This is a genomic window from Chromobacterium sp. LK11, assembly GCF_001043705.1.
Classification (GTDB): Bacteria; Pseudomonadota; Gammaproteobacteria; order Burkholderiales; family Chromobacteriaceae; genus Chromobacterium; species Chromobacterium alkanivorans.
In genome coordinates, this window is sequence record NZ_LDUR01000028.1 from 1 (window position 1) to 56897 (window position 56897).

The window sequence follows — 56897 nt, forward strand, 5'->3', positions numbered from 1 at the left end:
GTACGGCTGCGCGTCTCGCTTCGACCTCGAGGCGCTCGCGACGATGGCTGTCCCATGCTGACCGTTTGCTGCGCGTCTCGATCTCGGGGCTGCGATGCTTGACCTTAACTTTTTACCCGCGGAGCGCCGCTGATGAACTGCGTAGAATTTTCCGATAGCGAGCAACAGTCCACTGCGCTGGCCAATAGCGTGGCCGCCAGGCTGGGCGCCGCCATCGCCAGCCAGGGCGCCGCCGTGCTGGCGGTGTCCGGCGGCAAATCGCCGATTCCCTTCTTCCAGATGCTCAGCACCATGGCGATAGACTGGTCCAAGGTGACCGTCACCCTGGTGGACGAGCGCTTTGTGCCGGACAGCCATCCGGACAGCAACGCCGCGCTGGTGCGCGCCCACCTGCTGCGCGACCGCGCCGCGGAGGCGCGCTTCCTGCCCCTGGTCGACGACGCCGTCGACATCGACGCCGACGTGGCGCGCGCCAACGCCGCTTTCGTTCCGCCCACCGTCGCCATCCTGGGCATGGGCGAGGACGGCCACACCGCCTCGCTGTTCCCCGGCGCCGACGAGCTGGCGGCCGGCCTGGACCCGGCGTCCGCCGCCGCCTTCCTGGCGGTGACGCCCAAGACCGCGCCGCACCGCCGGGTGTCGATGAGCTACGCCGCTCTGCTGCGCGCCGGTTGTTTGATCCTGTCCATCCAGGGCGACAGCAAGCGCCAGGTGCTGGACGCCGCCGCCCAGGGCGTCAGCGACGCGCTGCCGATCAGCCATTTCCTGGCCCAGGACAAGGTGGAGCTGGATGTCTACTGGTCTGCCTAAGCAATGGCCGCGGCTGCTGGCCGACATCGGCGGCAGCAACGCCCGCTTCGCGCTGGAGACCGCGCCCGGCGTGATCGAGGACATCGAGGTGCTGCCCTGCGCCGGCTATCCCACGTTGCTGGACGCGGTGCGCGCCTATCTGGACCTGGCCGGCGCGCGCGCGATCGCCCACGCCGCCTTCGGCATCGCCAACCCGGTGCTGGGCGACTGGGTGCAGATGACCAATCACCATTGGGCGTTTTCCATCGAAGCCACGCGCCAGGCGCTGGGCCTGACCACGCTGCTGGTGATCAACGATTTCACTGCGCTGGCGCTGGCCCTGCCGCATCTGCCGGCCGGCGAGCTGCTGCGCATCGGCGGCGGCGAGGCGGAGGCCGGCGCGCCGCTGGCGCTGATCGGCCCCGGCACCGGTCTGGGCGTTTCGGCGCTGATTCCCTATCCGGGCGGCTGCGCGCCCTTGTCCGGCGAGGGCGGCCACGTCGGTTTCTCTCCGTTTGACGAGCGCGAAGCCGACGTCTGGCGCCACGCGATGCGGCGCTTCGGCCACGTGTCCGCCGAACGCCTGCTGTCCGGATCCGGCATCCCCTTGATTTATCAGGCCTTGTGCGAACGCGCCGGCGAAACGGTCGCGGCGCTGGACCCGGCCGAGGTCACCGCGCGCGGTCTGTCCGGCGCCTGTCCGCGCTGTCGCGAAACCCTGGAAGTGTTCTGCGGCATGCTGGGCGGCGCGGCGGCGAATCTGGCCCTGAATCTCGGCGCCCGTGGCGGCGTGTATCTAGGTGGTGGTATCGTGCCGCGTCTACGCGGTTTTTTTGAACAATCACCATTCCGCCGCCGCTTCGAGGATAAGGGACGGATGTCCGGCTATCTGGCCGCGATTCCGGTCTATCTGATCGTCAGCTCCTACCCGGCCCTGCCGGGCGTGGCCGCCCATCTGGCGGCCGAACTGGCGAACGCCCGCGCCCGACCCCGGGCGCATCCTGACGACGGCGCGGCAGGAGAGTAAATACATGCTTGAACGTATCAGGAGCCAATTGGAGATCCTGTCCTCGGCCGAGCGCAAAGTGGCCGAGCTGGTGCTGGAACAGCCTTACACCGTGATCCAGGCGGCGGTGGCCGACATCGCCAAGAACGCCGGCGTCAGCCAGCCCACCGTGATCCGCTTTTGCCGCACCGTGGGCTGTTCCGGCCTGCCGGACTTCAAACTGAAGCTGGCCGGCAGCCTGGTCACCGGCGTGCCCTATGTGCACTCCAGCGTGCGCCCGGAAGACCCCACCTCGGAAATCGTCGCCAAGGTGTTCGACAACACCGTGTCCGCGCTGCTCAAGTGCCGCAACGACGTCAATCCGCAGTCGATAGAATCCGCGGTGCGCTTGCTGACCGACGCGCGCCGCATCGAGTTCTACGGCCTGGGCAACTCCGGCATCATCGCCGCCGACGCCCAGCATAAATTCTTCCGCTTCGGCATTCCCACCGTCGCCTATTCCGACACCCACATCCAGATGATGGCGGCGTCGGTGCTGGGCCCGGGCGACGTGCTGGTGGCGATTTCCAGCTCCGGCCGCACGCTGGAACTGCTGGAGGCGGTGGACGTGGCCTTGTCCGCCGGCGCCAGCGTGGTGGCGCTGACCACCAGCGGCTCGCCGCTGGCGCGCCGCTCCACCGTGGCCTTGATCGCCGACACGCTCGAAGACAATGAAACCTACAGCCCGATGATTTCGCGCATCGTGCACCTGGTGCAGATCGACATCCTGGCGGTGAGCGTGGCGCTCAAGCGCGGGCCGGGCCTGATCAGCCAACTGGAAAAAACCAAGCACAGCCTGAAGAACCGCAGGCTGGACAACAAAACCGAAGAGGATTGACCATCATGAGCGGACTGACCGAACTGCCGGCCTGGCAAGCACTATGGGACCATTTTGCCGAGGCCAAGCACCAGCACATGCGCGATTTGTTCGCCTCCGATCCGGAGCGGGCGGAGCGCTATGCGCTGGAGGTGGGCGGCCTGTTCCTCGACTACTCCAAGAACCGCATCACCGACGACACCCTGAAGGGCCTGATGCAGCTGGCGCGCGAAGCCGGACTGCCGGCCAAGATCAAGGCCATGTTCAAGGGCGAGAAGCTCAACAGCACCGAAAACCGCGCGGTGCTGCACGTGGCGCTGCGCAACCGCACCAATTCGCCCATCCACGTGGACGGCGAGGACGTGATGCCCAAGGTCAACTCGGTGCTGGAGCGCATGGGCAAGTTCGCCCACGCGGTGCGTTCCGGCGAATGGCTGGGCTACACCAACCAGCCGATCACCGACATCGTCAACATCGGCATCGGCGGCTCGGACCTGGGCCCGCTGATGGTCTGTAGCGCGCTCAAGCCTTTCGGCCACCCGCGGCTGAACATGCACTTCGTTTCCAATGTGGACGGCGCCCAGCTCAAGGAAACGCTGAAGAAGGTCCATTCCGAGACCACGTTGTTCGTGGTGGAGTCCAAGACCTTCACCACTCAGGAGACGCTGACCAACGCGTTGACCGCGCGCGACTGGTTCCTGCAGCGCTCGCGCGATGAAAGCGCGGTGGCCAAGCACTTCGTCGCGGTGTCCACCAACCAGAAGGCGGTGGCGGATTTCGGCATCGATCCGTCGAACATGTTCGAATTCTGGGACTGGGTGGGCGGCCGCTACAGCCTGTGGTCGGCCATCGGCCTGCCCATCATGCTCTACCTGGGCGAGGAGAACTTCACCGAACTCCTCAACGGCGCCCACATCATGGACCAGCATTTCAAGAACGCGCCGTTCGAACAGAACATGCCGGTGCTGCTGGCCATGATAGGCGTCTGGTACATCAACTACTACGGCGGCGGCAGCCATGTGGTCGCGCCTTACGATCAATACCTGCACCGCCTGCCGGCCTTCATCCAGCAACTGGACATGGAGTCCAACGGCAAGCAGGTGATGCTGGACGGCCAGCCGGTGAACTTTGAAACCGCGCCCATCATCTGGGGCGAGACCGGCATCAACGGTCAGCACGCTTTCTTCCAGCTCCTGCACCAGGGCACCCACATCTCGCCTATCGACTTGATCGCCTCGGTGCAGAACTGCTCCAGCCTGCCGGGCCACCATGAAATCCTGCTGGCCAATGTGTTCGCCCAGGCCGAGGCCTTCATGCGCGGCAAGACCGCGGACGAGGTGCGCGCGGAGCTTAAGGAGCAGGGCCTCAAGGGCGAGGCGCTGGAAGCGCTGGTGCCGCACAAGGTGTTCGGCGGCAACCGTCCCACCAACACCTTGCTGATGAGCCGCCTGAACCCGCGCAATCTGGGTTCGCTGGTCGCGCTGTACGAGCACAAGATCTTCGTCCAGGGCGTGATCTGGCACATCAACAGCTTCGACCAATGGGGCGTGGAACTGGGCAAGCAGCTGGCCAAGACCATACACGCGGAGCTGACCGGCAAGCTCAAGCACGCCGAGCACGACAGCTCCACCCGCCGCTTGATCGAGCTGTACCGCCAGGTCAACGCCGACGACTGCAAGTGCTGAGCCGGACGCCGGACCAATAAAAACGCGAGGCCGAGGCCTCGCGTTTTTATTGGGGTCACACCGCCGCTTATTTCTTGACGACTTCCTGCTCCACCACCATGTCCAGCACCCAGCGGATGGACGAAGCGTCGGCCGGCGGGTTCTCCACCTTGAACTCTTTCAGGCGCAGGCGGTAGGCGATGCCCGGCTCCGGCTTGAAGCCCTCGATCTCGCCGTAGTGCAGCTGCCACGGCTGGTCCTTGCTTTCGCGGATCTGCAGGCATTGCATCGGCGCCACGCCGGTGCAGGGCTTGCGCTCGGCGGCCACGTAGACGAAGCGGGTGACGCCGCCTTCCAGCGAAGGCTGGCGCTCAAAGCTCAGCGTCTTGTCGCCGGCCTGTAGCGTCAGCTTGTCGCCGTTCAGCTTGACCGCGGGCTTGGCGCCCAGGAAGGCGGCCAGCGCGCGGTCGCGCTCCATCGCCTCCGGCGGACACATCATCAGGGTGCTGGCCAGTTGCTTGCTGACCAGTTTGCCGCCTTCCAGCGACACCGGGCCGAACATGCCGTTGCAGCCGGCGCGGGCGGACACGCCGCCGTCCTTGAAGCTGAGGGTGATCGGGTGCTCGGCGGCGTCCTGTTTCCATTGGCCGGCCAGCGCGTCCAGTTTGATCTCCGCTTGGGCGTCCATTTTGGCTCCGGTTTGCGGGGTGGCGCAGGCGCTCAGGGCGGCTGCGGTCAGAGCGGCGAGCAAAAGCGATTTTTTCATTATCGTATTCCGTGGTTAAGGTCATGGGCGGACTGCGCTTGGAGCGCTGGCCGGCCTCGAGAGTTCAGCGCAGCTTGCTGACTTCCTCGCTGTAGACGATGCGTTCCAGCGTCCAGCGCGCGCCGGCGTCGGCCTGCGCCTCCGGTTTCAGCTTGATGTAGTAGCTGACGCCGGGCTTGGGGTGAAAGCCGGCGATTTCGCCTTGCAGCGGCCGCCAGCTTTGCTCGGCGCGCTCGCGCACCTGCAGGCAGTCGCGCGCGGCTTCGCCGTTGTGGCAGGCCTGGCGTTCAGGCGCCACGTACAGGTATTGCAGCTTGGCCGGCTGCGCCGCCGGGTCGGCGTTGGGGGTCAAGCGCACGAAGCGGTATTCGGCGCGCTCCGACTTCAGCACCAGGTTCTGCGCCCGGCCATCCGGCAGCACGCGGAAGGGGCTGGAGAGGAAGGCGACGAAGTGCTGTTCCATCTCCATCAGCGGCGCTTGGCAGGCCATGCGGGTGGTGGCCACCTGCGGCTTGCCCTGGGCGTCCACGGTGCGGACGAAGCGGTTGCAGCCGGCGAAGCCGGTGATCTTGCCCGGCTGGAAGGCCACGGTGGGCGGCTGGCCCGCGGGCGCCGGCGCCACCATCCGCCATTCGGTTCCCTGCAGATTGGGCATGGCCAGCGCCGGCAGCGGCAAGGCCAGCGCGCCCAGCCACAGCGCCGCCAGGCGCCGGGCGGAGAAGCCAGTGTTTTGCATTGCCATACTCCATGTATAAACAAAAACTAATATTTGTTTACAATACACCGGGCAGCCGTCGCTTGTGAAGCGCGGCGCGGCGAAAAAGCGGACGGCGAAATAGACGGAAACAAAAAACCGCCCAAGCTTAAAACATTGGGCGGTTTTGAAATGCCGAAGGCATGGTTTGGCGTTTTACAGCTGCTCCACTCCCTTGAGCAGTTCCTCCACCACCTTCTTGGCGTCGCCGAACACCATCATGGTCTTGTCCATGTAGAACAGCTCGTTGTCCAGGCCGGCGTAGCCGGCGTTCATCGAGCGTTTGACCACGATCACGCTGCGCGATTTGTGGGCGTCCAGGATGGGCATGCCGTAGATCGGGCTGGTCTTGTCCTTCTGCGCGGCCGGATTGACCACGTCGTTGGCGCCTATCACCAGCACCACGTCGGTGTTGGAGAAGTCGGAGTTGATCTCCTCCATTTCCAGCACATGCTCGTAGGGCACCTCGGCCTCGGCCAGCAGCACATTCATATGGCCCGGCATCCGTCCCGCCACCGGGTGGATGGCGTAGCGCACGTTGACGCCTTTCTGGTGCAGGATTTCGGCGAACTCCTGCAGGGCGTGCTGAGCGCGCGACACCGCCAGGCCGTAGCCGGGGACGATGATCACGCTGTCGGCGTTGGCCATCAGGAAGGCGGCGTCCTCGGCGGAGCCGGACTTGTGGTTCTTGGGCCCGCTGTCGCCGGCGCCGCCGCCGGCGGCCGCTTCGGCGCCGAAGCCGCCCAGCAGCACCGCGACGATGGAGCGGTTCATCGCCTTGCACATGATGTAGGACAGAATCGCGCCGGAAGCGCCGACGCAGGCGCCGGCGATGATCAGCACCGGGTTGTTCAGCGTGAAGCCGATGCCGGCGGCCGCCCAGCCGGAGTAGGAGTTCAGCATGGACACCACCACCGGCATGTCGGCGCCGCCGATCGGGATGATCAGCGTCACCCCCAGCGCCAGCGCGATGGCCAGCATGGTCAGGAAGGCGGCCTGGCTGTCGCTGAGGAAGTAGACCACGCCGAAGCCGACCATGGCGACGGCCAGCAGCAGATTAAGCAGATGCTGGCCCTTGAAGTTCACGGCCTTGGAGCCGAACTTGCCGGACAGCTTGCCGTAGGCGATCACCGAGGCGGTGAAGGTGATCGCGCCGATGAAGGCGCCGATGAACAGCTCCACCTTTTGCACCTGGGTGTGCTCCACGCCGCTGTGGAAGATGGCCGCCACCGCGATCAGCACCGCGGACAGGCCCACCAGCGAGTGCATCGCCGCCACCAGCTCCGGCATGCCGGTCATCTGCACGGTCTTGGCCTTCCACGCGCCGATGGCGCCGCCGGCGACGATGGCGGACGCGATCAGCGCCAGCACCGGCTTGTCCATGATCAGCAGCGTGGTGGCCACCGCGATGAGCATGCCTATCATGCCGTAGAGGTTGCCGCGCAGCGCGGAGGCCGGGCTGGACAGGCCCTTGAGCGCCAGGATGAACAGCACCGCGGCCACGAGATAAAGAATTGCGGACAGGTTTTCCATCTTGGTCCCTTATTTCTTCTTTTTCTTGAACATGTCCAGCATCCTCTGGGTGACCAGGAAGCCACCGAAGATATTGATGCTGGCGAGGAAGATGCCGATGGTGCCCAACACCGAGGTGAGGGTGATTTCGGAACCGTTGATGTCCACCACCTGCAGCATGGCGCCGACGATGATGATGCCGGAAATGGCGTTGGTCACCGCCATCAGCGGGGTGTGCAGCGCCGGGGTGACGTTCCAGACCACGTGGTAGCCGACGAAGACGGCCAGCACGAAGACGGTGAGGCTGGTGATGAAGGGATCTACCATCTTGTTCTCCTTAATCGGCGGCGGGGAAACGAACCTGGCCGGCGTGGGTGACCAGCGTGGCGGACAGCAGTTCGTCTTCCAGGTTGAGGTTCAGGCCTTCCGGGGTCAGCAGCAGGCCGAGGAAGGTCAGCAGATTTCTGGCGTACAGGCTGGAGGCGTCCGCCGCCAGCAGGCCGGGCAGATTGGTCTGGCCCACCACGGTGACGCCGTTGTCCAGGCGCACGGTTTCGCCGGGGCGGGTGTGCGCGCAGTTGCCGCCGGTTTCCGCCGCCAGGTCCACGATCACCGAGCCCGGCTTCATTTCCGCCACCACCTCGGCCGACAGCAGCTTGGGCGCTGGCTTGCCGGGGATCAGCGCGGTGGTGATCACGATGTCCGCCGCCTTGGCGTGCTTGGCCACCAGTTCGCCCTGACGCTGGCGGTAGCTCTCGGACATTTCCTTGGCGTAAACGCCGCTATTGGCCATTTTCTCTTCCTCGCTCATCGGCACCTCGATGAACTTGGCGCCCAGCGACTCCACCTGCTCCTTGGTGGCCGGCCGCACGTCGAAGGCCTCCACCACCGCGCCCAGGCGCTTGCCGGTGGCGATGGCCTGCAGGCCGGCCACGCCCACGCCCAGAATCAGCAGCCGCGCCGGCTTCACCGTGCCGGCGGCGGTCATCAGCATCGGCATGAAGCGCGGGTAGTGCTGGGTGGCCAGCAGCACCGCGCGGTAGCCGGCGATGTTGTTCTGGCTGGAGAGCACGTCCATGCTCTGCGCGCGGGTGCTGCGCGGCAGCAATTCCAGCGCGAAGGCGGATACGCGCTTGGCGGCCAGCGCCGGCAGGCTGTGGTTGTGGTAGGGGTTGAGCTGGCCTATCAGCGTGGCGCCGTCCTTCAGCGCGGCGATGCCGTCCTCGTCCAGCGGGCGCACCGTCAGCACGATGTCGGCCTGGGCCAGCGCCGCGGCCCGGTCCGCCGCGATGGCGGCTCCGGCTTCCTGATACGCCGCGTCCGGCTGCGCGGCCGCGAGGCCGGCGCCGCTTTCCACCGTGACGGCGTGGCCGCCGGCGACGAGCTTCTTCACCGTGTCCGGCGTAGCGGCCACGCGGTGTTCACCGGCCAGCCTCTCGGCTGGGATAGCGATATGCATGGTCTTCCTTTCCTGCGATTAGATAACAAAGATTCCAGATAGCGAACGCCCGTGCGTGGCTGAATCGAACGAGCGTTTGAATTCAATTAAAGGCATGCGGGATTTCCCCGCGCAACACTTATATTGCCGACCGTATACCGTCGGACAATTTCGACGGTGAAAGGGCCGGATGCTAGCAAAACCCTACAGCAGCGATGTGACGTGAATCAGACAGAGGCCAGTCAACGGCTGTTGGAACGGAATTGCGGAAGAAAGACGGCGAAGCGACCGTGGGCGGGCAGGCGGAACAAGGCGCGGAGGCGGATGAGGCCGGTCGACGCGCATATGCTGCCGGCAAGGCTTATGCACGACACTAGCGTTGACGGCGCGGCTTGTAAAGCTGCGCCATGCGCCAGTTGCCAGCCCGGGAGCGCGGCCGCGCCGGGCGGCTTGGGCTGTTGCGCGCGCGCGACGGCGGCTAGGAGAGGGGCTTCTGGGATTCGGCCAGCAGGCGCGCCACGGTGCCGTCCTGCAGCATGGAGCGCATCGCCAGCGCGATGCGGCGTTTGTGCGGCGAGCGCGGGGACAGGCCGATGCGGCGCGGCTCCGGCGAATACAGCAGCAGCGGCGCGCGCCTCACGTAGCGGCGGAATTCGGCGTCGGCGGCCAGCTCGGCGGTTTGGCGCTCGTCGGCGATCAGGGCGTCGATGCGGCCGGCCTTGAGCTTGCGGAAGTTGGAGTCCAGCGACGGGGCCGGCTCGCGCCGCAGGCGCAGGTCGCCATCGAACTCGTCCTGATAACGCACGCCCTCCACCACGCCGATCAGAAAGGGATAGAGCTGGCGGTAGCTGCGCAGCGGCCGCGGGTCGTCGGCGCGCTGATACAGCGCCAGCCGGCTGCCGCTGGCGAAGGCGGGGTCGATGAAGTCGATGAACTCGCGGCGGGCGGCGGTGTTCTTCACGCCTATCACCACGTCGGCCTTGCCCTGGCGCATGTATTGCAGACAGCGCGCCAGCGGGCAGGGCAGGAAGACCAGCCGCAGCTTGGCGCGCCTGGCCATCTCGCGCATCAGCTCGGTGTACGGTCCTTGCGGCGCGCCGCGCGCGTCCATGGTTTTCCAGGGCGGGAACAGATTGTAGGCGAAGACCAGCGGCGGCTCCGCCGCCGCGCGCTGCATGCCGGCCATCAGGCAGACCAGAGCCAAAAGGGACTTGAGTTTCACAATGATGAACAGGTGCGAACGGGCGTCGGCGGCCCCGCGCTGCCGACTGCGGCCAGTGGGTCATTATCGGATGGCCGGGCGCGGCGCGGGCGGAAAAATTCACCGTTCCGAAAAAAACCATGGAAACAATATGGTATTGGAAATGTCCGCATCGGCAACCTGTCCCATTGGCTGGCGCGGCGCGGATCGGCGTGGATGGCCGCGCGTTGGCTTGCCGTTTGCAGTGAATGAACGGTAGGCTGTTGATTGTAAACATATTTAACGAAGGCGCGCCATGGATTTGATCATCGCCGCGGACGAGGGCTGAGCATGCGGGACTTCAGCTTTGTGTTGCTGCCCGAGTTTTCCATGCTGGGTTTGCTGGCGGCCACCGAGCCCTTGCGCGTGGCCAACCGCTTCCGCGACGGCGCCTATCGCTGGCGGCTGTTGAGCGCCGACGGCCGGCCGGTTGTCGCCAGCAACGGCATGTCCGTGGCGGCGCACGGCGCCTGGGACGAGGCGGAGGCGGCCGACGCGGTGCTGGTGGCGGCCGGTTTCCATCCGCTGCGCCACGGCGGCGCCGGCCTGCTGGCCTGGCTGCGCGGCCAGGACGCCGCCGGCCGCGTGCTGGGCGGCATCGACACCGGCTGTTTCCTCCTGGCCGAGGCCGGGCTGTTCCGGCAGCAGCGGCTGACCCTGCACTGGGAGGCGCTGCCGGCGTTCCGCGAGCGTTATCCGCTGCTCAACGCCACCCAGGAGCTTTACGAACTGGGGCCGCGGCGCATCAGTTCCGCCGGCGGCACCGCCTCCATCGACATGATGCTGGCCTTGATGGCGCGCAGCCATGGCCATGAGCTGGCGGTGCAGGTATCGGAACAGTTCGTGCTGGGGCGCATCCGCGCCCAGAGCGATCATCAGCGGCTGGAGCTGGGCGCGCGTTACGGCGTGCACAGCCGCAAGCTGATCCAGGCCCTGACCCTGATGGAAAAACATATGGACGCGCCGCTGGACAGCGCGGCCTTGGCGGCCGGGGCGGGGGTGACGGCGCGTCAGCTGCAACGTTTGTTCCGCGCGCAGTTGGGCGCGGCGCCCAATGTCTTTTACCTGGGGCTGCGTCTGGAACACGGGCGGCGCTTGCTGTGCCAGAGCGGGCTCAACGTCACCCAGGTCAGTGCGGCTTGCGGCTTCGAGTCCGCCAGTTATTTCGCGCGCGCTTACCGCCGCCGCTTTGGCTGCGCGCCGGGAGCGGAGCGGCGCTAAGAACCTGTTTACGATCTCGCGAGCAAGAGCGAGACAAGGCGAAAACCGCTGAGAAAGCGGAATGTACTCGTGGTACATGAGCATTTCGAAGCGGTACTCACCGTGTAACGCTCCACGCAGCGCAGCAGATCGTAAACAGGTTCTAAGAGTCGCTAACAAAACCGCGCAACCTACCTGAGCCAAGGCGCGCCGACGCAGGCAGTACAAGTAGTACGACAAGGAGGCGCAACGCAGGATCAGGGGTTTTGTTAGCGGGTCTAAGGGTGAGCGGCGGCGAGACGCGAAGTGAGCCGCTCAAATCATCTCGATGCGGCGGCCGCAGTCCTCGGGCCAAGGCAGGCCGGCTTGCTGGCGCGCCAGCGCGTCCAGGCTTTGCCGCACCGGCGTGGAGAACGGCGCGCTCCGGCCCTGGCGGCCGTCCACATTGAGCAGCATCAGTTCACAGCTGGCTGCGGCGTCGGCCTCCTCGTCGCGATGCAGACTGAGATGGAGCCGCAAGCGCTTGGCGTCGTGGGCCAGCAACTGTCCGTCCACCCGCAAGGCGGTCTGCTGGCGGATTTCGCGCAGATAGCGCAGATGGGCCTCCGCCGTGTACAGGGTGTGGCCGCTGCGCTCGCGCGCCGCGGCGTCCATGCCGATGCGCTCCATCAGCGCGTCCACGGCGTGGCTGAACACCAGCAGGTAATAGGCGTCGCGCACATGGCCGTTGTAGTCCAGCCAGTCCGGCCGCGTCGTCGCGCGGTACAGGGCGAGGCGCTTACTCATGAGCTTGCAGACCATGTTTGCGCTTGGCGGCCGCCACCGCTTCCATGACGCCGATCAGGCAGTCGTCGCGATAACGTTCCAGTTCCGCGATCGAACGTTGGCCAAGCTGGCGCGCGCAACCGTCCACCACCTGGTCTATCAGCGCCTCGCTCAGTTCGGGCGCCGGCAGCCGGGTCCAGGGCAGTTGCAGCGCCGGGCCGAATTGCTTCAGGAAATGGCGCATGCCGGCTTCGCCGCCGGCCAGGGTGTAAGTCTGGAAGGTGCCCATGAAGGCCCAGCGCAGGCCGGCGCCGAAGCGGATGGCGTCGTCGATTTCGCCGGTGGTGGCCACGCCGTCGTTGACCAGATGCAAGGCCTCCCGCCACAGGGCTTCCAACAGCCGGTCGGCGATGAAGCCGGGCACCTCGCGGCGCACGCGCAGCGGCCGCATGCCGAGTGCCGCGTAAATGCGCTGGGCGGCGTCCAGCGCCTGCGGCGCGGTATCGCGTCCGCCCAGCACCTCGACCAGCGGCAGCAGATAGACCGGGTTGAAGGGGTGGCCCACCACGCAGCGCTGCGGATGGCGGACGTCCTGATAGAACTCCGAGGGCAGCAGGCCCGAGGTGGAGGAGGCGATGATGACCGTTTCCGCGGCGGCCGCGTCGATGCGGCGGTGCAGTTCCCGCTTCAGCGCCAGCGTTTCCGGCGCGCTTTCCTGGATGAAATCGGCGGCGGCGCAATCCTCCAGCCGCGCGACGAAGCTCAGCCGCTCGGGGGACGCGCCGGCGGCCAGGCCGCGGCGTTCCAGCGCCGGCCAGGCGCGCTCCACTTGGGCGCGCAGCCGGGTTTCGGCCTGCGGCGCCGGGTCCCAGGCCAGCACGTCGCAGCCGGCCGCCAGCGCGCGGCAGGCCCAGCCGCCGCCGATGACGCCGGCGCCCAGCACGCCGAAGGTGGCGATGTCGGTACGGTAAGCCATCTCAATCTCCTTTTCCGCCGCGCGGCGGCAAGCCCAGCGTGATCCGGCCTTCCGCCGGCGTCAGCACCCGAGCGCCCATCAGCTCCAGCAGCCGCCGCGCCTGGTCCACCAGCGCGCCGTTGCTGGCGTACACGCCTTTGGCCAGGTACAGATTGTCTTCCAGCCCCACCCGGACATGGCCGCCCAGCAGCGCCGCCTGCGCCACCATGGGCATTTGCAGCCGGCCGATGCCGAAAGCCGCCCACTGCGCGCCCGGCGGCAGGCTGTCCACCATGGCCTTCATCGTGGTGGTGTCGGCCGGCGCGCCCCAGGGAATGCCCAGGCACAGCTGGAACAGCGGCGGCGAGTCCAGCAGCCCTTCGCTCAGCAGCTGTTTGGCGAAGCGCAGATGGCCGGTGTCGAAGACTTCCAGTTCCGGCTTGACCCCCAGTTGCTGGATGCGCCGCGCGCCGTCGCGCAGCTGCCCGGGGGTGGCGACGTAGATGAAGTCGCCGTCGCCGAAATTGAGGGTGCCGCAGTCCAGCGTGCAGATTTCCGGGCGCAGCTCCTCTACGTGCAGCAGGCGCTCCAGGCCGCCGACCAGATCGGTGCCCGGCCCCAGCGGCAGTGGTCGCTCGCCGGGGCCGAACTCCACGTCGCCGCCCATGCCGGCGGTCAGGTTGAGAATCATGTCCACGCCGGATGCGCGGATGCGCTCCACCAGCTCGCGGTACAGCGCCGGGTCGCGGCTGCCCTTGCCGGTGAGCGGGTCGCGCACATGGCAGTGCACCACGGTGGCGCCGGCGCGCGCCGCCTCTACCGCGGCGGCGGCGATCTGCTTGGGCGTGACCGGTATCGCCGGGTGCTTGCCCACGGTGTCGCCGGCGCCGGTGACCGCGCAGCTCAGCACGATGTCCCGGTTCATGGCCCGCTCCCTTCGCCTTGGCGCAGATAGGCCTGGACCGCGGGCAGGCCGGGTTTGCCGTCAAAGGTGGCGACGCCGTCCAGCCAGCGCGCCAGCGGCTGGGGGTTGGCTTGCAGCCATTGGCGCGCGGCGCGCGCGGGCGGGACCCGTTTGAGGATGGCGTTCATCACCTGGTTTTCCATGTCCAGGCTGAAGCGGAGCTGGCCGATCAGCCGCCCGGCGTTGGGGCAGCGTTGCATGAAACCGTTGGCCACCACGGTATAGACCTTGGAGCCTCCGTATTTGGCGCCGAAGACTTTGTCGCCGCCGTCCAGATAGCTCAGCCGCATCAGATAGTTCATCGGATGGGGCTCCCAGGCCAGGAACACCGCCATGCGCTTTTGCCGTATCGCCCGGGACACCGCGGCCAGCATGCCGCTCTCGCTGGATTCCACCAGGGTGAAGCCTTGCAGGCCGAAATCGTTGTTGGCGATCATCCGCTTGATGATGGCGTTGCCCTGGCTGCCGGATTCGATGCCGTAGATCTTGCCGTCCAGCTGTTCGCGAAAGCGCGCGATGTCGGCGAAGGTGCGCAGGCCCTGCTCCGCAACCTGGCTGGGCACCGCCAGCGTGTATTTGGCGCCGATCAGATTGGGTTCCGGCAGCACTTGCAGCGCCTTGGCCTGTAGAAAGGGCGTGATGGCCGGCGTTTGCGACGGCACCCAATAGCCGAGATAAACGTCGATCTGCTGGTTTTTGAGCCCGGTGAAGGCGATGGGCTCCGAGGCGAGCTGGGTGCTGGGCTGGTAGCCCAGACCTTGCAGCACGGCGGTGGCCAGGCCGGTGGTGGCCGCGATATCGGTCCAGCCGATGTCGGCGAAGCGGATCTTGCGACAGCTCTCCGGCTCCGCGGCCCAGGTCTGGGCGGCTAGCGCGCCGCAAAGCAACGCCAGCCAGGGAATGGCAGGTTTCATGTCCGACTCTCCCGCAAGCGGCCGTCGCCGACGGACAGCGTCGGGCCGCTAGGTTGGAAAGCATGGCCGTGACCATGTTGACGCCGCGGACTCAGAGGGAGCCGGAGCGCAAGGATCAATCTAGGCGCGCGGCGTCGAGAGTTAGCGCACGGGAGCGACCAATGCCGTCACCAGGGCGACCGGGACGCGTTCAAGGTGGTGGCGACTTTGGCGGGCCGGCCTCGACGAAGGACGAGGCCGGCCCGCTTGCGGGAGCCGCGTTTATGGCACCTGGTACTGGCTGCCGTCATAGGCGCCGATGTAGGTCCAGTTGCTGTTGCTGACCCCGGTGGTGGGAAAGTAGCCGTAGCTCGTGTTCTTCAGCACGAAGTAGTCGCGGCTGGAACGATAGGGGTTGTCGTAGACGTAGACGTCCCCCACCGCGCCGCTGCGGCTGTCGCTCCAGCTGTTCAAGCGGCTCTTGCGCTGCGAGGTCAGCATCGCCAGGTCGTAGGACTGGGAGGCGGACAGCGGCGCGCCGTTGTAGCTGTCCAGGAACTGCCAGCCGGCGTTGCTGCCGCCTTCGGTCGGAAAGTAGCCGTAGCTCGCGGTTTTCAGCTGGAAGTAGTCGCGGGTGTTGCGGTAGGGGTTGTCGTAGACGTAGACGTCCCCCGGCGTGCCCGTGCGGCTCTCGCTCCATTTTTGCAGCGCGCTCTTGTTGTAGGCGGCCAGAATCATCGCGTCGTAGCTTTGCGCGCCGGGGCGGCGCAGCTGGATGGCGCTGCCCAGCGTCATCTGGGTGACGCCGTCGCTGACCGTGACGCGGATCGGCGCGTACGCGCCTTGCAGCGCCTGCGCGGGCGCGGTCAGCGTCGCCGTTGCGCTGTTGCCGGGCGAACCGCCGAAACCGGGCGGCAGCTGCCACTGGTAGCGCAGCGTCTTGCCGCCGGCGTTGCTGACCCGCGCTTCCACGCTGAAAGTGCGGCCGGCGTCGACGGCGTCCGGCAGCGACACGCGTCCGGCCAGGCCCTGCTGCTCCAGCGGGTAGCGATAGAGCAGGCTTTCGTCGCGGTTCAGCCAGATCGGCTGGGACAAACTGGGAAGGGCCAGGTTGCTCAGGCTCTGCCGGGTGGCCGTGTTGGCCTTCAGGCCCCATTTGTCGAAGAAGGGGGTCAGATTCTGGCCGGAGACGCGGCTGGTTTCGATGATGAAGCGCTGGCGCTTGTCCTCGTCGTTGGCGGGCAGCTCGGCGAAGGGCATGCTGCGGTAGCGCTGTCCCAGCCGGCTGTAGAAATCCTTGCCGAAGGCCAGGTCCAGCTGCCAGAACATCGCCGCGCGCACGAACAAGTCCGTTTGCGCGTCGAAAGACGGCTGCGCCTGGTTCAGGTGCTGGCGCACCAGGTCCCATTTGCCGCCGGTTTCCAGCCGCGAACGCTGGCCCAAGGCCCGCTGCACATAGAGCGAGGTCAGGTTCACCGTCACCTCGGTCTGGTCGTTCCAAGTCATCGCCGGCATCTGGTAGTGATGACCCAGCTCATGCCAGGGGCCCCAACCGTCCTGCTGCAGCAATTTGGAGTTGGCCACCGAGCCGGCGCCGCCGACATTGGTGCCCAGCCAGTAATTGCTGGCCGACATATAGCCGCCGCTGCTGTCCGGTTTGGTGACGAATTGGTACTGGAACGGCGTCGCCGTGTGCGGGTAAGGATTGCCGGCGGCCAGGCCGTATTGTTCCTCGGCCAGGGTGACGATGCGGTCCCACAGCGTCATGGTGGCCACCGGGTCGTCCACCTGCTGGCGCAGGATGGACTGCGGCATGGTCACGATCATGCGCTTGCCCACCAGCTCCGCGTAGGGCTCGGCCGACAGGCGGTTCAGCATGGCGTTCCAGTCCGCGCTGCTGTGCTGACCCAGCACGAAACGCGGTATTTCGCGGCCGCCGCTTTGCAGCGTCGCCACGATCTTGCCGCTGCCGGGCTGGCTGCGCGGCGCGAAATAGATCACGCCGTCGTTCTGCGCGGTGATCTGATTGAGGCCGGGGCGCAGCTGGACCACCTGATTGGACGGCATGGCGCTGTTGGCGTTGGCGATAGGCACCAGCCACAGCTCCGGGGGCAGATTGGGCGGCATGCCCTGATAGGCGATATTGACACTCAGCGCTTCGCCCTTGCGGGCCCAATAGCCGGTGGACTGGGTGGGATGGGTGAGGAAGCCGCGGCGGTGCGCCAGCAGCCATTCTCCCGGATCGCCGCGCTGTTCCAGCGTCAGCTGGCGCGGCGCGTCGGCGAAGGCGGACAGAGAGGGCAGGCTGGCGGCCATCGCGGCGCCAAGCCATAGACAGGAACTGAGCTTAAATGCGTGCATATTTCTCTTATTCCATCAGGCCATGCCGGACTGCTGCGGGCGCAGGGCACGGCCTGTCCAGTTGCGGGTTGCGCCCTGGCTCCCACCGGCATGAAGGGCGGGAGCCTACCCACTGGAGTCCGCTTCTTATTCCAAAGTTCTTATTTTATTCAGGTAAATATTTACTTGGGACTAACTGGATTTATTCAGCGCATTGACATTTTTAGTCGAGAATTCGGCTAAAAGCGGCTCATAAAAACCGCTCTCACGGCTGAGGCCAATCGGCGCAACGCGGCATCAGCGCTTGGCTAGTGGCTTAAGAGCCGCTAACAAAACTCAGTTTTACGGCTGAGGCAAGGCGCGCCGACGCAGACAGTACTTGAGTACGGCAAGTCGGCGCAACGCAGCATCAGGGGTTTTGTTAGCGGGTCTAAGCGCTACGCCGCGCTCAACGCACCACCAGCGCCTTCACCCGCCAGGCCAGCTTGGCGTCGATGTCGGCGGTTTGCAGTTCGCGGAAGTCGTTGAGCGGATACATCATCCACTGGCTGAAGCCCATCTCCTCCAGCGGCCGGCCATTGATGCGTAGCGCCAAGATGGGCTGATAGCGGCTTTGGTCGCCGGGCGGAATCACCACCTTGTACTGGTCTTCTGTGACCACTTCCACCGGCCGCCCGGTCGCGCCCACGGCGCGCAGAATGGCGGAGAGCGTGGGGCCGGTAAAGGCCGACTTCGGCGTCCAGGTGGTCTTGGTCTGGATGGTGCGCTGCTGCAGGCGCTCCAGCTCGGCCTTGCTGAAGTGGTACTCGCCGGCGCGGGCCTGGTTGGACACCTTGATCTGGCCGGTGACCACCAGCGCCGGCGGCGCGCCGGCCAGCGCAAGCGCGGCGCAGAACAAGGACAGGAAGGCGGCAAAGGGCAGGACGGATCTCATGAGGGCGGGCTCCTGGAAGCGTAATGTCGATGGAGATGACATTTTAACCTTGAGAATCCATTGTCATGCTTGTTGCAACGCAATGAAACGAGGTCATCCCGCGCTTTAGGCCTGCGCCGCTCAGCGCAATTTACATGCTGATTGGGAAAGTCGTTGTTTAATCAAACAATGGTTTTGATTGGAATCGTCTCTCCAAATATTAATAAACTTGCCATTTGCATATTATTTTGCGTTGTGGTTTATTTATATAAATATCCGTCGCCAAAATTGGATATTAATATATTTACTCTAGAATAACTGTCCAATAGGGCAGTCAATTCATTCAACAAGCCTGTCTATAATCTCGCCCCTTCTGAGTAGGCCATCGTCATTGAGCGGCCCTGCTTGATCGCCGAAATCAATGCCGCGCCGTCTACGCCTTCGCGTCGTTTTTTCATTGTCGGTTTTAAATAGCCCATGGTTTTTATAGGGCTGCCATTCAATTACCTTGATATTTTATGAGTCAAAACTCAATTCAATCCCTGCTGCCTATTTCTCGAGGCCGGGCGCTGGGCTTTTGCCTATTGCTGGCCGCTTTCGAACTGCTGACCTATATCGGCAGCGATATGGTGATGCCGGCCATGTTGCAAGTCGCCGCCGACCTGAACGCCGACGCCCGCCACGTGCCCACCGCGCTCAACGCCTACCTGCTGGGCGGGGTGGCCCTGCAATGGCTGATTGGACCATTGTCAGACCGTTACGGCCGCAAGCCGCTGCTGGTGGCCGGCGCCGTCGGCTTCGCCCTGGCTTGTCTCGCCGCCGTCGGCAGCCGCGACATCGAGCTGTTCAATCTGCTGCGCTTCATCCAGGGCCTGTCGCTGGGCTTCGTGATGGTGGTCAGCTATCCGGCGCTGCAAGAAGCGTTTCCGGAAAAAGACGCGGTGCGGCTGATGGCCTTGCTGGCCAATATCGCCTTGCTGTCGCCGTTGGTCGGTCCGCTGCTGGGCAGCCTGTTGCTGGGCCTGCTGCCGTGGCGCGGCCTGTTCGCGCTGATCGGCGCGCTGGCGGCGCTGGTGGCCGTCGGCCTGTGGCGCTGGATGCCGGAAACCCTGGGCGTGCAGCGGCGCGACGGCAGCCGGCTGGCGGCGAGCCCGCTGCGCCTGGGACGCAGCGCGCGCCAGTACGCGGCGTTGCTGCGCAACGCCCCCTTCATGCACGGCAGCGTGGCGCTGGGCCTGCTGTCCATTCCGCTGGTGGGCTGGATCGGCCTGTCGCCGCTGCTGCTGATGCGCGGCCTGGGCTTGTCCGGCGTCGAATACGGCCTGTGGCAGCTGCCGGTGTTCGGCGGGCTGATCGCCGGCAATCTGACCTTGAACCGGCTGGCCGCGAGCCTGGAACTGGAGCGGGTGCTGCGGCTGGCGCTGTGGCCCTTGTTCGGCGGCCTGGCGGCGATGCTGGCGCTGACCTGGTCCAGCGGCGCGCTGCCGGCGCTGGCGGCGGGCCTGACGCTGTATGCCTTCGGCCTGGGCCTGGGCCACGCCACCCTGTACCGCTTCACCCTCTACGCCAGCGACAGCGGCAAGGGCGCGGTGGCGGCGATGCTGGGCATGATTTCCACCGCCTTGCTCGGCCTGGGCTGCAGCGCGCTGGCCTGGCTGGGCGCCGGCGCCGGACTGCAAGCCTTCGCCGGCTGGGCCGCGCTGGGCGCCGGCCTGGCGGCGTGGCCGCTGTGGCGTTTGCTCAAGCAGCGCGCTTACGCCTTGCAAGCGGCTTGATTCCCCATTCTCACTCCCGGAGCCCCACCATGCTGAACCATGTCGACGCGCTGTGCGCGCTGGAACACCCTTATCGCGCCGATGCCGACGGCGACCGGCTGTTCGACGCCGCCATGCGCGAACTGAGCCATTACCATTGCGAACACACACCCGGCTATCGCAGCTGGCTGCAGGCCAACGGCCTGGACGCCGCCGCGCTGGAAACGCTGGACGATTGGTCGCAGCTGCCGCCGCTGTTCGCCAACTACTTCAAGCGCCGGCTGGTGGTCAGTGCCGCCGGCCAGGACGCGCTGGAGCTGACCTCCTCCGGCACCACCGGCCAGAAAAGCCGCATGCGTTACGACGCGCGCAGCCTGGGCGCGGCGCAAAGCATGGTGGATCGCATCTTCCGGCATTACGGCTGGGACACGCCGCAACAGCCGTGCAACTACCTGCTGCTCAGTTACGAACCGGCCGGCGCCATCACCCTGGGCACCGCCTACACCGACCAATTCCTGTGCAAATACGCGCCGGTGAACCAGGCCTGTTACGCCTTGCGCCACAACGGCCACGGCAATGAGTTCGATCCCTTCGGCGTGATCCGCGCCTTGCAGGACTTCGCCGAACAAGGCCTGCCGGTGCGCATGCTGGGCTTCCCCGCCTTCCTGTGGTTTGCGCTGGAACGGATGCGGGAACTGGGCCTGCCGCCGCTGCAACTGAATCCGGAATCGCTGGTGTTCCTGGGCGGCGGCTGGAAAACCCACGCCGACCGCGCCATTCCCAAGGCCGAGCTGTACCGGCGGCTGGGCGAGCAACTGGGCATTCCGGACGCGCGCTGCCGCGACGGCTACGGCGCGGTGGAGCACCCGGTGCCCTACGTGGAATGCGAACGCCACCGTTTCCACCTGCCCAGCTACGCCCGCGCGGTGATCCGCGACACCGCCAGCCTGCGGCCGCAACCCTACGGCGGCGCCGGCTTCCTCAACCTGCTGTCGCCCTACATCACCTCCAGCCCGGCGCACAGCATCGTGATGGGCGATCTGGCCGTGCTGCATCCGGCCGAGAGCTGCGGCTGCGGCCTGGCCACCGACTGGTTCGAACTGCTGGGCCGCGCCGGCACCAGCAAGAGCCGCAGCTGCGCGGTGGCCGCCTCCGAATTGATCAAGGAATCCTGATATGTATCTATTAAATGGAACACTGAACGCCGCCGTGGACGCCGCCGCCGCGCTGGCGCAATTGCAAGCCGGGCTGCCGGCAGCGCTGGCCCGGCCGCCGGCGCTGGACGCGGTGTTGGCATGCGCCGAAGGCTTCGCCGCCGCCCTGCCGCAACGGGCGCAGGCGCTGGGCCTGGACGCCGCCGCCGTCGACGCGCTGCAAGGCTTTTGCCGGCGCGAGGCGCTGGAAGCCAAGGTAAGTCGCGAGCTGGGCGAACAGGCCTTCTCGCTGCGCCGCTTCGACTACCGCCAGCCCCGCTTCGAAAGCTGGCGGCCGCTGGGCCTGGTGGCCCACATCACCCCGGCCAACGCGCCGCTGCTGCCCTTCATGGCGGTGCTGGAAAGCCTGCTGGCCGGCAACGTCAACTGGCTGCGCCCCAGCGGCAGCGATCAGGGCCGCAGCGCGCGGCTGCTGGCCGACTTTCTGAGCCACGACGCCGCCGGCGATCTGGCCGCCCACGTGGCGGTGCTGCCGCTGGCCACCGATCAACTGGCCGGCCTGCTGGCCCGCGCCGACGCGGTGTCCGCCTGGGGCGGCGACGCCGCGCTGGAAGCAATCCGCCGCCAAGTGCCGGCCGGCTGCCGCTGGATAGCCTGGGGCCACCGCATCAGCTTCGCCTACCTGGACCCGGCCGCGGCGACGGTGGCCGATTACGAGGCGCTGGCCGATGACGTTTGTCGTTTCGATCAGCAAGCCTGCTCCAGCCCGCAATGCCTGCTGGTGGACAGCGAGGACGAAGCCGCCTTGCGCAGCGTGGCCCAGGCCATAGCCGCCGCGCTGGCGCGGCGCGCGCCGGCCTGGCCGGCCTTGCAGCCGGATGTGCAGGAAGCCGCGGAAATCTCCAGCCAGCTGGCCATGCTGCGGCTGGACCAGTCTTTCGCCGGCGTGGCCGGCGCGGTGGAGCAGGGCGAGGGCTGGCGCGTGGCCTGGGCGCAGCGCCAGGAACTGGCGGCCTCGCCGCTGTTCCGCACCCTGCAACTGCGGCCGGCGCCGCGCGCGCGGCTGGTGGAACTGCTGCTGCCCTGGCGCACCCATTTGCAAAGCTGCGGCCTGATCGCCGCGCCGGAACAGCTGCCGGCGCTCAGCCGCCTGCTGCTGGACGCCGGCGTCGGCCGGCTGTGCCCGGCGGGAGCGATGCACGACGGCTACGCCGGCGAGCCGCACGACGGCGTTTACGCGCTGAGCCGGCTGACGCGGCGGGTGTCGGTCAGCCTGCGCGACGGCCAGCTGCCGGGCCATGCGACGCTGGACGCCTTGCCGCCGCCGCCGGCCGGTCTGGACGCGCTGCCGGTGATGGACAAAACGGCCTTCCAGCAAGCCGAAATGGGGCCGGCCGCCCAGCTGTTCTTCCGCAGCGGCGGCAGCAGCGGCGAACCCAAGCTGGCCGGCTTCAGCTACCGCGATTACCACCGCCAGATGCAGGCGGCGGCGGACGGCCTGCTCGCCGCCGGCCTGGACCCGGCGCATGACCGGGTGATGAATCTGCTCTACGGCGGCAACCTCTACGGAGGCATGCTCAGCTTCTTCACCATCCTGGACAAGCTGGGCGCGCCGCAATATCCAATGGGCGGCCCGGTGGACGACGACTTCAGCCAGATCGCCCACTTCATCGTGTCCCAAGGCGTCAACACCCTGGTGGGGATGCCGGGCACCTTGCAGCGCCTGTTCGAATGCGAGGAAACCGCGCTGCGCGCCTACGGCGGCGTGCGCAAGCTGTTTTGCGGCGGCGAACACATCAGCGACGGCCAACGCCAGTTCCTGGCCGGCTTCGGCGTGGAGCTGATCCGCTCCGCGATGTACGGATCGGTGGACGCCGGCCCGCTGGGCCACGCCTGCGGCCACGGCCGCGACGGCGAATTCCATCTATTGGCCGATATCCAGTGGCTGGAAATCCTGGAGCAGGACAGCGACCGCCCGGCCGCGCCCGGCGCCGTCGGCCGCCTGGCCTTCACCTCGCTGGCGCGGGAAGGCCAGAACGTGCGGCGTTACGACCTGGGCGATCTGGGCCGCTGGCTGCCCGGCCGCTGCGGCTGCGGTCTGCCGTCGCCGCGCTTCCAGCTCACCGGCCGCCACGGCGCGCTGCTGCGCGCCGGCACCATCTTCGTCAACCCGGAAGCGCTGTCCGCGCCGCTGGGCCTGGCTGTGCAATGGCTGGTGGACCACGCCGCCAGCGGCGGCGACCGCATCCGGGTGTTGGCCGACGGCGACGCCGCGCAGGTGCGCGCCCGCCTGCTGCAACACCCGATGCTGAACGAGGTGGTCAGCGGCGGCCTGCTGCAACTGGACGTCATCGCCACCCCGGCCAGCCAGTTCCAGCGCCATCCGCAAAGCGGCAAGACCCCACTGGTGTTGGATCTGCGCCGCAACACGGAGCCGGCGCGATGAAGGCCGCCACGGAGGCCGGGCTGCGCCGGCTGGTGGAACACGCCCGCGCTCACTCGCCGTTTTTCACCGCGCTGTACCGCGAGCTGCCGGCGGACTGGACGCTGAGCGATCTGCCGCTGATAGAACCGGCCGACTACTGGCGTCAATGCCAGCCGCTGGCGGATTGGCCGGTGCTGAGCGGCCCGCTGGCGGACGGCCATGTGTTCAAGACCGGCGGCTCCACCAGCGAAGGTAAGCTGTCGGTGTTCCGGCGCGACGAATGGCAGGCCTTCGTCCGCGCCTTCGGTCAGGGCCTGGGCCGGCAGCTGCTGCCCGGCGACCGCGTCGCCAACCTGTTCTTCGCCGGCGATCTCTACACCAGCCTGCTGTTCATCCACGGCGCGCTGTCGCACTCGCCGGTGCCGGTGGTGGAATTCCCGTTCACCTGCAATGTCGAGGACGCCGCGCTGGCCGACGCCATCGCCACGCTGGACATCAATGTGCTGGCCGGCGTGCCGGTGCAGCTGGTGCGCTTCGCCAGCTGGCTGCAACAAGCCGGCCGCACGCTGCCCGGCGTGCGCTGCCTGCTCTACGGCGGCGAAAGCCTGTTCGCCGAACAACTGGCCCTGCTGGGCCGGGTGTTTCCCAAGGCCCGCATCGGCTCCATAGGCTGCGCCAGCGTGGACGCCGGCCTGATCGGCGCCGCCGGGCCGGATTGCGGCCAGGGCGAACACCGCGTGTTCGACGCCGACACCATCGTCGAAATCATCGACGAGGCCAGCGGCCTGCCGATCACCGAGCCGGACCGCAAGGGCCTGCTGGTGGTCAGCAATCTGCAACGCCGGCTGATGCCGGTGATCCGCTATCCCACCGGCGACCTGGCCTGCTGGCGCGAGCCGGCCGGGCGGCCGGAACGCAAGTTCGCTCTGCAAGGGCGCGCCAGCCGCGGCCACCGCGTGCGCGTCTGCACGCTGTCCTTGTTCCCGGACGAACTGGACCCGCTGCTGCGCGGGCAGGGCGGCGTGCTGGCCTGGCAGCTGCTGGTGGGCCGCCGCGACGGCGTCGACACCCTCAGCCTGCGGGTGGCCAGCGAATACGCGCCGGCCCCGGCGGCGGAGCCGCTGCGCCAACTGCTGCTGACAGCGCAACCGGCCCTGGCCGAGCTGTGCCGCCAGGGCCTGCTGCGCTTGGACGCCGCCTACTGCGCGCCGGAGGCCATGCACACCCATCCGCGCTCCGGCAAGCTGATGCGGGTGGTGGACCAGCGTGCTTACGACGAGGTGGCGGCATGAGCATAGACATCCGCGTTTTCCAGGCGGACGACGCCGCCGGCGTCAGCGCCTTGTTCCGCGCCATCTACGGCGAACACTACGTCTATCCGGACGTCTATCTGCCGTCTATGATCCGCCGTCACAACGCCGCCGGCCGCTGGCATTCCGCCGTCGCCGTGCGCGATGGCCGGGTGCTGGGCCACGCCGCGCTGTGGCGCGACCCGCATTGCCCGGGCAGCGCCGAGCTGGCGCTCAACGTGGTGCATCCGGACGCGCGCGGCCAGGGCCTGGCCACCGCGCTGGGCCGCCATCTCAGCGCCCAAGGCGCGGCCCTGGGCCTGAGCATGCTCACCATCAAGCAAGTGTCGTCCCACGGCCAGAGCCAGCGCCTGGCCAAGACCCTGGGCTTCCACACCACCGGCCTGCTGCTGGACTACGTGGCTTCGCCGTTTGGCCAGCCGCAGCCGGAAAGCATTGTGCTGGGCTGCCTGCCGCTGCAAAGCCGGCCTATCCCGGCGCTGAACTGGCCGGCGGCGTGGCGGGAATGGCTGACGCCGCTGAGCCGCGCCTTCGGCAGCGCGCCGCCGCCGGAGCAAGCTCCGGCTGGCGGCCTCAGCATCGCCAGCCATGGCCGGCGGCTGGAAGTGGGGCTGGAGGACATCAGCGGCGGCCGGCTGCGCGAAGTGGCGGCGCTGCCGGCCGGGCGCTTGGTCTACGTCAGGCTGGCGCTGGGGCCGGACGCCCCGCGCGCGGCGGCCGCGCTGCAACAGGCTGGCTTCGTCTGCGGTGGCCTGGTGCCCGGGCCGGACGGCAGCTGGCAGGCGTTGCTGCTGCGCGGGCACGGCCAGCAGGAACTGGCGCTGAGCTGCCCCTTGGCCAACCATCTGCATCGGTTGAGCCGGCAGGTGGCGGCGGCGGTGGCCGCCTGAGGCCGGCGGTTCAGCCGCGCAGGCCAAAACGCCGCCGCCGCGCGTCCCGGTGGCGGGTTTTGTCTGCGATGGCCTGCCGCAGCAAGGCCAGCTGATAAGCGCGCCGGTGCAGCACCGCCTTGAGTAGAACCCCGCCCAGCAGCATGCCGGCGACGCCGGCCAGGGCCAGCATCAATAGATCGCGTCCATTCCAATGGCTGAAAGGCAGGGAGAACTGGAACAGCCGGTTCAAGGCTGAGCCTTGATCGGACAGTTTTTCCCACACCGCCAAGGCGAAGCCGGCGATGGAAAACAGAGCGAGCTGCTCATGGCTGCCGATGATGGCGCCGATGCGGCTGCCGACTTGCTCCTGCTTGTCTTGCAGCGCCTGCGCCGCCTGTTCCAGCGCGGACTGCCGGTAAGGTCGCAATAAAGCCGCCTGGAGCCGGTCATGTCCCAGTTCCTTCAACAGATCGCGCTGGGCCTGGTGTCGGAAGCGGATCAGCAAGGCCAGGCCGGGTAGGCTGTTGACGATGATGGAAAGCAAGGACAGCGCGATGCACAGCAGCGCCAGGATTTGCGCGGTCCAGACGCCAATGCGGGGCAAGGGCGCGGCAAGATGCCACAGGGCCAGAACCAGCAGTGCCGCGAACAGGCCGCCAGAGCTCAGCAAGGCCAGCTGCGCGTAGCGCTCGCAGCCGCGTTCGAAGGAGCTTTGCTTCTGCTTGGCGCTAATGGGGCGCAGGCCGTGCAGCCGTTGCAGCACGGCGTCGGGATCATGCAACGGGTTGCGATGGGAGACGGTCATGAGGAATTCGATGGCGGCCAAAACCCGGCATCCTAATCCAAACGGCATGCGGCGTCAGCGGTTGGCGTCTGAGTTTTATCGGCAAAGCTGGGATGGCCGTTCCATGATGAAGGGCGTGAGCTTCAAACGCGCAAGCGTTGAAAGTTATTGGTGTAAAATGAATTAATAAAGTCAATCAATTCCAATCCGTCATGAATATCTCCCTCCGCCACCTGCGCGCCTTCTCGGCCGTTGCCGAAGCCGAAAGCTTCACCGCCGCGGCCCGCCAGCTGTTTCTGACGCAATCCACACTGACCAAGACCATACGCGAGCTGGAGCAGGAGATCGGGCTGACGCTGTTTGAGCGCACCACCCGCAAAGTGGCGCTGACCACGCAGGGCAACGCCTTCCTGCCGGTGGCCCGCCGGCTGCTGAACGACTTTGAACTGCTGCTGTCCGATCTGCGCGAAAAATCAGCCGGCAGCAGCGGCAGCGTCTACGTGGCCAGCGGCATGGCTTTTGCGTCCAGCGTGCTGCCCGAGGTGCTCAAACGGCTGAGAAGAGACTACCCGTGCATTCATGTGCGGCTGCTGGACGACACCAGCGGCGGCGTGGTGCGCCGCATCGAATCGGGCGAGGTGGACATCGGCATCGGCTCTTATGTGGGCGCGGCCGGAGACAAGCTGGACAAGCGCCAGCTGCTTTCCGCCCGCTTGGGGGTGATGTTTCCGCCGGGCTTCGAGCCGCCGGCGGGGCCGCTCAACTGTGAATCCTTGCGGCAATGGCCCTTGCTGCAGGACGAGAGCGACACCAGCATCATGTCCGCGCTGGAGCGCAGCCATCCCGAGCTCTGGCAGCAGGTGGCCAGCAAGATCACCGTCACCAATCTGGACATGCAGTTCTGCCTGATCCGCGCCGGGGTGGGTGCTTGCGTGCTGTCGGCGCTGGCGGCCTCCCACCCGTCGGCGCGGGATCTGCCCTACCGCTTGTTTGAGTCGGCCGAGCTACAGCGGGACGTCCACGTGTTCACCCGGCGCGGCGTGCCGCTGTCGCCGGCCGCCTTCACCTTTTTGCAGGTGCTGGACGAGGTGTTGCCGACGATAGCCTTTCACTCCGGGGTGACGCTGGCGGCCTAACGGCGACGCGGTAGGGGAGGGCTTACTTGCCGATGCAGAAGCGGCTGAAAATCACCCCCAGCAGATCGTCGGCGCTGAATTCGCCGGTGATCTCGGACAGCGCGTTCTGCGCCATGCGCAACTCCTCGGCGAAGATTTCCACTTGTTCCCAGTCCGCGTGCGCCAGTTCCAGGTGTTCTGCGGCGCGGCGGATGGCGTCCAGGTGGCGCTGGCGCGCCAGGAACACGCCTTCGCCGCCGCCGCTGTAGCCTATCATCTCCAGCAGCTTGGCCTTGAGCAGCTCCACGCCGGCGTGGGTGCGCGCGGACAGGCGCACCAGCGGGTGGCCGTCTTCATCGGCCAGGCCCGGCGCTTCGCCGGACAGGTCCACCTTGTTGAACACGTGCACGCGCGGCAGCGCCGCCGGCAGCCGTTGCAGGATGGCCTGCACCTCGCCGGTCAGGCCGTCGCGGCTGTCCGCCAGCACCAGGGCCAGGTCCGCGCGCTCCACCGCTTGCCAGGTGCGTTCTATGCCTATCTTCTCCACCACGTCGTCGGTGTCGCGCAGGCCGGCGGTGTCGATGATGTGCACCGGCACGCCGTCGATGACGATCTCCTCGCGCACGGTGTCGCGAGTGGTGCCGGCGATGTCGGTGACGATGGCGATGTCGTCGCCGGCCAGCGCGTTCATCAGGCTGGATTTGCCGACATTGGGCTGGCCCACCAGCACCACGTGCATGCCCTCGCGCAGGATGGCGCCCTGCTTGGCGGTGGCCTGCACCTGCACCAGCCGGCCGCGCAGCCGCTCAAGCTTGCCCAGCGCGTCCGCCTGTTTGAGGAAATCGATCTCCTCTTCCGGGAAGTCCAGCGTCGCCTCCACCAGCATGCGCAGGGTGATCAGCTCGTCCACCAGCACGTGGATTTCCTTGGAGAAGGCGCCTTTCAGCGATTTGAGCGCGCTCTTGGCCGCGGTTTCGCTGCTGGCGTCTATCAAGTCCGCCACGCTTTCCGCCTGGGCCAGGTCCAGCTTGTCGTTGAGGAAGGCGCGCTTGGTGAATTCGCCCGGCTCCGCCAGCCGCGCGCCCAGCTCCACGCAGCGCGCCAGCAGCATTTTCAGCACCACCGGCCCGCCGTGGCCCTGCAGCTCGATCACGTCCTCGCCGGTGAAGCTGTTGGGGCCGGGGAAGTAGAGCAGCAGGCCGTTGTCCAGCGGCTGGCCGTGGGCGTCGACGAAGTCGGTGTACAGCGCGTAGCGCGGTTTGGGCGTCTTGCCGCCGCTGACGGCGGCGGCGAAGGGCAGCAAATCCTTGCCGGACACGCGGATCACGCCAACGCCGCCGCGGCCGGGAGCGGTGGCGATGGCGCAGATGGTGGCGGGGGTGTAGCTGAGGCTCATGGGCATTCCTTGGAATCTGGGCCGCGGCCCCCGCGCGGCGGGGCGTCGTGGCGAATACGCTTCAATTATCCAGCAAAAAACCCGGCCATGCGGCCGGGTTTGGGGTTCAGAGCGCGCCGGGCAATCAGGATTGCAGCGCGGCCTTGTTTTTCTTCTCGATGCTCTTGTTGATCTGCCACTGCTGGGCCATCGACAAGATGTTGTTGACCACGTAGTACAGCACCAGGCCGGACGGGAAGAAGAAGAACATCACCGAGAAGGCCACCGGCATGATCTTCATCATCTTGGCCTGCATCGGGTCCGCCGGCGGCGGGTTCAGGAAGGTCTGCAGGAACATGGTGGCCGCCATGATCACCGGCAGCACATAGTACGGGTCCGGGCGGGCCAAGTCGGTGTACCACAGGATCCACGGCGCCTGGCGCAGCTCAACCGAAGCCAGCAGCGCCCAGTACAGGCCGATGAACACCGGGATCTGGATCAGCATGGGCAGGCAGCCGCCCAGCGGATTCACCTTCTCGGACTTGTACATCTCCATCACCGCCTGCTGGAACTTCATGCGGTCGTCGCCGTACTGCTCCTTCATGCGCTCAAGACGCGGCGCCAGCGCCTTCATCTTGGCCATGGAGCGGTAGGACGCGGCGGTCAGCGGGTAGAAGATGGCCTTGACGGTCAGGGTCAGCAGCACGATGGCCCAGCCCCAGTTCTGCACCAGCAGGTGCAGCTTGGTCAGCAGCCAGAACAGCGGGGAGGCGAAGATGTGGAAGATGCCGAAGTCCTTGGCGTATTCCATGCCGTCGGCCAGCTTGCTGATCACATCGTACTCTTCCGGGCCGGCGAACAGCGGCACGGACACGCTCAGGCTCTGGCCCGGGGCGATGGTGGCGTAGTCCACCAGCGCGGCGGCGGAGTTCAGGCCGTTGCTCTGCTTCAGCTCAAAGCGGCAGGACTTGTCGTCCTTGCACACGCTGGCGCCGTCCAGCGGCTTCAGGATCCACGCGGACATGAAGTAGTGCTGGATCATCGCCACCCAGCCGTCGCTGCCGGTCTTGGCGTAATCGCCCTTGCCCTTGGCCAGGTCGTCGAAGCTCACCTTCTGGAATTTGTTTTCCGAGGTGTAAACAGCTGGGCCGGTGAAGGTGTGGGCCAGGCGGCCTTCGCCTTCCGGAGTCTGGCTGTCGCGCAGCAGGCGGTAGTAAGCGGTGGCGGCCAGCGGCGCGGCGCCGCCGTTGGCGATGTCGTAACGCACGCCAATCTTGTAGCTGCCCTTGGTGAAGGTGTAGATCTTGCTTACCTTCACTCCATTGGCTTCCGGCGCGGTCAGCTTCACTTCCAGCTTGTCGCCGGAGAGCTCGTAGCTGGTTTTTTCCGCGGCGAATACGGTTTTGTGGGTGGGCAGCGCCGGGTTGCTGGCGGCCACCAGGCCGGTTTGCGCCACATAGACGCGGCCGTTCCGGTCCGTCAGCAGATCAAGCGGCTTTTTGCTGTCCACGGCGGAATCGTGCTTCAACAGCGTCAGCTGGCGCAGATCGCCGCCCACGGTGTCGATCTCGGCCTTCAGCACATCGGTGTTCACCGTGATGCGCTGGCCGGAGCTCAGCTTGTTGGAATCCACCGGCTGGGCGTTGTGGGACGCGCTGTTGGCGGCCTGCTGCTGCGTGGCGGCCTGTTTTTGCGCGGCCACCTGCTGCGGCGTCGGCTTGGGCGCGAAAAACTCCTGCCAACCTAGCAGGATGCCCAGGGACAGCATGATGAAGATTATGAGGCGCTTGGAATCCATCTCTCGATACCGGATTTAAGTTCAGGGAACTGGGTCGTAGCCGCTGCCGCCCCAAGGGTGGCAACGTCCGATGCGTCTGGCGGCCAGCCAGCCGCCCTTGAGTGCGCCGTGTTTTTTCACCGCCTCGATCGCGTAGCTGGAACAGGTGGGCTGGAAGCGGCAACGCGGTGCCAGCCACGGGCTGATAGCCAGCTGGTAAAAACGGATCAGGAGGATGAAGAGACGCGACATCGTGCCAGTTTAGCAAACAGAGAAGACAAAGCCGTGATCACTTCAGTTCGCTCGGCGCGAGTAAAAGGCACCTTGGCGCGGACCACGAAGTCCATCTCCGGCAGCGTTTGCCGGTTCAGGCGGAACCACTCGCGCACCGTGCGCTTGATGTAATTGCGGCGCACGGCTCGCTTGTGGACCTTGCGGCCCACCACCAGGCCCAGCCGCGCGTGCCCCAATTCATTGGGCCGGGCCGATACCTGGAACGTGGCGTTGCTGCGCGACATCCGCAAACTAAAAACGGATGAGAACTCATCCGTTTTTAATAGCCGGTGCGCACGGCGAAAGCGGTAAGCCGACAAAGGGCTTATACGGCCAGACGCTTGCGGCCTTTGGAACGACGGGCTGCGATCACTGCGCGGCCGCCGCGGGTCTTCATGCGGACCAGAAAGCCGTGGGTACGCTTACGACGGGTATTGGAGGGCTGGTAAGTACGCTTCATGATTGGAATTCCTGTTTCGAAACGGAAATAAACGCGTGATTTGACAGGATAAACGCCGGTTTGTCAATGAGGAATTTTCTAAGCACCTGTGGATAACTTTGAGAAAAACCGTTAGAATGCCAAGGCTTACCGTTCCGAGTCCGCTGCGCAATTATTGAACGCGCGCCGGGGCGGAACGCCAACCCAGAGAAGCGCTGCCAAAATTCAGCCCCACCCAACTGGAAGCAACGCGCGCCCGTGTAGGCGCGGCGCGGGCCGATCCAGGAATTTTGCCAGCGGTTCTCGGGGGCCGCCCCATCCTTGTCCGGCCCGCCTTGCGGCCGGGCGATGCGCGGGCCGCGGCCCTTGAATCATGCCGAACACACGTCGTCCGCCCCGCGTGCGGGGCGCGGCGGCTTCTCCCGCCGCTTGGCCGTAAAGCCGACAGCGGGTTTTTCGCTTTTACTTGCGTATATGTAATGACCGAACTGGATCAATTTTGGCCTGGCTGCCTGGCCCGCCTGGAGGCCGAACTGTCTTCGCAACAGTTCAACACCTGGATCAAGCCGCTATCGGCTGAAACCACGGAAGAGGGCATCGCGCTGTTTGCGCCCAACCGCTTCATTATGCAGTTCATCAAGGACCGCTTCCTGGCGCGCATTGAAGAACTGGCGGTGGAGCTGGTGGGCGAGTGCCTGGTGGAGCTGCGCCTGGGCGCGCCCGCCGGCCGCCCGGCCGCCGCGCCCGCGGTGATGCCGGTCAAGGCCAAGCCCTCTCCCAGCGTGCCGGCCCCCAGCGCGCCGTCCCAGGCCAAGCAGGCCGCGGTCAAAGCCATTGGCGGAAGCCACGAAAGCACCCGGCTCAACCCCTCGTTCACCTTTGACACTCTGGTGACCGGTAAGGGCAACCAGCTGGCGCGCGCCGCGGCCATGCAAATTGCGGAAAACCCGGGCGACCAAGCCTACAACCCGCTGTTTGTTTATGGCGGCGTGGGCCTGGGTAAGACTCACTTGATCCAGGCCATTGGCAACCACGTGTTCCAAAAGAACCCGCAAGCCAAGATCCGCTACATTCACGCCGAACGCTATGTGGCCGACATCATGCGCGCCTACCAGCACAAGGCCTTTGACGAATTCAAGCGCTACTACCACTCGCTGGACCTGCTGCTGATCGACGACATCCAGTTCTTTGCCGGCAAGAACCGCACCCAGGAAGAGTTCTTCTACGCCTTCAACGCGCTGATCGAGGGCGGCAAGCAGGTGATCATGACCTGCGACAGCTATCCCAAGCAGATAGAAGGCATGGAAGAGCGGCTGATCTCCCGCTTCTCCTGGGGCCTGACCGTGGAAATCCAGCCGCCGGAGCTGGAAATGCGCGTGGCCATTCTGATGAAAAAGGCCGAGGCCGACAGCATCAAGCTGGACCACAACGTGGCCTTCTTCATTGCCCAGAACGTGCGCTCCAACGTGCGCGAACTGGAAGGCGCGCTCAAGCGCGTGGTGGCTTACGCTCGCTTCACCAATCAGAACATCTCGCTGGAACTGGTCAAGGAAGCGCTCAAGGACATCCTGGCCGCCGGCAACCGCCAGGTGACCGTGGACGCCATCCAGAAAACTGTGGCCGAGTACTACAAGATCAAGCTGTCCGACATGCACAGCAAAAAGCGCAGCCGCGACATCGCCCGGCCGCGCCAGGTGGCGATGGCGCTGGCCAAGGAACTGACCCAGCTGTCCCTGCCCAATATCGGCGACGCCTTTGGCGGCCGCGACCACACCACCGTGCTGCACGCGTGCAAGACCATTGCCGAAATGCGCGGCAACGACGCCGATATCGCTCACGATTACGACACGCTGCTGGCCATGCTGCGTAACTAAGACCATGAAGCCTAACTTGAACCGACTCACAAACACCCAACGGGAGCCCGCCCCATGCTGATCCTGCAAGCCGAACGCGATGCCCTGCTCAAGCCACTGCTGGCAGTCACCGGCATTGTCGAGCGTCGTCACACCCTGCCCATCCTGTCCAATGTGCTGATAGAGAAAAAAGGCGGACAAGTGGGCTTCCTGGCCACGGACCTGGAAATCCAGATCACCACCGCCAGCAGCGACGAATTGCCGGGCGAAGACTTCCGCCTGACCACCTCCGCCAAGAAGCTGCAGGACATCCTGCGCGCCATCCCGGGCAACGCCACCGTGACCCTGGAACAACTGGACGGCGGCCGCCTGACCCTGAAAGCCGGCAAGAGCCGCTTCAACCTGCAAACCCTGCCGGCCGACGACTTCCCGTTGCTGTCCGTGGGCAGCGCCAGCGACTCCAGCTTCAGCCTGAGCCAGCGCGAACTCAAGCGTCTGATCTCCCAGGTGCAATACGCGATGGCGGTGCAGGACATCCGCTACTACCTGAACGGCCTGCTGATGCAGACCGACGGCAACCAGGTGCGCCTGGTGGCCACCGACGGCCACCGCCTGGCCTTCGCCAGCGCGGACGTGGAAGCCAACCTGCCCAAGTCTGAAGTGATCCTGCCGCGCAAGACCATCATCGAACTGTACAAGCTGCTGCAGGACATCGACGACCCGATCAATATCGAAGTGCTGGCCAACCAGGTGCGCTTCAGCTTCGGCTCCACCGTCATCATCAGCAAAGTGGTGGACGGCAAGTTCCCGGATTACAACCGCGTCATCCCGCTGGACAACGACAAGATCTTCCTGATTGAACGCCTGGAATTCCTGCACGCCTTGCAGCGCGCCGCCATTCTGGCCAACGAGAAATTCCGCGGCGTGCGCCTGGTGCTCAAGTCCGGCTCCATGTCCATTCTCTGCACCAACAGCGAGCAGGAAGAAGCGGAAGAAGAACTGGAAATCGCCTATCAGGGCGGCGAGCTGGAAATCGGCTTCAACATCAACTACCTGATGGACGTGCTGACCAACCTGCCGGCGGACACCCTGCAACTGGCCTTTGGCGATTCCAACCGCAGCACCCTGGTCACCATACCGGACGTCAGCAACTTCAAGTACATCGTCATGCCCATGCGGATTTGACGCCGGCCGCCACCCGGCAGCCCGCCGGCGGCGGAGGCCCAGCCTCCGCTTCCGGCAAACGGATTTTCAGATTGACCGGCAGAGGCCGGCCGCGCGGCGCCAGGAGTCACTCCCGGCCCGCCCGGCCCCTCTCCATACAGAAAGCAGCAGATGAGCGAACAGGAATACGGCGCGGATAGCATCAAAGTCCTCAAAGGATTGGATGCCGTACGCAAACGCCCCGGCATGTATATTGGCGACACCTCGGACGGCACCGGCTTGCACCACATGGTGTTTGAAGTGCTGGACAACGCCATTGACGAAGCGCTGGCCGGCCATGCCGACACCATCAAGGTCATCATCAACCCCGACAACTCCATCACCGTGGAAGACAACGGCCGGGGCATCCCCACCGACATCCACCCGGAAGAGGGGCGATCGGCGGCGGAAGTGATCATGACCATCCTGCACGCCGGCGGCAAATTCGACAGCAACAGCTACAAGATCTCCGGCGGCCTGCACGGCGTGGGCGTCTCCGTGGTGAACGCGCTGTCCGACTGGCTGCGTCTGAAAATCTGGCGCGACGGCAAAGTCCATGAAATGGAATTCCGTCGCGGCGACGCCGTGGCCCCGCTCACCGTCACCGGCCACACCAACCACCGCGGCACCGAAGTGACCTTCCGCGCCAGCGAAGAAACCTTCGGCCTGGTGGAGTATCACTTCGACATCCTGGCCAAGCGCATCCGCGAACTGTCCTTCCTCAATCAGGGCGTGGGCATCAACCTGATAGACAAGCGCAGCGGCAAGGAAGAAAGCTTCGCCTTCTCCGGCGGCGTGGCCGGCTTCGTGGAATACATGAACCGCAACAAGACCGTGCTGCACCCCAAGGTGTTTTACGGCATCGGCGAAAAAGAAGGCATGACCGTGGAAGTGGCGATGCAGTGGAACGACTCCTACCAGGAAAGCGTCCAGTGCTTCACCAACAACATTCCTCAGCGCGACGGCGGCACCCATATGACCGCGCTGCGTCAGGTGATGACCCGCACGCTGAACCAATACATTGAAGAGAGCGAAGTCGCCAAGAAAGCCAAGGTGGACACCACCGGCGACGACATGCGCGAAGGCCTGACCTGCGTGCTCTCCGTCAAACTGCCGGACCCCAAGTTCTCCAGCCAGACCAAGGACAAGCTGGTTTCCAGCGAAATTGGCCCGGTGGTCAATGAAGTGATCAGCGAAGCGCTGAAAACCTATCTGCTGGAACACCCCAACGACGCCAAGATCATCTGCGGCAAGATCGTGGAAGCCGCCCGCGCCCGCGAAGCCGCGCGCAAGGCCCGCGAAATCACCCGCCGCAAAGGCATCATGGACGGCCTGGGCCTGCCCGGCAAACTGGCGGACTGCCAGGAAAAAGACCCCAAGCTGTGCGAACTCTATCTGGTGGAGGGCGACTCCGCCGGCGGCTCCGCCAAACAAGGCCGCGACCGCAAATTCCAGGCTATCCTGCCGCTGAAGGGCAAGATCCTGAACGTGGAACGCGCCCGCTTCGACAAAATGCTGCAAAGCCAGGAAGTGGCCACCCTGATCACCGCCATGGGCTGCGGCATTGGCAAGGACGAGTACAATCCGGACAAGCTGCGCTACCACCGCATCATCATCATGACCGATGCCGACGTGGACGGCGCCCACATCCGCACCCTGCTGCTCACCTTCTTCTACCGCCAGATGAGCGAACTGGTGGAGCGCGGCCACATCTACATCGCCCAGCCGCCGCTGTACAAGGCCAAAGTGGGCAAGCAAGAGCGTTACCTCAAGGACGACTCCGAGCTTAACCAGTTCCTGCTGCAACTGGCGCTGGAAAAAGCCGAGCTGATCCCGGCGGAAGGCGCCGCCGCGCTGTCCGGCGATACCCTGGGCGAAATTGCCCGCCAGTTCCTGCTGACCCGCTCCGTGATTGAACGCGAAAGCCGCGTAATCGACCCGCTGGTGCTGGAAGCCATGCTCAAGACCGGCCCGCTGTCCCTCAGCAGCCAGCAAGAAGCGGACGCCGCGCTGGCCAAACTGAGCGCGCTGCTGCCGGTGGAAGCCATCGAACTGGAACTGTTGCGCGACGAAAAGAACGACGGCCACCTGATCAAGATCATCCGCAAACTGCATGGCAACGTGATGGTGACGGTGATGGACCAGGACTTCCTGGAATCCGGCGACTACGCGGAAATGAAGAAAACCGGCGACATGCTCAGCGGCCTGCTGCGTGAAGGCGCCCACGTCAAACGCGGCGAAACCGTGAAACCGGTGGCAGAGTTTGGCGAAGCGCTGGACTGGCTGCTGGCGGAGGTGAAGAAGGGCATGAACATCCAGCGCTATAAAGGCCTGGGCGAGATGAACCCGGAACAGCTGTGGGAAACCACCATGGACCCCACCGTGCGCCGCCTGCTGAAGGTGCGCATTGAAGATGTGATGAGCGCGGACGACGTGTTCACCACCCTGATGGGCGACGAAGTGGAACCGCGCCGGAACTTCATCGAAGGCAATGCCTTGATTGCGCGGAATATCGACGTGTAAGGATTGTAGGATCTCACGAAGATCTAGATTTTTCCCACTTTTCTAGATTTTTGGGATTCTGCCAGCTGTACTCAGCTTAGCAAATGGCTTCCAGGTTTGGAGGCCATTTTGCATTTCTAGGAAGCAAATAACATGTCATCTTGACCGCTAGCCCCTCGAAAAATGATGTTATCATTCTTGGAATTTTTTACATGAAAGTCTAAGCATGAGCGCAAAGTTTTCGCGAGAAATAGAAGCTTTCATTAGAGTGTATGTAAAGGATCTTGAAGAAGGTACTGCTGCTATATTTGCTGGTGCAGGCCTCTCCAAAAGCTGCGGCTTCGTTAATTGGAGCGAACTGTTAAGTGAAATTGCAGAAGAACTCGGGTTGTCGGTTAAATTAGAGCATGACCTGATTTCTGTTGCGCAGTACCATGTCAATCAGAAGAATAGTGCAACCGGTCTGGCACGAAAAATCCTTGAGGAATTCTCAGAGCAGGCGGAACCTTCTGCAGCTCACCAGATCCTCGCACGGCTTCCAATAGGAACATATTGGACGACAAACTATGACACTATAATCGAAGATAGTCTCAAAGATAACTATCGCGTCGCAGATGTCAAGCGTAAGACTGATGACCTTATTACTACTCGTCCTAAACGAGACGCTGTTGTTTACAAAATGCACGGCGACGTAGGTTCATCAACTGCTGCCGTTCTCTACAAAGCTCAGTATGAGCAATACTACAAGACCCATGAGGCCTTTGTAACGACGCTGAGCGGGGATCTGATTTCCAAGACATTCCTCTTCATTGGCTTCAGCTTCACTGATCCCAACCTCGACTACGTACTGAGCCGGTTGCATGTACCAGCCGCCCATCGACGAACCCACTACTGCATCCTTCGTAAGGAGCCTTCCATACAGCAAGAGGGTGAGGACGCCGACTTTGCGATGTACAGGCAACGTCGACAAGAACACCATACACGAGACTTACTCCGGTTTGGTATCCAGGCAGTGCTAGTCGACGAATATGAAGATATTCCAGTCATCCTGAGAGAAATCGAGAACCGTTTTCTCAAAAAAACTATCTTCATCTCAGGTAGTGCAGAAGAGTATGGTACTTGGGATAAGCAGGAAGCATTGAACTTTGTACACTCTCTCTCCGCTTCCTTAGTGAAAGCGGGTTACCGCATCGTGAACGGATTCGGATGGGGTATTGGCAGTGCTGTCATAAACGGTGCTCTCGATGCTATCTATAGCAAGCCTGACAAGTACTCCGAGGATCAGCTCATAATGCGGCCGTTTCCGCAGTTGCCATCAAGTGGTAAGGACCTGCCAGCATTGTGGGATGAATATCGGCACCGCATGATTGGTCTTTCCGGTATTGCCCTGTTCCTCTTCGGCAACAAGTTCGATGGTGGCAGCATAAAAAATGCTGATGGCATGAGAGAAGAGTTTCAAATCGCCCAGGAAACTGAGGTTGCCGTGCTCCCGCTGGGCATTACTGGCTACATGGCGAAGGAGTTGGCAGACGAAATGCTGGCGGATCCAGACAAGCACTTTGCCCAGTATCCCTGGCTCCAACAAGAAGTGGCCCAGCTTGCGGATCCCGCAGCAGACCGAGCCAAGATCGAGACGCAGGTTCTGTCCATCATCAAGAAACTTGGAGGCTAGAGATGAAGCGTAAGGTCTTTTACAGCTTTCACTTCGATAACGATGTGATGCGGGTGCATCAAATTCGCAACATGGGAATTCTGGATGGTGACGAGCCCGCCAACCCCAACACCTGGGAACAGATCAAGCGCTCCGAACAAGGCGTGAAGAACTGGATCGACAAGAATCTGCACGGGAAATCCTGCCTCGTGGTACTGATCGGTAGCCAAACGGCCAACCGTCCGTGGGTCAAATATGAGATCCAACGAGCGTGGGAGCTAGGCAAGGCGGTGGTGGGTGTTCACATCCATAGACTGAATTGTCCTCAGAACGGATTCGGAACGAAAGGTGCCAATCCTTTCGACCAATTCACCTTCCAGCGCAACAATCAAATTATCAAGCCGCTCATTTATGAGCCTAGCTACAGCAACGCCTATGGCGATATCAAGGATAACTTGGCGATCTGGATCGAAAACGCCATCAAACACTAACCTAACCAGAAGTACTCAACATGGCATTCTTCACCAAAAGCGAGGCACGTGCTGCTGCAACTAGCGCTCGTGGATATCGTACCGCTAAAGCTGTTTTGACCGCGACAATGGAGAGTTACAAAGAGCACGAAAAATTTGATATCTTCCTATCCCACTCCAGCGTCGATTCCGATCTTGTTTTGGGTGTGATGATCCTGCTACAGAAGCAGAACCTAAATGTCTACGTAGACTGGGTTGTCGACAGGCAACTGAACCGTAATTCCGTGGACAAAGCTACGGCCGCTACTCTGAGGCAGCGCATGAAGCACTCCCATTCTATGATATATATCGCGACTGATAGTGCATCGAACTCGAAATGGATGCCATGGGAGCTAGGCTTCTTCGATGGTCACAAGCCTGGACAGGTAGCCATTCTCCCATTGCAGGATACCGAAAACCAAAGCTTCCAAGGACAAGAGTACCTGGGTCTTTATCCAGTCGTTACCAAGCACCTGCAGAACAACACCATGAACCATTACATCGAAGATCGAGGCAACAAGTGGAGCACTCTCTCGAATTTTGCCCGCGGGGTGCCATCGTGGAAAGGCTATTGATAGCTTTTCTCGTAGCTTAATTTTCCTGCTTTCCAATACTCGCGGTCTGTTTGTGATACACGTCGCTAGTGTAATTTACAGTAGCTTTTGCTACAGCGCACAGCTGTAAGGAAGAGCGCGAGGGTACGCAGGGGGGCAACAAAGCTCAGATGGAGCATGGAAATGTGACACGGCATATATTGGGGGAGAGTCCAACAGAGTTCGGGGGAGCTATGGGGTTGTAGTAGTACGTGTGCCGTAACCCAGACCCCGCCCTAATTGTCGTTCGCTAAAATGCTAAAACCTCCCATCAAAACAAAGATCCAGTCCTCATGGGATGCCCATAGAGTTCCAAGATTTGTGTCTGGAACTGTGTCTGCCCTCCGTAGCTAGGATGCCTCACGCAAATCACAGGTACGGAATCCGTGATGCGATGGGCCGCAGCGGCGGCGTCGTTGCCGATGGCGACAATACGAGAAGGGCGTAGCAAGGCAATGAGCTGTTGGAGCAGTTCTTCTCCGGCTCGCCTTTCACGCGCGTTGTGCTGCCGGTTGGTGAACGGGTCTCCTGATTCATGCGGATGAAGGGGGAAGACGTTCCAGAGGAAGATGCGAGCATCAATGTGTTCCAGCATACCCCATATGACCGCAGCAGTTCGTTCAGCTACAGCACTGCCTTTCGTCGGCAGTTCTGCGGCTAGGTCGAGATCCCAACGCCTAGCGTGCTGGCTCATGTGAACGTCGTCAGTCAGGGCTAGCCCAGTGCGGCGGCCTCCGCGATACCCGAGGTCTCGCCCGATCCATATCGCGTCTATGGGTTCCTCGATTGCACGGCGCAACATGGCAGAAAGTGCGGCAGTACGGCGACGCGGCGCATCGCGCCGATCATGAACTTCACATCGATCCGAATACGGATTAAAGCAGTCATCGAACTGTAGCGAAGCAACTGCTTGAACGAATGGGTGGATCTTCATTTCTCAGGCTCAAGTGGCATGTATTTGATGGTACGTTGTTCTCGATTTCCAATGATCCAGCCACCTTGATTTGCCTTGAGCTGGCGAAAAACAGCATACCCATCCAGGATAGCCTTCTCCCAGAGCTTTAGTGGGCATTTCTCCACCTCGTAACCACTCACGAACTCACCAATGGTCTTGAGAATCCCAAGTGAAACCTTTTTCTGGTCCTCGAAGAAATTCAACTCTTTGGCTCTGGAGAAAATCCAAGCCGCAACCCCTTCCTCAACGACGATGGCCCGACCACTATCCTGCTCTTCATCATATGTCGGATTGCTCTTTCGCTTGTGCTTGATCAATGCCCGCATCACAGGTGACCAGTGCAAAATTGCTGCATAAGCAAAATGGAAGACATCATGGAACCGGTAGCCATCACTGTCGGCAATGTTGTCGGTTAGAGGGTCACCGATGAACACCCCCCTCCATTGGAGATAACTCTTGCCACTGCCTCGTTGATTGACCCGGATTTTGAAGTCCCTGGGTAGCTGTTCCTCGATCCCAAATTCACTGTCGAAATCAAGACCGACCAGATCGTCTGCCTGCGGTTCCAAGAACGTGCCGCGAGCTTTCCGAAGATTGCCGCGAGCCACCTCAGAAAACGCAAGTTCGGCCGCATGAATTGCATCCAGATAGGCCCGAGCGAAAGCAATCAAATCATTGCGTGCAGGGGTGCCCCCCAGAAGGACCGCCGCTGATTGCCCCAAACGTACCAAGGTGGCGTCCAACGAAGCAGTTGCCGCGACGGGCACTGCGATATAGGCTAACGCACCGTTGGTGATGTCACTTGCAGCGCCCACATTCTTGAATTCTCCGTAGCTCGCAGCTTCCGTGAAGATATCTTCAAGGGGAATCTGCAGGCGCCTGCAGATTGCAGCCAAATACCAGAGGGTGTCGCCAAATTCTTCTTCTGCCGCTTTCTTAAAACCCGGGTAAGCAGTTCTTTCTCTAACATTTTTCTTGGCCGTAGCCATTATACCGCCGACTTCTCCGTATAGTCCTTGGAGGATAGGATTGAATTCATCCGGGTCAAGTACGTCTGTGGCTGCAATTTCCGCAGCGTAATCCGAGAGTAAGAGGGAGCCTTCTTTTTTCATAGGTTACCTGCGCAGAGTAAGCCATTCGAATGGAGCGCCCTGATAACCGCTCACGTCAAGGCTGCGAATCCATTGTTCAAGCTTCATAACCAGTTGTGCATCGTCAAAAGTGGTTAGGCCTATTCCAGCCTTGCATAGAGGGCGACCCTGCTGGTCTTTCAGTTCCTCGGGAAACTCAGGCCCCTCGCCCCCGAAATATACAAAATGATTGCTGATCAGGACTCTGTTTACGCCTGTATCTCGAGCTACATGATCAGGGTTGAGCGTCCCATCGGGTCGAGAGTGAAATGAGTCTCGCTGCAGCCAAGTGGACGCAGGAGCAGCCTTGAAGTAGATGTTGTCCCCACAACTTTGCTTCCGACTCCCATCGCGGTACGGTTTCTTGGACTCAAACCGTGGATCTACTCCATACTCGTCAAATGTCAGTGCCTCAGTAACGCGCATCGCATACACAAGATACCCACCGCGCCGGACACTCCTATCATTACTACCACTTCCGACCACCCAGTCACCGATATCAGCACCTCGGCGGATACTGGGCTTGCAGGTTGCAAGTGTGCAGTAGTCGTAAAAAGGATTGGGGGCGAAGCCACTATCGTACCGCACCACGTAGGAGTGAATTCTAGCCATCAGCAGGGGTGCCGCTTAAGTGGAACCGGGGAGCAGGCGCTGCCATCAGGATTTTCCCACGAGTCCTTCCCGTTGATCGCCTCAATGATTGCATCACCGTTCCAACCAACCAAGGCATCGGCATACTCTTTTAGTGCCTCTGGAAGGTCGCATCCCTTCTCTCCATGCTCCCAGACACCAACAATGCGCTTGCCCTGTTTGGCGGCATACTCGATTTCCCAGTTAACCCAATCGCTGTTCTTGGTTTGCGGGGAGACATAGCATATGAACACGCCAGCCCAATTGATAGCAGGTGCTAGTATCTGTGTTTTTATGTAGTGTTCATCAGTCGCTTTGTTGAACTTTCCCTTATGGATGGAGGCATCACGAATCTCCATTCCCTTAGGGTTCAGCAAATCCTTGAGTTTCTGGAGCCCATGATCGTCCTTGTGAACATGACTTATAAACACATTTCTTTTCTCTGCCACCAGTCACCTCCTGTAAATATCGTACACATCCACCTTGCATAGGCGATCACCCACCCCACCAAGATATGATAAACGCATCAGCATCAACAAAGCCACTCCTTCCCCGAGTCCATGCATAAGTGGGAATAAAGTAACTTGCCCCCACTCACCACGAAAAATCATGTAGCATTATCAAAATATCTATTTATGCTTTTGAACTATAATTGAAATGTACGTAGCATTCCATAACTCGTGGTCCCAGCAGAGTCATTCGGTAAGGACCCCAACCTTGGAAGTATGTATGGGCCATGCAACAGATGTGGCGGATGCATCCGTCGAGTCACAGTCAGGTCTCCCTGGTGCTCTTGGTGGAGGGGTTGATATGGTGGCAATTCAAGTTCTGATCACAGCTCGAACCCGAAGTCGGTATCTAGCCTGGATCTGTTCATGAGCCTGATCCCATTCGGTTTGAAAGATGGTGTTCTGGTCGAGGTCGGCGAAGTTCCCCAAGGACTCGCCTGTGACTGCATCTGCCCAGCGTGTCGCGGCCCCTTGGTGGCCCGTCATGGCCAGATTAACATCCATCATTTTGCCCATCACTCGCGTGCTTCCTGCACCGAGGCGATGGGTCAAGCCATGCTGCTAGCCATTGTTGAAACGCTACAGGTACCGGCTTGCAAACTCTGCTTACCTGGGCCGCAACCACGAGTCCTCGTCCTTGAGACGGTGACGCTGCCTGTGACCGCGGTTCCGGGGGGGGCCGCCGTGCAGGTCTGGTACCACCAGCACCCTCTGCAGCTACTAGTCGAGTGGGATCTGGCCGCCGGCGCCACCACGCGCTCGCAATGGCAGACGCAGCGTGTGCCCTCTATCGCGCTCAACCTAACTGCTTTTGTTCGCGAAATCCAGCACGGACAACGGAAGCAAATCCGCAAGCGCGATGTCCAGTTCTGGCTACAGACTGAAGGATACAAGAGTTGGATCTATCGCACGCCGCGAGCAGGACCGGAGGCACCACCCCCTGGTTGTCCAGGGGATGAGCATCGCGCAGTCGCCATGCCTTCGCCAGTCACATTGGCGCGACCAAGGCCAAGCACACCGCCGGCCATCATTTCGCGACCGCGCAGTCAAACCCCGCCCAGCCAGGAAGAAATTCGAGAAGCATTGATGGCCCAGCTAGCGCATCGCACGCCTCGGGCACCGGTTGATATGGATCTGTTCATCTGCCGAATTGAGGACGCTATCCGACTCGGCGAGCTGGCGGATGCCGGTCGGCGCTATCTGTTCAAATCAAATCTATTACCAAAAGATGATATTTGGGTAGGGCAAGTCTTGATTCGACTTGGCTACGGGGTAGAGTGATCAGTTCGGGGCTCCGTTCTAACCCATTACTCCAACTCGATCTGAGGACCATAAGTAATGGTATCGATAAGTTTCAACGCACGTCGTGCCGCCGTTTGTGCAGGTGTGAGATCAGGATTTCTCAGAATCTGTACTAACATCGAGCGATCCTCTGGATCAGTGGAGGCCTCCGCAAGTAAGCGGGACCAATATTGCTTCGATTTTTGATCGTCGAGAGCCATGATTGCTTCATAGGCTTGCCCGGCACTCAATGCTCCTTCAGACACATGGCGAAGGAGTGCTCCCGCTTCGAGGCCAGCATCCCGAATTGATCCTCGATTTCTCTCGACAGCTGACGTGAGAGATTGCTTACCTGACTCAGCTCTTACATATGCTTTCTTAGTGAAATGGGTCAATGGAGCGGCAGCTATCAATTGATGACCATTACGAAGTGCCTCTAGTGCTCCTATTGTTGGTCCCTCTGGCTGACGAAACTGAATCGCCCCAGTATCTCTAGACACTTGTGAGCCGTTGGTGAACTGATCAGACGCTAGTAGGCAATCCTGGCCAATACCTTGATCTATACTACGTCTCATCGTATAGGCAAAAAGCATATAATCTCAAAGACTTCACCATCCAGCTGAATGATTCAGCCTAATCTCACTGTCATGTCCACTTGCCCGTTCTGCTCTCTGTCTCCGGACCGCCACCTGTTCGCCAACACCCACGGCGTGGTGATCCGCGATGGCTTTCCCATTTCCCCTGGCCACACACTGATCATCCCTCGCCGGCACATTGCCTCATTCTTTGAGCTGGAGCCTGCGGAGCGAGAAGGGCTGATGGTGTTGCTGGACCAGGCTCGCCAGCAGTTGTTGGAGGAACTTAAGCCGGATGGTTTCAATATTGGAATCAACGATGGCGCGGCAGCGGGGCAGACGGTGCCGCATTTGCACATCCACCTGATCCCACGTTTTGATGGAGACCGGGAGGACCCGCGTGGTGGGGTGCGTTGGATCATTCCTGAAAAAGCCGACTACTGGTCGCCGCGATGACGGCGGTGCCAACCGCGCAGGAACAAATCGCTTTCATCCTGAAGCTTCAGCGTTTGTTTAGCGAGGGCGAGTTCAGCGCCACGTACAAGTTTGCCTTGCTGTTGGCCCTGGCCGAGCTGGCGGTGGAGTACGGGGACGATAGTGGTGCGGCCTTGAGCCTGCCAATGGCCAAGGTGGGGGAGAAGTTTGCCGAGCTGTATTGGCGGCAAGTCCCGCCGTATTCCTCTGGCTTGGCGGACACGGTAGGCGAGACGCTGCATCAGAATAAGGGTTCGGTGGTAGCGATCATGCGGCCTTTGCGGCAACTGCATGCCTTGAGCCATGGTCAATGGTCGCAAGTGCGGGCTTTGTCGGTTTGGCCGGCTTGTCTAAAGGCTATCTGCCAAACGGTACATGGCATGCCCTTGAAGCATTTGCAGGTGCTGGGCGGCCAGTTGGACCCTTTCCTCTATACCTATCCATGCCCACCTGACCGGGTGGTGTTGAATGCCGGGGTGGCGTTCAATCTGCGTCGTTATCAAGAGCTGGTACAGCAACTGGCCAAGGCCGGTTGGTTGGAGCATGTGCGTAGTAATAAGCTGAACCGGGTGATTCTGGGGATGCGGGATGATCTGGAAACCTTCATGTTCGGCTCTGCCCGCGCCGATTTGAGCGAGGTGGCCAAGGTGCTGGACCCTTTGCAGCAGCAGTGTTGTTTCTATTGCCAACAGCCCATCAAGGGCAAGGCGCAGGTGGATCACTTCATCCCCTGGTCTCGTTACCCGCGTGACACCGCGCACAACTTTGTGTTGGCACATGCGGCATGCAACCGCAGCAAGCGAGACATGTTGGCCGCCAAGTCACATTTGGAACGTTGGCTGGCACATCTCTCTAGGCATGGCGATGAGCAAGGTGTGCTATTAGCACAGTTTGGCTTTGTCTCAGACCAGAGGTGTTCGCTTAGCGTGGCCGAGTGGGCGTACCGTGGAGGAGTGCAGGCTCAGGCGTTTGTTTGGAACTGCGGCGGCGAGGTTGAGCAAATTGAGCACGCCTATTTAAGTTTGTTTTAGTGTTGAATATTTTTGAATTGTTTATTCAAGTTGGCTTGGAGGGAATTGCATGACAGAGTTGCTGCAATTGGCAAAACTTTTTCCGGTATCTCTAAGTTGGGTTGTACCTCTTTTGGGGTGTGTATGGGCTTTTCTTCTTATCGCTGAAAAGGTCCAAGGGCTTTATTACAGGACAAAGTCAGAAGGGCAAAGTAGTAAAAATGAAGGCTTAGAGATTGTTGAATCAATGATTGTTGGGGATAGGATGCTTGAAATTCTCAATGAGGAAAGAAAACGGCAGGAAGCTTTTTTTAGAATGACAGGGTTGGAAGTCAGGAAGAAAGATCGAGAAGAGCTTTTGGATATATTTTCAATGGTTTCAATGCGATGTTCAGATTTGAAGCATCTCTTTACCTTTGTGGAAAAATATTCAGAGGGGAGGTATAGGGTTCAAATTGGTTTGGTGGAAGTGTTTCATGCCATATTTACGATTTGTATGTGTTTTCTGATCATTTTTTATGGGTCCTATGTTGGAATTGAAGTGGGGGCTCAGCATGGTTTTCTTGTGCCCTGGGTTATGTTGGCCACTTTGGCTGGAATTTTTTTTACGATTTGGTGCGCAAAAGGATCTCTTTTTGAGTGTGTTATTGTTTGGAAGGTGTCAAACCGGCTGGAAGAGCTAGGCAAGTTGGAGGGAAAGGCAGGGTTGTCAAATCAAGTTCGCATGGCATTCATTCGGGGGTGGAAAGGGTTTTTTATTGCCCTTGGTGTTTTTGCGGTTATTTTTGGGGTGGCTTTTTTGGTTCGAATGATTTGAAAAACAGATCTCTCCTTACTTTGTCTGGTAGATGGTTTTTACTGATATTTTCTCCGCTATTGAGCGCAAGGCTTGTTAGTGTTTTTAGTTAAAATAAGATGGCCCTCACTGTTATTCAGGCAAAACTCCATCACTTGTGGAAACCCCGCATCTATCACCACATGGTAAAGCTGGTTCAGGTGTAGAGGGGCTGGGTTTGTGCTGGCCTCTCCATATGGAACACAGCTTTCCGGTGAGGCGGGTCGGGCACGGCCTTTGAGCCAAACTTGCCATATCTTGTTTAGCCTTCCTGCTTGCTTTTCGTACACCAATATCTCAGTGCCAGCATAAGGACGATCTGTTTTCGGGCTGGTGATATAGAAGCAGGGGGCGTTGTTGACGATCAACGCTTGAGCGTCAAAGTCGTAAGGCCGGGGACTGGTGGCTTGGGTGGTGCTGATGCTCGAGGCCAGCAGCATGCCACCCCATAGAGTGGGTTTCATGGCTTGGTGAACTCCGTGGTGTACGGTAGCAGCGCAGGGTTTTTAGGTTGGACCAAAAAGTCTTTCAGTACCCTTCTCAACTCCTGAAGTTCTTCTTGGTATTTTCCCATTCCCAGTTCAGTCGCACCGAAATAGTTGGCAATCAGTTGGCCTTGTTGCTCCATGTTGAACTGATGAAACTGCTTACCGGTGTCAGCACCTTTGAGGTCGTAATAGTAAGCTTTGGCATTGGCATCATAGCCACCTTTCAAGCCGATTTTGAAGCCATTCCAGATCAGGTTGTACCCCAATTGGTATTGCCAGACGTGGACCATTTCGTGCATGAACCACATGAGGGTAGGGGCATCTTCTGCGGAGTAATCGGCTTTGAAGTATTGGTCCGGGAAGTGGATTTCGCCTCTCGGCGTCATGGCGTTTTGGGAGCGGTTAGGTTGGCCAAACAAGCCGCCACGATGAATTTTGACTTTGCCGTAATCAATCGCGTCTTTGAATAGGATTTGCGCCATGGCAATCTCGCCAGCAGTCAGGTCTCGGGTGCTGCTTGCCTGTGGCAAGGTGTGTTGGATGGGAGGTGAGTCTGGACCTTGTTCTTTGGTATGCAGTTTGGTGAGCGTGACTTTCATCGTGGGTGAAGGTGAGCGGCCGCCGTGGCATGCCAGGCGCTCTGCCTGGCACTCACAGCCATAAAACCAGTCTGGATAAAATTCGGCACTGGTGATGGCGACTTCGTAATCTGTTGCAATGCGCTGGGTATGGCCATCTGCATCGGTTTTGCCTACCTCCGTTGAACCGTCTGCCAGTGTTAGCTTGTAGGTGGTATTGGCCACAGGCTGGCCATCTGCGGTAAGAAAGCGAATTTGCGCGTAGCAAGCCACGCTGGCTGCTTGGGCTTGAATCAAGGAGCTTAGCGGGCCTGGTAAATATTTAACCGGACCTGGTTGGATGCTAAGGGTGAACTTGGATTGTGAGGCGATTAGAGTGGCGCCGCATGAAGTTTGCATGCCCTCCACCGCCACATCGTGGCCAAGGTAGTTGAAAGTGCGGGGGCCAGGCAGGATAAGGAATTCTTTCTCGCACTTCGGACAATAACCCAGATGCCCCACGCCAGATGCGTACTTGCCATAAACAAACAGGGTTGAAAAATATCCCAGTACTGTGCCGCCGTGTGAGGTGGTGTCTCCTTCTCGGATGATGGCGCGTAGGGTCATGGTGGTCCCCCCTAAACAAGCAATAAGAAATAGCTAGACTATGTTGCCATCATGGTGAGTGCGACAAGCCAGTGTGGTCTGCCACGAGTCAAGTAACGCCACAGGCCCAGTCTCCACATACACATCGCTCCGCTGGCAAACCCATAGCCAATGCGGCCACCCCGCCACGACTCGCTCCCAGCCCTCCAAGCTATCTAGATGTGTCCCCAACACCTATACCTGTCCTTTAGTCCAATAGAGCGCATTCACAGACCACGCCAGCTTGTGACTGTCTTCCTAACTTCATAAAATTTCAGGCTTATTTTCAATGTCATACCGCCGCTTGGCGGTGTTTTCGTTTGGAATGGCGATGGACCTGAATGCACTGTTGGCCAGCTTTGCTTCCGCCTTTGGCCAAGACAACCGGATGTTGACCTTGCAGCTTGGAGAGGGGCAGTTTGCCGCCGAACAGCTGCTGCCGCTCAGCCTGGAGGGCGAGGAGGGGGTTTCCCAGCCTTATCGCTATACGCTGACCTGCTTGTCGCCGGATGGCAATATCCCGCTGAAGACGCTGTTGGGCCAGCCGGCTCGCATTGGCATCCTGGGGGTGGAGGGCGGGGAGACGATCCGTTGCGGTGTGGTCAGCCAGGCCAGCTTGGTGGGGGCGGATGGCGGCTTTGCTCGTTATCAGCTGACCGTGGAAGCGCCGTTCGCCTTGCTGCGCCACCGTAGGACCTCCCGGGTGTTTCAGGACTTGTCCGTGCCGGACATCGTCAAACAGATACTCAGCGAACATCAGCAGGCCAACCCCGTCTTTGCCCGTGTGCAAACGTTGGCCTTGCAGCTCAAGCCGGCCGCGCCGCGCAGCTATGCGCTGCAGTACCGCGAGAGCGATTACGATTTCATCGTCCGCCTGTTGCATGAAGAAGGGTACGCCTGGCGTTTCCGTCACCTGGAGGCGGACGGGCCGCGGGTGGAGCTATCGGTTTTTGACGATGCCCACGCCTTGCCGGCCTCTCCACTGCAGCGGGTACGCTTTCATCGCAGCGACGCCACGGAGGAAGAGGACGGCCTGACGGGCTGGGAAGCCGCGCGCCAGATTGTGCCTGGCGCCAGCGCGCTGGCCAGTTACGATTACAAGCCGGTGCTCACCCAGCAAGGCCGGGAAGCCAGCCGGGTGGAGCAGGGCCAGTTTGGCCAGGCTTTGCAAAGCAGCCTGGGCCATTACGATGCGCCGGGCCTGTATTACGCCGAGGACGATGAGCAACTGGGCCGTTACGCCGTGCTGCGGCAGCAGGCCAACGATTTGCAGGCCAAATCCTTCAGCGGCAGCGGCGCGGTGCGCGGTCTGTTGCCGGGGGAGTGGTTCCGCCTGGATGATCACCCCGCGCATGAGGACGACGCGGAGGAGAAACGCCAATTCGTCGTCACCGGCCAGTGTTTTCAGGCGCGCAACAATCTGCCGCGGGATCTGGCGCAACACTTGGGCGCGGAGGCGGACGCCGCGCCGTTCAGCGCCGCCATCCAGGCCCAACGCCGCGGCATTCCGCTGACGCCGGCTTATGCCGGCACCGCTCATGCCAAGCCCACCAGTCTGGGCGTGCAAACCGCCACCGTGGTGGGGCCGGCCAGCGGGGATGCCGGGGCGGAGAGCTCCGGAGAAGTGCATACCGACGAGCACGGCCGCATCAAGATTCAATTCCATTGGCAGCGTCTGGAAGAGCATCCCAGCATCGGCGCGAGCATGGATGACAAATCCTCCTGCTGGGTGCGGGTGGCGATGCCGTCCGCCGGCGCAGGGTGGGGCCATCAGTTCCTGCCACGTATCGGCCAGGAAGTGCTGGTGGACTTTATCGAAGGCGATATCGATCGCCCGGTGGTCAAGGCTGTGGTCTACAACGGCAGCCATCCCGCGCCGGACTTCAGCGGCGCCGGCAGCCTGCCGGCCAATAAGACGCTGTCCGGCATCAAATCCAAAGAGCACCAGGGCGGCGGCTATAACGAGCTGTTGTTCGACGATACCCCCGGAGAGGTGCGCGCCAAGCTGTCCAGCGAGGCGGGCAAGACCCAGCTCAACCAAGGCTTCCTCACCCATCCGCGCAGCAACGGCCAGGCCCAGCCGCGCGGCGAAGGGTTTGAGCTGCGGACGGACCAGCACGGGGCCATCCGCGCCGCTCATGGTCTGCTGCTGTCCACGGAGGCGCAAGGCGGCGGCGCAGGCAAGCAACTGGCGCGGGAGCAGGCCAGCAGCCAGTTGCAAGCCGCGGTGGCCTTGAGCCAGGCGCTGGCAGAAACCGCCACCACACAGCAGGCCGACACCATGGAAACCGGGCCGGACGGCATTGGAGACGACAACGCCAGCAGCGGCAAACGGGAACAAGGCCATGTGCTGCACCAGTTGCAGGCGCTGGCGGCCTGGGAGGCCGGCAGCAATACCGATCCAGACAGCAAAACCGCGAAAGAACAGGCGGGTCAGCAAGCCTTGCTGATTCTCTCCGCCCCGGCCGGCATCGCCAGCCTGTCCGGGCAAAGCCAGACCCTGGCCGCGGAAACTCATCTCAATCTGGTGGCGCAGCGCGACACCAATCAAAGCAGCGGCCGGCGCTGGATTCATAACGTAGGCAAGCACATCAGCCTGTTTGTGGCCGGCGTGGCGGATAAGGTGGCGATGAAGTGGATAGCCGCCAAGGGCAAGATTCAGTTGCAGGCACAAAGCGACAGCATTGAGCTGACGGCGGACAAGGACGTCACCATCACCTCCTGCAAGGAACGCATCACCATTGCGGCCAAGGACGAAATCCTGCTGACCAGCGGCGGCGGCTATATCCGCCTCAAAGGCGGCGATATCGAAGTGCACTGCCCGGGCACGGTCAGCATCAAGGGCAGCAGTCATTCACTGAGCGGGCCGGCCAGCGTCTCCATGCCCATGCCGGCCATGCCAAAAGGTTACCAACGCAGCTATATCCTGCAGGACGAAAAGACGGGCGAACCGCTGGTGGACAAGGCTTACCGGCTCAAGCTGCCGAATGGCCGTGTGCTTCCGGGTTACACCGACTGGGAAGGTCGAACCAGCACTGCTTTCACTCCGAGTTCTCAGCCGGTCAAGCTTGAGGCGCCCAAGCCTCCTATCGAGCAGGAGTACACCCTGTATGGCTACGGCACTGGTCAGGCTGAACGCGGGCTGCAATTGAAAGACGACAATGGAGAGGATGCTTGATGGCCAACTATCAACCCGCCGGCGGCACGATGACCATAGTGGAAGAGCGGCCCGAGTATGCAATGCTGCCTCACCCGGGCAATAAGCCCTACCTGACCGAGAAGGCTGACGTGGCGATTCTGTCGCCCAAATCGGTAGGGGTGACCAGTAAAAAGACTGGCCGCACCTACCAGCTCAATATGCGGCAAATCACTATGTCGATCCTGATTCGTCTCGATGAAAGCAGCCACGACTACAAGTGGTTCTATAAGGCGGAAGTCAATTTCGACATGACTCGCAACCCCCCGACGCCTTTTCTGAGTCCAAGCCGCCGAGAAGATGGGGCAAACCGGCGACACACTATCACTCCCTTCCCCAAAGGCTTGTCGAAGGGCTATTTACGACGGCCGGACTTGGTGATTGTGAAGGACAAGGAGACCCGCTGGCCGGGGCGAGCTGCCCCTGACCATGACGGCGTGCCGCATGGGGATAATTTGGCCCGGGTGGCGGAGGTGAAATTCCCTGGGGATGAACTTAGTCGAGGCCAGGAGGACGCCTACAAGCGCATTGCCGGTGGAGATGACCGGTTTACCGTCTTGGATGTTATCGACAAAAGGAAAAAGAGAGTCCCTGAGCCTAAAAAAGTACCAGTCTTCAGTCCGCAGCCACAAGCCAAGCCCAAATCGCAAACCCAACGAGTACCCGCGCCGATCTACAGCCCGGTTCCGGTAAAGACGCCTGGTTACCTCCAGGATTGGGGCACGCAGTTGCAGCGTGGGGTTGCCGAAGTATGGTCGGATGCGAAGAAAGGCATGCAGGGCTTGGCTGAAGATACTCAAGCCTGGCTGGAAAAAGAGGCTGCTTGGCTGTTAGAGTCAGGCCGCTGGGTTCGGGATAAGTCCGAAAAAACTTGGACTTGGGTCAATGCGCAAGGGAAAGCGCTGGTCCGCTGGAGCGAGGAGCAATTGAAAGCCGCGTGGGCCAAAATTGAGCGCTATTGCGACATCGCCTGGAATGAAATTAGCCAGATCCAGTGGGGGCAAATTTTGCTCAATGTCGGCAAGGTTGTAGTGGGCATCGTGCTGGTGGTGGCAGCCGCCGCCTTGATGGTGATGGCGCTGCCTGCTGAACTGGTAGCGGCCTTTATTGCCTGCGTTGCCATACTGGGGGGTGCTACGGTTTCAAGCAACGATAAACCACTGATGGCATGAGTTAGGAATTGAGAAATGGAACAGATAGAAATGCCGCAGCAATTGCAACGGCTTGAAACATACCAAGACGAACTGACGTGGAACTTGGAGTCCGACGAGGGTATCGTCATCCGTCCTGGCTTGATTGCCACTTTTTTCTTTGAAAAGGGCAGCACGGTTGAGGTCAGAGCAAAGCTCGTCGAGTGTTTCGACAGGTTCTACTCTCTCTTTGGCGCAAAGCTAAAGGGGCAGAAGTACATGGATGCCAAAACCAGGAAAATGGGCGCATCTGATTATGAGAAGTCCAGAAACAAGATATTGGCAATCACCGATCCACATGAGCGGATTGAGTGGTTTGTCAGTAGTGAAACAGTGCCGGACTTGGCTCCGGAATACTCGGTTTCCTGCTTGACGCAGCAAAGCATTCACGAAGGCTGGGGCGACAAATCTTTTTTCAAAATCGTGCTGCCCGCGGCCACAGTGTTCGATGAAGCAAGCCTTGATCAGTACCAACAGTTGCTTGCCTTCATCTGTGATGCCTTACAACCGGTTCATGGTTATGGTGGCCTGTCTCCGATCCTGCCATATGACTATCATCGGTACTTGCCCAATGAGTATGAGCTTGCGCAGCGGTTTATCGGTTTGAATATTGATACTCGGTCCTTCAGTGCCGGAGGGTTTGAACTGAAGAGTCACATCAAGGGGGCAGACTGGTACACGATTCTGGGAAATGAGTTCGTAGAGCAGCTTGATGGCGAAGAGGCTATCCGCGCCAAGCTAGCGCCCTGGCGAGATATTTCCATACACCGATATGCAAGCGGATTGATGATTCAGGCAGGCCCTTACCCTGACTTGGGCGCTCCTAATGCTAGCCCTCCGGAGTCCTACGTGGTGGTCAGTCACCTGGTGAGGTCGATACGCACCACGGAACCCGGCTCCCTGCATTACCACTTGCCTCAACAGAATGGATTCGACAAGTCCGAAACCGTAAGCTGGTATGCGCGCTTCGACGGTAGCCCGTTGCCGGCGGCGGAGCCGCTACCAATACAATCAGAACATGGAGGTCGGTGCGAAGCAGGTAAACCTTGCCCTGAGAGCGGACATTGGTGGACTCCAGCTATGGAGAACTCGCGGCAATATTTCACCCAAGGCGAGCTGATGCCTGATTTCTCGCGCTCAACGTATGGCAGCACGATCTGGTATCGAGAACCGGTCTCCGGTACTAGATGAGCCATTGATGAGGAGCGCTTAAGCATCCGCAGGGATGCAGCCCTATGCGTGTGATGGGATGAGTTAGGGGTTGAGCAATGGAGCAAGTAGAAACTCCACGGCAATTGCAGCGATTACAACAGTATCAAGATGAGCTTGTTTGGACCCTTGGTACGGATGATGCCGTTGTTGTGCGCCCAGGATTGATTGCCACGTTTTTCTTTGAGGGTGGTAGCATAATTGCGGTGCGTGAAAAAATAGTGGAGTGTTTTGATTATTTCTATGACCAGTTTGGTTTCCATCTAAAAGGAAAACAAATTGGTTCCGGCAACTATACCAAGATGGCCAAAAATGGTTATGCCACCAATAGAAATATCGCTCTTGCCAATGTTGACCCGCATAATGCGCTGGAGTGGACGTTAAGCTCAGAGCCCACTCGGGAGAGAGCTCCCTCCTATGCCATGCAGTGCCTGACACGACGAGAACTACACGAAACGTGGGGGCATAAATCCTATTTGAAGTTCACTCTGCCGCATACCTTATTGTTTGAAAAAAACGGCACCTCTATTTATCAGAATTTAGTTCAGTTTGTTTGTAATGCTCTCTCCCCCGTTCATGGCTATGGCGGCCTATCGCCAGTCCTGCCTTATGATTTTGACCGCTACTTGCCCAATGAGTACGAACTGGCGCAGCGTTTCATTGGGCTGGATGTGGATAGCATGTCGTTTTCTGCCGGTGCGCATGAGTTGCAAAACCATATCAAAGGCGCTAACTGGTTCACCATTTTGGGGAGTCAGTTCATACAGCAATTGGGTGGTGAGGCATCACTCCGCGCTCAGCTTGCAAGCTGGCCGAACATCGTCCTGAGCGCTTACCCGAGGGGCTTGATTATCCAAGCCGGAGAGTACCCTGACCTTGGCGCACCGGAAGACGGCGCGCCCATTTCCTACGTGGCAGTGAACCATGTAGTGAAACCAATTCGTACCACGGAGCCAGGCTCCCTGCATTACCACCTGCCTCAACAGAATGGGTTCGACAAGTCCGAAACCGTGAGCTGGTATGCGCGCTTCGACGGTATCCCGTTGCCGGAGGCACAACCGCTACCGGTACAATCAGAACATGGAGGTCAGTGCGAGGTAGGTACCTTGCCCTGAGAGCGGACATTGGTGGACTCCAGCTATGGAGAACTCGCGGCAATATTTCACCCAAGGCGAGCTGATGCCTGATTTCTCGCGCTCAACGTATGGCAGTACGATCTGGTATCTAGAACCGGTCTCCGGAGCAAGGTGATCTGTACTGGCGGCAAGGCTAGTGAGGGCTGTGGGTTATAGCGAGTCCAATCATTGGAGATTGAATTGTGAAAAATTTCCGTATAGAGACCGTGGCGCAGCTACAAGCCCAGCTTAAGCAGCTATTGAGTCTGGACGATGACAGCTTTACTGCGAATGGAACGCAGACTGTTTGTTTTGTGTACATGCCCGCAAAGAAATTATTGGAGTGTTTCAAGGACTGGCAAGGTCAAGCGGGGTGGAAGAAACTAGGTAGGGAATGGGCCTGCTCTAATGAAGAGCGCAATGTAAGTTTTTTTGTCAGAGCGATTGCGCCTTCCACGGCATTACTTATCTCCACCGTTAATACACTGCATAACCAATATCTAATACGATGTGGTGGCGGTGTAGTGGACGAAAATGTAAATGAGCAGCAATTAAGGTATCTGAACGCCTATGGCCGTATTCTCAATCAGGCGGATTATATTGATGGCGTAAGCCCGGAAGGCGAGGTGCGGGCTAAACTTGGGTTGATTTGCACCGTGTATTTCCGCAATGGCGGGCAGCGGGATGTCGGTTACAAAGTCTTGGGCTGTTTCGACCGTTTTGTCGAGCAGTTTGGTGAGCATCTGCAAGGACAGTTTCATAGCCTAAGTGGTCGTAGTTTTACCAGCCTCCGCAAAGACAGCATCGTGAAGGCCAAGGAGAAGCTCCGCGGACTGGTGGATGAGGGAGCTATGTTTTCCTGGATTCTGCAAAGTGAAAAAACAGCTGAGGTAGCTGCAAGCTATTCGATTTCAGCGTTGACGTCCAATGCGGAAAGTGACCCCTATGGTGCGATGTCTTGCGTCAAGATCATATTGCCCTGGCAACTGCTGGCGGATGAGGACGGGGAACAGCGGTTCAAGGACTGGGTGTGTTATTTGTGTGAAACCCTAGATGTGGACCATGGCTATGCGGGTCTGGCCTGCAATCTGCCCTATGACCATCATCAATTCCAGCCTTACGAATTCCAGATGGCACAACGCTATAGCGGACTGATGGTCGATTCGTTTGCGCTGATTGATGGGGATAACCTTTCCGAGCATATCAAAGGCGTCAACTGGCTGACACTGCTGGGACCTCGTTATATCGAGAAGCTAGGCGGCATGGCCGCGCTCAAGCAGCAGCTGCAGTTGCCCGATCTCAGCGTGCAGGAAACCGATAACGGCAGATTGATGATTCAGGCAGGCGTGTTGCCGGATGTCGGCGTTCAGGAATACGGCCATCCGCCGGCCTATGTGGCGGTGAACCGGGTGCTCAAATCGATCCGTGTGCCAAATCCCGATCAATTGCATACC

At 61.5% G+C, this 56897-nt stretch carries 51 protein-coding genes (1 of these 51 running past the window's edge); 26 read left to right on the forward strand and 25 right to left on the reverse strand.

Annotation, left to right across the window (positions count from 1 at the left end):
• Nucleotides 1-132: 132 nt before the first annotated feature.
• Genes pgl through pgi form a run of 4 tightly spaced genes read left to right on the forward strand, consistent with a single transcriptional unit; the run spans nucleotide 133 to nucleotide 4336 of the window.
• Entirely contained in the window at nucleotides 133-810 is a 678-nt protein-coding gene (pgl, locus tag VK98_RS16785) for a 6-phosphogluconolactonase (RefSeq protein ID WP_048415128.1), read from the forward strand.
• Nucleotides 791-1816: a glucokinase gene (locus VK98_RS16790; protein ID WP_048415129.1), complete on the forward strand. Its 1026-nt coding sequence runs from the start codon at nucleotides 791-793 to the stop codon at nucleotides 1814-1816. The genes pgl and VK98_RS16790 overlap by 20 nt, the downstream gene beginning before the upstream one ends.
• Nucleotides 1817-1820: 4 nt before the next feature.
• On the forward strand, nucleotides 1821-2672 hold the full coding sequence (gene hexR, locus VK98_RS16795; RefSeq protein ID WP_048415130.1) for a transcriptional regulator HexR: 852 nt from the start codon (nucleotides 1821-1823) through the stop codon (nucleotides 2670-2672).
• Between the two features lie 5 nt (nucleotides 2673-2677).
• Nucleotides 2678-4336: a glucose-6-phosphate isomerase gene (gene pgi, locus VK98_RS16800; RefSeq protein WP_048415182.1), complete on the forward strand. Its 1659-nt coding sequence runs from the start codon at nucleotides 2678-2680 to the stop codon at nucleotides 4334-4336.
• Between the two features lie 67 nt (nucleotides 4337-4403).
• On the opposite strand, the gene VK98_RS22930 is transcribed toward pgi, so the two are convergent.
• The 6 genes from VK98_RS22930 to VK98_RS16830 form a co-directional block, all read right to left on the reverse strand.
• Nucleotides 4404-5081: an META and DUF4377 domain-containing protein gene (locus VK98_RS22930; RefSeq protein ID WP_053077443.1), complete on the reverse strand. Its 678-nt coding sequence runs from the start codon at nucleotides 5079-5081 to the stop codon at nucleotides 4404-4406.
• Nucleotides 5082-5145: 64 nt separating this feature from the next.
• Nucleotides 5146-5817 carry an META and DUF4377 domain-containing protein gene (locus VK98_RS16810; protein WP_048415131.1) on the reverse strand — a complete coding sequence of 224 codons (672 nt, stop codon included), beginning with the start codon at nucleotides 5815-5817 and terminating at the stop codon, nucleotides 5146-5148.
• Nucleotides 5818-5991: 174 nt separating this feature from the next.
• The gene (locus VK98_RS16815) at nucleotides 5992-7368 is read right to left on the reverse strand and encodes an NAD(P)(+) transhydrogenase (Re/Si-specific) subunit beta (RefSeq protein ID WP_048415132.1); all 1377 of its coding nucleotides are present in this window, start codon (nucleotides 7366-7368) and stop codon (nucleotides 5992-5994) included.
• Nucleotides 7369-7377: 9 nt separating this feature from the next.
• Nucleotides 7378-7674, reverse strand: a complete 297-nt coding sequence (locus tag VK98_RS16820) for a proton-translocating transhydrogenase family protein (RefSeq protein WP_019101645.1) — start codon at nucleotides 7672-7674, stop codon at nucleotides 7378-7380.
• Nucleotides 7675-7684: 10 nt separating this feature from the next.
• Nucleotides 7685-8806, reverse strand: a complete 1122-nt coding sequence (locus VK98_RS16825; RefSeq protein ID WP_048415133.1) for a Re/Si-specific NAD(P)(+) transhydrogenase subunit alpha — start codon at nucleotides 8804-8806, stop codon at nucleotides 7685-7687.
• Nucleotides 8807-9263: 457 nt separating this feature from the next.
• Nucleotides 9264-10007: an ABC transporter substrate-binding protein gene (locus VK98_RS16830; protein WP_231589309.1), complete on the reverse strand. Its 744-nt coding sequence runs from the start codon at nucleotides 10005-10007 to the stop codon at nucleotides 9264-9266.
• Nucleotides 10008-10316: 309 nt separating this feature from the next.
• Here VK98_RS16830 and VK98_RS16835 point away from each other — a divergent pair, with 309 nt between their 5' ends.
• On the forward strand, nucleotides 10317-11246 hold the full coding sequence (locus VK98_RS16835) for a GlxA family transcriptional regulator (protein WP_048415135.1): 930 nt from the start codon (nucleotides 10317-10319) through the stop codon (nucleotides 11244-11246).
• 294 nt (nucleotides 11247-11540) lie between these two features.
• Here the strand turns inward: VK98_RS16835 and VK98_RS16840 are convergent, their stop codons facing one another.
• The 6 genes from VK98_RS16840 to VK98_RS16865 form a co-directional block, all read right to left on the reverse strand.
• Complete coding sequence (locus VK98_RS16840) at nucleotides 11541-12011, reverse strand: thioesterase family protein (protein WP_048415136.1); 471 nt, start codon at nucleotides 12009-12011, stop codon at nucleotides 11541-11543.
• Entirely contained in the window at nucleotides 12004-12966 is a 963-nt protein-coding gene (locus tag VK98_RS16845) for an L-carnitine dehydrogenase (protein ID WP_048415137.1), read from the reverse strand. The genes VK98_RS16840 and VK98_RS16845 overlap by 8 nt, the downstream gene beginning before the upstream one ends.
• A 1-nt stretch (nucleotide 12967) precedes the next feature.
• Entirely contained in the window at nucleotides 12968-13870 is a 903-nt protein-coding gene (locus tag VK98_RS16850; protein ID WP_048415138.1) for a 3-keto-5-aminohexanoate cleavage protein, read from the reverse strand.
• Nucleotides 13867-14823 (reverse strand): choline ABC transporter substrate-binding protein, encoded by a 957-nt coding sequence (choX, locus tag VK98_RS16855; RefSeq protein WP_048415139.1) that lies wholly within the window; start codon nucleotides 14821-14823, stop codon nucleotides 13867-13869. The genes VK98_RS16850 and choX overlap by 4 nt, the downstream gene beginning before the upstream one ends.
• A gap of 261 nt (nucleotides 14824-15084) precedes the next feature.
• Nucleotides 15085-17163 carry a M60 family metallopeptidase gene (locus VK98_RS16860; RefSeq protein ID WP_082159089.1) on the reverse strand — a complete coding sequence of 693 codons (2079 nt, stop codon included), beginning with the start codon at nucleotides 17161-17163 and terminating at the stop codon, nucleotides 15085-15087.
• A gap of 427 nt (nucleotides 17164-17590) precedes the next feature.
• Nucleotides 17591-18076, reverse strand: a complete 486-nt coding sequence (locus VK98_RS16865) for a hypothetical protein (protein ID WP_048415140.1) — start codon at nucleotides 18074-18076, stop codon at nucleotides 17591-17593.
• A gap of 497 nt (nucleotides 18077-18573) precedes the next feature.
• Between VK98_RS16865 and VK98_RS16870 the strand changes: the two genes are divergently transcribed.
• The 5 genes from VK98_RS16870 to VK98_RS16890 are packed head-to-tail and all read left to right on the forward strand — an operon-like array spanning nucleotide 18574 to nucleotide 25588.
• Nucleotides 18574-19830 carry an MFS transporter gene (locus VK98_RS16870; protein ID WP_197083078.1) on the forward strand — a complete coding sequence of 419 codons (1257 nt, stop codon included), beginning with the start codon at nucleotides 18574-18576 and terminating at the stop codon, nucleotides 19828-19830.
• 29 nt (nucleotides 19831-19859) lie between these two features.
• Nucleotides 19860-20984: an acyl-protein synthase gene (locus VK98_RS16875; RefSeq protein WP_048415141.1), complete on the forward strand. Its 1125-nt coding sequence runs from the start codon at nucleotides 19860-19862 to the stop codon at nucleotides 20982-20984.
• Between the two features lies 1 nt (nucleotide 20985).
• Nucleotides 20986-23409, forward strand: a complete 2424-nt coding sequence (locus tag VK98_RS16880) for an acyl-CoA reductase (RefSeq protein WP_048415142.1) — start codon at nucleotides 20986-20988, stop codon at nucleotides 23407-23409.
• Nucleotides 23406-24680 (forward strand): phenylacetate--CoA ligase family protein, encoded by a 1275-nt coding sequence (locus VK98_RS16885; protein ID WP_048415143.1) that lies wholly within the window; start codon nucleotides 23406-23408, stop codon nucleotides 24678-24680. Before VK98_RS16880 ends, VK98_RS16885 begins: the two co-directional genes overlap by 4 nt.
• Nucleotides 24677-25588, forward strand: a complete 912-nt coding sequence (locus tag VK98_RS16890) for a GNAT family N-acetyltransferase (protein ID WP_048415144.1) — start codon at nucleotides 24677-24679, stop codon at nucleotides 25586-25588. Before VK98_RS16885 ends, VK98_RS16890 begins: the two co-directional genes overlap by 4 nt.
• Before the next feature lie 10 nt (nucleotides 25589-25598).
• Here VK98_RS16890 and VK98_RS16895 read toward each other — a convergent pair whose 3' ends face one another.
• Nucleotides 25599-26375: a hypothetical protein gene (locus tag VK98_RS16895; protein WP_156187915.1), complete on the reverse strand. Its 777-nt coding sequence runs from the start codon at nucleotides 26373-26375 to the stop codon at nucleotides 25599-25601.
• Between the two features lie 191 nt (nucleotides 26376-26566).
• Here VK98_RS16895 and VK98_RS16900 point away from each other — a divergent pair, with 191 nt between their 5' ends.
• On the forward strand, nucleotides 26567-27490 hold the full coding sequence (locus VK98_RS16900) for a LysR family transcriptional regulator (protein WP_048415146.1): 924 nt from the start codon (nucleotides 26567-26569) through the stop codon (nucleotides 27488-27490).
• A gap of 22 nt (nucleotides 27491-27512) precedes the next feature.
• Here VK98_RS16900 and mnmE read toward each other — a convergent pair whose 3' ends face one another.
• The 5 genes from mnmE to rpmH form a co-directional block, all read right to left on the reverse strand.
• Nucleotides 27513-28865 (reverse strand): tRNA uridine-5-carboxymethylaminomethyl(34) synthesis GTPase MnmE, encoded by a 1353-nt coding sequence (gene mnmE / locus VK98_RS16905; protein ID WP_019102217.1) that lies wholly within the window; start codon nucleotides 28863-28865, stop codon nucleotides 27513-27515.
• Between the two features lie 124 nt (nucleotides 28866-28989).
• Nucleotides 28990-30642 (reverse strand): membrane protein insertase YidC, encoded by a 1653-nt coding sequence (gene yidC / locus VK98_RS16910; protein WP_048415147.1) that lies wholly within the window; start codon nucleotides 30640-30642, stop codon nucleotides 28990-28992.
• A gap of 21 nt (nucleotides 30643-30663) precedes the next feature.
• Complete coding sequence (gene yidD, locus VK98_RS23445) at nucleotides 30664-30873, reverse strand: membrane protein insertion efficiency factor YidD (RefSeq protein ID WP_043639818.1); 210 nt, start codon at nucleotides 30871-30873, stop codon at nucleotides 30664-30666.
• Nucleotides 30849-31214, reverse strand: a complete 366-nt coding sequence (gene rnpA, locus VK98_RS16915; protein ID WP_048415148.1) for a ribonuclease P protein component — start codon at nucleotides 31212-31214, stop codon at nucleotides 30849-30851. The genes yidD and rnpA overlap by 25 nt, the downstream gene beginning before the upstream one ends.
• A gap of 5 nt (nucleotides 31215-31219) precedes the next feature.
• Entirely contained in the window at nucleotides 31220-31354 is a 135-nt protein-coding gene (gene rpmH / locus VK98_RS23450; RefSeq protein WP_048408088.1) for a 50S ribosomal protein L34, read from the reverse strand.
• 458 nt (nucleotides 31355-31812) lie between these two features.
• On the opposite strand from rpmH, the gene dnaA reads away from it, so the two are divergent.
• From dnaA to VK98_RS16945, 6 genes are all read left to right on the forward strand, one after another.
• Nucleotides 31813-33207, forward strand: coding sequence for a chromosomal replication initiator protein DnaA (dnaA, locus tag VK98_RS16920; RefSeq protein ID WP_048415149.1), 1395 nt, complete (start codon nucleotides 31813-31815; stop codon nucleotides 33205-33207).
• A 54-nt stretch (nucleotides 33208-33261) separates the two neighbouring features.
• Entirely contained in the window at nucleotides 33262-34371 is a 1110-nt protein-coding gene (gene dnaN, locus VK98_RS16925) for a DNA polymerase III subunit beta (RefSeq protein ID WP_048415150.1), read from the forward strand.
• Between the two features lie 150 nt (nucleotides 34372-34521).
• Nucleotides 34522-36912, forward strand: a complete 2391-nt coding sequence (gene gyrB / locus VK98_RS16930; RefSeq protein WP_048415151.1) for a DNA topoisomerase (ATP-hydrolyzing) subunit B — start codon at nucleotides 34522-34524, stop codon at nucleotides 36910-36912.
• A gap of 205 nt (nucleotides 36913-37117) precedes the next feature.
• Nucleotides 37118-38563 (forward strand): SIR2 family protein, encoded by a 1446-nt coding sequence (locus tag VK98_RS16935; protein WP_048415152.1) that lies wholly within the window; start codon nucleotides 37118-37120, stop codon nucleotides 38561-38563.
• A gap of 2 nt (nucleotides 38564-38565) precedes the next feature.
• Nucleotides 38566-39033, forward strand: a complete 468-nt coding sequence (locus VK98_RS16940; protein WP_048415153.1) for a TIR domain-containing protein — start codon at nucleotides 38566-38568, stop codon at nucleotides 39031-39033.
• A gap of 20 nt (nucleotides 39034-39053) precedes the next feature.
• Entirely contained in the window at nucleotides 39054-39626 is a 573-nt protein-coding gene (locus VK98_RS16945) for a toll/interleukin-1 receptor domain-containing protein (RefSeq protein ID WP_048415154.1), read from the forward strand.
• Between the two features lie 289 nt (nucleotides 39627-39915).
• Here VK98_RS16945 and VK98_RS16950 read toward each other — a convergent pair whose 3' ends face one another.
• Genes VK98_RS16950 through VK98_RS16960 form a run of 4 tightly spaced genes read right to left on the reverse strand, consistent with a single transcriptional unit; the run spans nucleotide 39916 to nucleotide 42808 of the window.
• Nucleotides 39916-40578, reverse strand: a complete 663-nt coding sequence (locus VK98_RS16950; RefSeq protein ID WP_048415155.1) for a uracil-DNA glycosylase — start codon at nucleotides 40576-40578, stop codon at nucleotides 39916-39918.
• Nucleotides 40575-41711: a nucleoside triphosphate pyrophosphohydrolase family protein gene (locus tag VK98_RS16955; RefSeq protein ID WP_048415156.1), complete on the reverse strand. Its 1137-nt coding sequence runs from the start codon at nucleotides 41709-41711 to the stop codon at nucleotides 40575-40577. The genes VK98_RS16950 and VK98_RS16955 overlap by 4 nt, the downstream gene beginning before the upstream one ends.
• Before the next feature lie 3 nt (nucleotides 41712-41714).
• Entirely contained in the window at nucleotides 41715-42341 is a 627-nt protein-coding gene (locus tag VK98_RS23455; RefSeq protein WP_082159090.1) for a hypothetical protein, read from the reverse strand.
• Nucleotides 42341-42808 carry a TIR domain-containing protein gene (locus VK98_RS16960; RefSeq protein ID WP_048415157.1) on the reverse strand — a complete coding sequence of 156 codons (468 nt, stop codon included), beginning with the start codon at nucleotides 42806-42808 and terminating at the stop codon, nucleotides 42341-42343. The genes VK98_RS23455 and VK98_RS16960 overlap by 1 nt, the downstream gene beginning before the upstream one ends.
• Nucleotides 42809-43234: 426 nt before the next feature.
• Between VK98_RS16960 and VK98_RS23830 the strand changes: the two genes are divergently transcribed.
• On the forward strand, nucleotides 43235-44149 hold the full coding sequence (locus tag VK98_RS23830) for a competence protein CoiA family protein (protein WP_197083079.1): 915 nt from the start codon (nucleotides 43235-43237) through the stop codon (nucleotides 44147-44149).
• Nucleotides 44150-44175: 26 nt separating this feature from the next.
• Here the strand turns inward: VK98_RS23830 and VK98_RS23835 are convergent, their stop codons facing one another.
• Nucleotides 44176-44742, reverse strand: a complete 567-nt coding sequence (locus VK98_RS23835) for a hypothetical protein (protein ID WP_156187917.1) — start codon at nucleotides 44740-44742, stop codon at nucleotides 44176-44178.
• Between the two features lie 30 nt (nucleotides 44743-44772).
• Between VK98_RS23835 and VK98_RS16970 the strand changes: the two genes are divergently transcribed.
• The 3 genes from VK98_RS16970 to VK98_RS16980 are packed head-to-tail and all read left to right on the forward strand — an operon-like array spanning nucleotide 44773 to nucleotide 47025.
• Entirely contained in the window at nucleotides 44773-45180 is a 408-nt protein-coding gene (locus VK98_RS16970) for an HIT family protein (protein WP_231589310.1), read from the forward strand.
• Complete coding sequence (locus VK98_RS16975) at nucleotides 45177-46229, forward strand: HNH endonuclease (RefSeq protein WP_048415159.1); 1053 nt, start codon at nucleotides 45177-45179, stop codon at nucleotides 46227-46229. The genes VK98_RS16970 and VK98_RS16975 overlap by 4 nt, the downstream gene beginning before the upstream one ends.
• A gap of 49 nt (nucleotides 46230-46278) precedes the next feature.
• Nucleotides 46279-47025: a hypothetical protein gene (locus VK98_RS16980; protein ID WP_156187918.1), complete on the forward strand. Its 747-nt coding sequence runs from the start codon at nucleotides 46279-46281 to the stop codon at nucleotides 47023-47025.
• Between the two features lie 56 nt (nucleotides 47026-47081).
• Here the strand turns inward: VK98_RS16980 and VK98_RS23840 are convergent, their stop codons facing one another.
• Together VK98_RS23840 and VK98_RS23460 are read right to left on the reverse strand one after the other, a co-directional pair.
• The gene (locus tag VK98_RS23840) at nucleotides 47082-47507 is read right to left on the reverse strand and encodes a hypothetical protein (protein ID WP_156187919.1); all 426 of its coding nucleotides are present in this window, start codon (nucleotides 47505-47507) and stop codon (nucleotides 47082-47084) included.
• Complete coding sequence (locus tag VK98_RS23460; RefSeq protein WP_082159091.1) at nucleotides 47504-48715, reverse strand: PAAR domain-containing protein; 1212 nt, start codon at nucleotides 48713-48715, stop codon at nucleotides 47504-47506. The genes VK98_RS23840 and VK98_RS23460 overlap by 4 nt, the downstream gene beginning before the upstream one ends.
• A 349-nt stretch (nucleotides 48716-49064) precedes the next feature.
• Between VK98_RS23460 and VK98_RS16990 the strand changes: the two genes are divergently transcribed.
• From VK98_RS16990 to VK98_RS22940, 5 genes are all read left to right on the forward strand, one after another.
• Nucleotides 49065-51911, forward strand: a complete 2847-nt coding sequence (locus VK98_RS16990; protein ID WP_082159092.1) for a type VI secretion system Vgr family protein — start codon at nucleotides 49065-49067, stop codon at nucleotides 51909-51911.
• A complete protein-coding gene (locus tag VK98_RS16995; RefSeq protein ID WP_048415162.1) occupies nucleotides 51911-53101 on the forward strand; it encodes a VRR-NUC domain-containing protein in 1191 nt (396 codons plus the stop codon). The genes VK98_RS16990 and VK98_RS16995 overlap by 1 nt, the downstream gene beginning before the upstream one ends.
• Before the next feature lie 15 nt (nucleotides 53102-53116).
• Nucleotides 53117-54310 carry a type VI immunity family protein gene (locus tag VK98_RS17000; RefSeq protein ID WP_053077446.1) on the forward strand — a complete coding sequence of 398 codons (1194 nt, stop codon included), beginning with the start codon at nucleotides 53117-53119 and terminating at the stop codon, nucleotides 54308-54310.
• Nucleotides 54311-54387: 77 nt separating this feature from the next.
• Nucleotides 54388-55443: a type VI immunity family protein gene (locus VK98_RS23465; RefSeq protein ID WP_082159093.1), complete on the forward strand. Its 1056-nt coding sequence runs from the start codon at nucleotides 54388-54390 to the stop codon at nucleotides 55441-55443.
• 203 nt (nucleotides 55444-55646) lie between these two features.
• On the forward strand, nucleotides 55647-56897 hold the 5' portion of the coding sequence (locus VK98_RS22940; protein WP_082159094.1) for a type VI immunity family protein. It continues 1191 nt past the right edge of the window; only the first 1251 of its 2442 coding nucleotides appear in the window; it begins with the start codon at nucleotides 55647-55649; the stop codon falls past the right edge of the window.

Bases quoted from the DNA above. Each gene is read 5' to 3' on its own strand.
- pgl (WP_048415128.1), top strand. From the start codon at position 133: ATGAACTGCGTAGAATTTTCCGATAGCGAGCAACAGTCCACTGCGCTG.
- VK98_RS16790 (WP_048415129.1), top strand. From the start codon at position 791: ATGTCTACTGGTCTGCCTAAGCAATGGCCGCGGCTGCTGGCCGACATC.
- hexR (WP_048415130.1), top strand. From the start codon at position 1,821: ATGCTTGAACGTATCAGGAGCCAATTGGAGATCCTGTCCTCGGCCGAG.
- pgi (WP_048415182.1), top strand. From the start codon at position 2,678: ATGAGCGGACTGACCGAACTGCCGGCCTGGCAAGCACTATGGGACCAT.
- VK98_RS22930 (WP_053077443.1), bottom strand. From the start codon at position 5,081: ATGAAAAAATCGCTTTTGCTCGCCGCTCTGACCGCAGCCGCCCTGAGC.
- VK98_RS16810 (WP_048415131.1), bottom strand. From the start codon at position 5,817: ATGCAAAACACTGGCTTCTCCGCCCGGCGCCTGGCGGCGCTGTGGCTG.
- VK98_RS16815 (WP_048415132.1), bottom strand. From the start codon at position 7,368: ATGGAAAACCTGTCCGCAATTCTTTATCTCGTGGCCGCGGTGCTGTTC.
- VK98_RS16820 (WP_019101645.1), bottom strand. From the start codon at position 7,674: ATGGTAGATCCCTTCATCACCAGCCTCACCGTCTTCGTGCTGGCCGTC.
- VK98_RS16825 (WP_048415133.1), bottom strand. From the start codon at position 8,806: ATGCATATCGCTATCCCAGCCGAGAGGCTGGCCGGTGAACACCGCGTG.
- VK98_RS16835 (WP_048415135.1), top strand. From the start codon at position 10,317: ATGCGGGACTTCAGCTTTGTGTTGCTGCCCGAGTTTTCCATGCTGGGT.
- VK98_RS16840 (WP_048415136.1), bottom strand. From the start codon at position 12,011: ATGAGTAAGCGCCTCGCCCTGTACCGCGCGACGACGCGGCCGGACTGG.
- VK98_RS16845 (WP_048415137.1), bottom strand. From the start codon at position 12,966: ATGGCTTACCGTACCGACATCGCCACCTTCGGCGTGCTGGGCGCCGGC.
- VK98_RS16850 (WP_048415138.1), bottom strand. From the start codon at position 13,870: ATGAACCGGGACATCGTGCTGAGCTGCGCGGTCACCGGCGCCGGCGAC.
- choX (WP_048415139.1), bottom strand. From the start codon at position 14,823: ATGAAACCTGCCATTCCCTGGCTGGCGTTGCTTTGCGGCGCGCTAGCC.
- VK98_RS16860 (WP_082159089.1), bottom strand. From the start codon at position 17,163: ATGCACGCATTTAAGCTCAGTTCCTGTCTATGGCTTGGCGCCGCGATG.
- VK98_RS16865 (WP_048415140.1), bottom strand. From the start codon at position 18,076: ATGAGATCCGTCCTGCCCTTTGCCGCCTTCCTGTCCTTGTTCTGCGCC.
- VK98_RS16870 (WP_197083078.1), top strand. From the start codon at position 18,574: ATGAGTCAAAACTCAATTCAATCCCTGCTGCCTATTTCTCGAGGCCGG.
- VK98_RS16875 (WP_048415141.1), top strand. From the start codon at position 19,860: ATGCTGAACCATGTCGACGCGCTGTGCGCGCTGGAACACCCTTATCGC.
- VK98_RS16880 (WP_048415142.1), top strand. From the start codon at position 20,986: ATGTATCTATTAAATGGAACACTGAACGCCGCCGTGGACGCCGCCGCC.
- VK98_RS16885 (WP_048415143.1), top strand. From the start codon at position 23,406: ATGAAGGCCGCCACGGAGGCCGGGCTGCGCCGGCTGGTGGAACACGCC.
- VK98_RS16890 (WP_048415144.1), top strand. From the start codon at position 24,677: ATGAGCATAGACATCCGCGTTTTCCAGGCGGACGACGCCGCCGGCGTC.
- VK98_RS16895 (WP_156187915.1), bottom strand. From the start codon at position 26,375: ATGACCGTCTCCCATCGCAACCCGTTGCATGATCCCGACGCCGTGCTG.
- VK98_RS16900 (WP_048415146.1), top strand. From the start codon at position 26,567: ATGAATATCTCCCTCCGCCACCTGCGCGCCTTCTCGGCCGTTGCCGAA.
- mnmE (WP_019102217.1), bottom strand. From the start codon at position 28,865: ATGAGCCTCAGCTACACCCCCGCCACCATCTGCGCCATCGCCACCGCT.
- yidC (WP_048415147.1), bottom strand. From the start codon at position 30,642: ATGGATTCCAAGCGCCTCATAATCTTCATCATGCTGTCCCTGGGCATC.
- yidD (WP_043639818.1), bottom strand. From the start codon at position 30,873: ATGTCGCGTCTCTTCATCCTCCTGATCCGTTTTTACCAGCTGGCTATC.
- rpmH (WP_048408088.1), bottom strand. From the start codon at position 31,354: ATGAAGCGTACTTACCAGCCCTCCAATACCCGTCGTAAGCGTACCCAC.
- dnaA (WP_048415149.1), top strand. From the start codon at position 31,813: ATGACCGAACTGGATCAATTTTGGCCTGGCTGCCTGGCCCGCCTGGAG.
- dnaN (WP_048415150.1), top strand. From the start codon at position 33,262: ATGCTGATCCTGCAAGCCGAACGCGATGCCCTGCTCAAGCCACTGCTG.
- gyrB (WP_048415151.1), top strand. From the start codon at position 34,522: ATGAGCGAACAGGAATACGGCGCGGATAGCATCAAAGTCCTCAAAGGA.
- VK98_RS16935 (WP_048415152.1), top strand. From the start codon at position 37,118: ATGAGCGCAAAGTTTTCGCGAGAAATAGAAGCTTTCATTAGAGTGTAT.
- VK98_RS16940 (WP_048415153.1), top strand. From the start codon at position 38,566: ATGAAGCGTAAGGTCTTTTACAGCTTTCACTTCGATAACGATGTGATG.
- VK98_RS16945 (WP_048415154.1), top strand. From the start codon at position 39,054: ATGGCATTCTTCACCAAAAGCGAGGCACGTGCTGCTGCAACTAGCGCT.
- VK98_RS16950 (WP_048415155.1), bottom strand. From the start codon at position 40,578: ATGAAGATCCACCCATTCGTTCAAGCAGTTGCTTCGCTACAGTTCGAT.
- VK98_RS16955 (WP_048415156.1), bottom strand. From the start codon at position 41,711: ATGAAAAAAGAAGGCTCCCTCTTACTCTCGGATTACGCTGCGGAAATT.
- VK98_RS23455 (WP_082159090.1), bottom strand. From the start codon at position 42,341: ATGGCTAGAATTCACTCCTACGTGGTGCGGTACGATAGTGGCTTCGCC.
- VK98_RS23830 (WP_197083079.1), top strand. From the start codon at position 43,235: ATGAGCCTGATCCCATTCGGTTTGAAAGATGGTGTTCTGGTCGAGGTC.
- VK98_RS23835 (WP_156187917.1), bottom strand. From the start codon at position 44,742: ATGCTTTTTGCCTATACGATGAGACGTAGTATAGATCAAGGTATTGGC.
- VK98_RS16970 (WP_231589310.1), top strand. From the start codon at position 44,773: ATGATTCAGCCTAATCTCACTGTCATGTCCACTTGCCCGTTCTGCTCT.
- VK98_RS16975 (WP_048415159.1), top strand. From the start codon at position 45,177: ATGACGGCGGTGCCAACCGCGCAGGAACAAATCGCTTTCATCCTGAAG.
- VK98_RS16980 (WP_156187918.1), top strand. From the start codon at position 46,279: ATGACAGAGTTGCTGCAATTGGCAAAACTTTTTCCGGTATCTCTAAGT.
- VK98_RS23840 (WP_156187919.1), bottom strand. From the start codon at position 47,507: ATGAAACCCACTCTATGGGGTGGCATGCTGCTGGCCTCGAGCATCAGC.
- VK98_RS23460 (WP_082159091.1), bottom strand. From the start codon at position 48,715: ATGACCCTACGCGCCATCATCCGAGAAGGAGACACCACCTCACACGGC.
- VK98_RS16990 (WP_082159092.1), top strand. From the start codon at position 49,065: ATGGACCTGAATGCACTGTTGGCCAGCTTTGCTTCCGCCTTTGGCCAA.
- VK98_RS16995 (WP_048415162.1), top strand. From the start codon at position 51,911: ATGGCCAACTATCAACCCGCCGGCGGCACGATGACCATAGTGGAAGAG.
- VK98_RS17000 (WP_053077446.1), top strand. From the start codon at position 53,117: ATGGAACAGATAGAAATGCCGCAGCAATTGCAACGGCTTGAAACATAC.
- VK98_RS23465 (WP_082159093.1), top strand. From the start codon at position 54,388: ATGGAGCAAGTAGAAACTCCACGGCAATTGCAGCGATTACAACAGTAT.